This is a genomic window from Lysinibacillus sp. VIII_CA, assembly GCF_049943995.1.
GTDB lineage: Bacteria > Bacillota > Bacilli > Bacillales_A > Planococcaceae > Lysinibacillus > Lysinibacillus pinottii.
Genome location: NZ_JBNFXM010000013.1, coordinates 1 through 57,671, shown reverse-complemented (window position 1 = coordinate 57,671; position 57,671 = coordinate 1). Strand labels below are relative to the sequence as shown.

Annotated in this window: 40 protein-coding genes and 1 riboswitch (1 of these 41 running past the window's edge); of the genes, 27 read left to right on the top strand and 13 right to left on the bottom strand. The window is 37.2% G+C overall.

Annotated elements, in window-relative coordinates:
* From ACP3VS_RS16435 to ACP3VS_RS16410, 6 genes are all read left to right on the top strand, one after another.
* Window positions 1-469: the 3' end of a VanZ family protein gene (locus tag ACP3VS_RS16435; RefSeq protein ID WP_426389269.1), read on the top strand. The gene continues 677 nt to the left of window position 1, outside the view; 469 of the gene's 1,146 nt are visible here — the last part of the coding sequence; its start codon lies beyond the left edge, outside the window; it ends in the stop codon at window positions 467-469.
* Window positions 470-482: 13 nt separating this feature from the next.
* Complete coding sequence (locus ACP3VS_RS16430; RefSeq protein ID WP_012292454.1) at window positions 483-1,817, top strand: FAD-dependent oxidoreductase; 1,335 nt, start codon at window positions 483-485, stop codon at window positions 1,815-1,817.
* Between the two features lie 17 nt (window positions 1,818-1,834).
* Window positions 1,835-2,308, top strand: a complete 474-nt coding sequence (locus tag ACP3VS_RS16425) for a glutathione peroxidase (RefSeq protein WP_036160600.1) — start codon at window positions 1,835-1,837, stop codon at window positions 2,306-2,308.
* 173 nt (window positions 2,309-2,481) lie between these two features.
* Window positions 2,482-3,249 (top strand): ABC transporter ATP-binding protein, encoded by a 768-nt coding sequence (locus ACP3VS_RS16420; RefSeq protein WP_012292456.1) that lies wholly within the window; start codon window positions 2,482-2,484, stop codon window positions 3,247-3,249.
* Window positions 3,236-5,104, top strand: a complete 1,869-nt coding sequence (locus ACP3VS_RS16415; protein ID WP_036218002.1) for an FtsX-like permease family protein — start codon at window positions 3,236-3,238, stop codon at window positions 5,102-5,104. Before ACP3VS_RS16420 ends, ACP3VS_RS16415 begins: the two co-directional genes overlap by 14 nt.
* Window position 5,105: 1 nt before the next feature.
* Entirely contained in the window at window positions 5,106-5,465 is a 360-nt protein-coding gene (locus tag ACP3VS_RS16410) for a YxeA family protein (protein ID WP_012292458.1), read from the top strand.
* Between the two features lie 25 nt (window positions 5,466-5,490).
* On the opposite strand, the gene ACP3VS_RS16405 is transcribed toward ACP3VS_RS16410, so the two are convergent.
* A complete protein-coding gene (locus ACP3VS_RS16405; RefSeq protein ID WP_031418102.1) occupies window positions 5,491-6,879 on the bottom strand; it encodes a sensor histidine kinase in 1,389 nt (462 codons plus the stop codon).
* The gene (locus tag ACP3VS_RS16400; protein WP_012292460.1) at window positions 6,876-7,598 is read right to left on the bottom strand and encodes a response regulator transcription factor; all 723 of its coding nucleotides are present in this window, start codon (window positions 7,596-7,598) and stop codon (window positions 6,876-6,878) included. The genes ACP3VS_RS16405 and ACP3VS_RS16400 overlap by 4 nt, the downstream gene beginning before the upstream one ends.
* 215 nt (window positions 7,599-7,813) lie before the next feature.
* Here ACP3VS_RS16400 and ACP3VS_RS16395 point away from each other — a divergent pair, with 215 nt between their 5' ends.
* From ACP3VS_RS16395 to ACP3VS_RS16380, 4 genes are all read left to right on the top strand, one after another.
* On the top strand, window positions 7,814-8,428 hold the full coding sequence (locus ACP3VS_RS16395) for a PH domain-containing protein (RefSeq protein ID WP_031418105.1): 615 nt from the start codon (window positions 7,814-7,816) through the stop codon (window positions 8,426-8,428).
* Between the two features lie 121 nt (window positions 8,429-8,549).
* On the top strand, window positions 8,550-9,905 hold the full coding sequence (locus ACP3VS_RS16390; protein ID WP_426389265.1) for an acetamidase/formamidase family protein: 1,356 nt from the start codon (window positions 8,550-8,552) through the stop codon (window positions 9,903-9,905).
* Between the two features lie 192 nt (window positions 9,906-10,097).
* Window positions 10,098-10,652 (top strand): HPP family protein, encoded by a 555-nt coding sequence (locus tag ACP3VS_RS16385; protein WP_426389264.1) that lies wholly within the window; start codon window positions 10,098-10,100, stop codon window positions 10,650-10,652.
* Between the two features lie 215 nt (window positions 10,653-10,867).
* Window positions 10,868-12,313, top strand: coding sequence for a hypothetical protein (locus ACP3VS_RS16380; RefSeq protein WP_227256957.1), 1,446 nt, complete (start codon window positions 10,868-10,870; stop codon window positions 12,311-12,313).
* A 46-nt stretch (window positions 12,314-12,359) separates the two neighbouring features.
* On the opposite strand, the gene ACP3VS_RS16375 is transcribed toward ACP3VS_RS16380, so the two are convergent.
* On the bottom strand, window positions 12,360-13,544 hold the full coding sequence (locus tag ACP3VS_RS16375) for a CaiB/BaiF CoA transferase family protein (RefSeq protein ID WP_031418107.1): 1,185 nt from the start codon (window positions 13,542-13,544) through the stop codon (window positions 12,360-12,362).
* Window positions 13,545-14,030: 486 nt separating this feature from the next.
* Between ACP3VS_RS16375 and ACP3VS_RS16370 the strand changes: the two genes are divergently transcribed.
* Both ACP3VS_RS16370 and ACP3VS_RS16365 read left to right on the top strand, forming a co-directional pair.
* A complete protein-coding gene (locus tag ACP3VS_RS16370) occupies window positions 14,031-15,593 on the top strand; it encodes a sensor domain-containing diguanylate cyclase (protein ID WP_031418108.1) in 1,563 nt (520 codons plus the stop codon).
* 450 nt (window positions 15,594-16,043) lie between these two features.
* Window positions 16,044-20,297, top strand: coding sequence for an S-layer homology domain-containing protein (locus tag ACP3VS_RS16365; protein WP_426389261.1), 4,254 nt, complete (start codon window positions 16,044-16,046; stop codon window positions 20,295-20,297).
* Window positions 20,298-20,665: 368 nt separating this feature from the next.
* On the opposite strand, the gene ACP3VS_RS16360 is transcribed toward ACP3VS_RS16365, so the two are convergent.
* The 5 genes from ACP3VS_RS16360 to ACP3VS_RS16340 all read right to left on the bottom strand — a co-directional run bounded on the left by ACP3VS_RS16360 (window position 20,666) and on the right by ACP3VS_RS16340 (window position 26,394).
* Window positions 20,666-21,463, bottom strand: a complete 798-nt coding sequence (locus tag ACP3VS_RS16360; RefSeq protein WP_426389259.1) for an alpha/beta hydrolase — start codon at window positions 21,461-21,463, stop codon at window positions 20,666-20,668.
* The gene (locus tag ACP3VS_RS16355; RefSeq protein WP_426389257.1) at window positions 21,460-22,452 is read right to left on the bottom strand and encodes an ABC transporter substrate-binding protein; all 993 of its coding nucleotides are present in this window, start codon (window positions 22,450-22,452) and stop codon (window positions 21,460-21,462) included. Before ACP3VS_RS16355 ends, ACP3VS_RS16360 begins: the two co-directional genes overlap by 4 nt.
* Window positions 22,453-22,497: 45 nt before the next feature.
* A complete protein-coding gene (locus tag ACP3VS_RS16350) occupies window positions 22,498-23,685 on the bottom strand; it encodes a helix-turn-helix domain-containing protein (RefSeq protein ID WP_426389255.1) in 1,188 nt (395 codons plus the stop codon).
* Window positions 23,686-23,711: 26 nt separating this feature from the next.
* Window positions 23,712-25,340, bottom strand: coding sequence for a helix-turn-helix domain-containing protein (locus ACP3VS_RS16345; RefSeq protein WP_099806267.1), 1,629 nt, complete (start codon window positions 25,338-25,340; stop codon window positions 23,712-23,714).
* A 97-nt stretch (window positions 25,341-25,437) separates the two neighbouring features.
* Entirely contained in the window at window positions 25,438-26,394 is a 957-nt protein-coding gene (locus tag ACP3VS_RS16340) for an ABC transporter substrate-binding protein (RefSeq protein ID WP_426389253.1), read from the bottom strand.
* A 585-nt stretch (window positions 26,395-26,979) separates the two neighbouring features.
* Here ACP3VS_RS16340 and ACP3VS_RS16335 point away from each other — a divergent pair.
* Window positions 26,980-27,504, top strand: coding sequence for a hypothetical protein (locus tag ACP3VS_RS16335; RefSeq protein ID WP_426389251.1), 525 nt, complete (start codon window positions 26,980-26,982; stop codon window positions 27,502-27,504).
* A gap of 698 nt (window positions 27,505-28,202) precedes the next feature.
* Here the strand turns inward: ACP3VS_RS16335 and ACP3VS_RS16330 are convergent.
* Window positions 28,203-29,159: an ABC transporter substrate-binding protein gene (locus ACP3VS_RS16330; RefSeq protein WP_012292476.1), complete on the bottom strand. Its 957-nt coding sequence runs from the start codon at window positions 29,157-29,159 to the stop codon at window positions 28,203-28,205.
* A 98-nt stretch (window positions 29,160-29,257) separates the two neighbouring features.
* Between ACP3VS_RS16330 and ACP3VS_RS16325 the strand changes: the two genes are divergently transcribed.
* Window positions 29,258-30,823, top strand: a complete 1,566-nt coding sequence (locus ACP3VS_RS16325) for an ABC transporter substrate-binding protein (RefSeq protein ID WP_012292477.1) — start codon at window positions 29,258-29,260, stop codon at window positions 30,821-30,823.
* 100 nt (window positions 30,824-30,923) lie between these two features.
* Window positions 30,924-31,862, top strand: a complete 939-nt coding sequence (locus ACP3VS_RS16320) for an ABC transporter substrate-binding protein (protein ID WP_012292478.1) — start codon at window positions 30,924-30,926, stop codon at window positions 31,860-31,862.
* Window positions 31,863-32,375: 513 nt separating this feature from the next.
* Here ACP3VS_RS16320 and ACP3VS_RS16315 read toward each other — a convergent pair.
* Window positions 32,376-33,674, bottom strand: a complete 1,299-nt coding sequence (locus ACP3VS_RS16315; RefSeq protein WP_036166572.1) for a hypothetical protein — start codon at window positions 33,672-33,674, stop codon at window positions 32,376-32,378.
* A 457-nt stretch (window positions 33,675-34,131) separates the two neighbouring features.
* Between ACP3VS_RS16315 and ACP3VS_RS16310 the strand changes: the two genes are divergently transcribed.
* Window positions 34,132-35,286, top strand: a complete 1,155-nt coding sequence (locus ACP3VS_RS16310; RefSeq protein WP_012292481.1) for a response regulator — start codon at window positions 34,132-34,134, stop codon at window positions 35,284-35,286.
* A 300-nt stretch (window positions 35,287-35,586) separates the two neighbouring features.
* On the opposite strand, the gene ACP3VS_RS16305 is transcribed toward ACP3VS_RS16310, so the two are convergent.
* Window positions 35,587-37,236 (bottom strand): S-layer protein, encoded by a 1,650-nt coding sequence (locus ACP3VS_RS16305; RefSeq protein WP_426389248.1) that lies wholly within the window; start codon window positions 37,234-37,236, stop codon window positions 35,587-35,589.
* 254 nt (window positions 37,237-37,490) lie between these two features.
* On the opposite strand from ACP3VS_RS16305, the gene ACP3VS_RS16300 reads away from it, so the two are divergent.
* The 3 genes from ACP3VS_RS16300 to thiC all read left to right on the top strand — a co-directional run bounded on the left by ACP3VS_RS16300 (window position 37,491) and on the right by thiC (window position 43,055).
* Complete coding sequence (locus ACP3VS_RS16300; protein ID WP_036166578.1) at window positions 37,491-39,590, top strand: methyl-accepting chemotaxis protein; 2,100 nt, start codon at window positions 37,491-37,493, stop codon at window positions 39,588-39,590.
* 427 nt (window positions 39,591-40,017) lie between these two features.
* Entirely contained in the window at window positions 40,018-40,947 is a 930-nt protein-coding gene (locus ACP3VS_RS16295; RefSeq protein ID WP_036166581.1) for an AEC family transporter, read from the top strand.
* A gap of 73 nt (window positions 40,948-41,020) precedes the next feature.
* Window positions 41,021-41,135, top strand: a riboswitch (TPP riboswitch).
* 141 nt (window positions 41,136-41,276) lie between these two features.
* Window positions 41,277-43,055 (top strand): phosphomethylpyrimidine synthase ThiC, encoded by a 1,779-nt coding sequence (gene thiC, locus ACP3VS_RS16290; protein ID WP_012292485.1) that lies wholly within the window; start codon window positions 41,277-41,279, stop codon window positions 43,053-43,055.
* A gap of 170 nt (window positions 43,056-43,225) precedes the next feature.
* Here the strand turns inward: thiC and ACP3VS_RS16285 are convergent, their stop codons facing one another.
* Together ACP3VS_RS16285 and ACP3VS_RS16280 are read right to left on the bottom strand one after the other, a co-directional pair.
* Window positions 43,226-44,731 carry a catalase gene (locus tag ACP3VS_RS16285; RefSeq protein ID WP_426389245.1) on the bottom strand — a complete coding sequence of 502 codons (1,506 nt, stop codon included), beginning with the start codon at window positions 44,729-44,731 and terminating at the stop codon, window positions 43,226-43,228.
* A 298-nt stretch (window positions 44,732-45,029) separates the two neighbouring features.
* Window positions 45,030-46,484, bottom strand: coding sequence for a response regulator transcription factor (locus tag ACP3VS_RS16280; protein WP_012292487.1), 1,455 nt, complete (start codon window positions 46,482-46,484; stop codon window positions 45,030-45,032).
* A gap of 277 nt (window positions 46,485-46,761) precedes the next feature.
* Here ACP3VS_RS16280 and hutH point away from each other — a divergent pair, with 277 nt between their 5' ends.
* The 8 genes from hutH (at window position 46,762) to ACP3VS_RS16240 (ending at window position 57,134) form a co-directional block, all read left to right on the top strand.
* Window positions 46,762-48,276, top strand: coding sequence for a histidine ammonia-lyase (gene hutH, locus ACP3VS_RS16275; RefSeq protein WP_031418128.1), 1,515 nt, complete (start codon window positions 46,762-46,764; stop codon window positions 48,274-48,276).
* 154 nt (window positions 48,277-48,430) lie between these two features.
* Window positions 48,431-50,101 carry a urocanate hydratase gene (gene hutU / locus ACP3VS_RS16270; RefSeq protein ID WP_012292489.1) on the top strand — a complete coding sequence of 557 codons (1,671 nt, stop codon included), beginning with the start codon at window positions 48,431-48,433 and terminating at the stop codon, window positions 50,099-50,101.
* A 38-nt stretch (window positions 50,102-50,139) separates the two neighbouring features.
* Window positions 50,140-51,375 carry an imidazolonepropionase gene (gene hutI / locus ACP3VS_RS16265; RefSeq protein WP_206700862.1) on the top strand — a complete coding sequence of 412 codons (1,236 nt, stop codon included), beginning with the start codon at window positions 50,140-50,142 and terminating at the stop codon, window positions 51,373-51,375.
* 196 nt (window positions 51,376-51,571) lie between these two features.
* Window positions 51,572-52,372, top strand: a complete 801-nt coding sequence (locus tag ACP3VS_RS16260) for an NUDIX domain-containing protein (protein WP_031418130.1) — start codon at window positions 51,572-51,574, stop codon at window positions 52,370-52,372.
* 83 nt (window positions 52,373-52,455) lie between these two features.
* Window positions 52,456-53,007, top strand: a complete 552-nt coding sequence (locus ACP3VS_RS16255) for a cysteine hydrolase family protein (RefSeq protein ID WP_031418131.1) — start codon at window positions 52,456-52,458, stop codon at window positions 53,005-53,007.
* A gap of 9 nt (window positions 53,008-53,016) precedes the next feature.
* Entirely contained in the window at window positions 53,017-54,495 is a 1,479-nt protein-coding gene (locus ACP3VS_RS16250) for a nicotinate phosphoribosyltransferase (RefSeq protein ID WP_036218016.1), read from the top strand.
* A 26-nt stretch (window positions 54,496-54,521) separates the two neighbouring features.
* Window positions 54,522-55,136, top strand: coding sequence for a nicotinate-nucleotide adenylyltransferase (gene nadD / locus ACP3VS_RS16245; RefSeq protein WP_031418133.1), 615 nt, complete (start codon window positions 54,522-54,524; stop codon window positions 55,134-55,136).
* A gap of 144 nt (window positions 55,137-55,280) precedes the next feature.
* The gene (locus tag ACP3VS_RS16240) at window positions 55,281-57,134 is read left to right on the top strand and encodes an SLC13 family permease (RefSeq protein ID WP_426389297.1); all 1,854 of its coding nucleotides are present in this window, start codon (window positions 55,281-55,283) and stop codon (window positions 57,132-57,134) included.
* The last annotated feature ends 537 nt before the right edge of the window (window positions 57,135-57,671 follow it).

Sequence of the window (57,671 nt, the reverse complement as noted above, 5' to 3'; positions counted from 1 at the left end):
GGCATTAGTCATTGATTTATTTATAGTTCAGGTGATTTGGTTCATTATTGGCACTCTAACTGGGTATAGTGGCACTTTCGAATTCTTAGTCATTATTGCACTATATATGGTCATCTTTGGCTTCATACCAAGTTTAATGAATGGCGCAACATTGGGTATGAAAATTATGCGCTTTACAATGGTCAATAAGAAAGGCAAAAGTATTGTAAGACAATCCTGGAAACGCTGTATAGCAATTGTTGCTACAGTATTGCTATCTGAAGCCATTACAACGGTCGGTAACATTCAATTAGATATGGATTCACCATTCTATGTTCTGCAAATTGTCATTTCTTTACTAGCCTCATTAGGAGGTTTTGCACTTACAATGATAATAGCTATTCATGTTATACGCGTCATTGTAAGCGGAGGAAAGCGTCGTTTGTATATCGATCAATATGCTGATTTGATGGCAACAAAGAAAAAATAAGGGGGCAAGTGGAATGAAATACGTCATCATTGGGGGAGATGCTGCAGGTATGTCTGCAGCTATGGAGATCTATCGTAATGTACCAGGAGCGGAAATAACGACTTTAGAACGTGGTTTTATTTATTCATATGGACAATGTGGATTGCCGTATGTTGTAGATGGTCGTATTTCATCAACCAAACGCTTGATTGCAAGAGATGTTGAAACTTTTCGGGGTAAATATGGCATCGATGCACGAGTAGGCTATGAGGTGGAAAAGGTAGATATAGAGAATAAGGTTGTTTCAGGTATACAGGCAAGTGGCGAAGTATTCGAGATTTCCTATGATAAGCTGCTTATAGCAACAGGGGCCGACCCAGTTGTACCTGTCAGAAGTGGAGTCAATCTAGAAGGAATCCACACCGTCAAAACAATCCCTCAGTTAGAAGATTTAATGGCTGATTTAACACCTGATATTGAACAGGTAACTATTATCGGCGGGGGCTATATCGGATTAGAAATGGCTGAAACATTACAAACCTGTGGGAAAAAGGTAAGACTTGTTCAACGAGGAAGCCATGTGGCAAAGATTTTAGATGAAGAACTTGCTCAACATGTTCATGAAGAAGCAAAAAAGAACAATGTAGAGCTTTTATTAAATACAGATGTAGAAGCATTTGAAGGAAATAAACGAGTTGAACGGGTCATCACAAATAATGGCATCTTAGAAACAGATTTAGTCATTGTTGCTTCAGGTATTAGACCAAATACAAAGTTTTTAGAAGGCACTGGTATAGCTTTTGCAAAAAATGGGGCAATTATCGTCAATCGTCATTTAGAAACTTCCGTAGAGAATGTTTATGCGGCAGGAGATTGTGCCACTCATTTTAACATTGTGAAGGAGCGTATAGATTATATTCCTTTGGGAACAACTGCCAATAAACAGGGCAGGCTAGCAGGACTTAATATGTCTGGAAAGTTTGCACCGTTTAGAGGGATTGTCGGGACATCTATTTTAAAATTTTTCAACTTAACAATTGCTACAACTGGCATAAATGAACGCCATGCAAAAGAGCTTGGCTTTGATTACGAGGCCTTTAAATTATCAGCTCGCCATATTGCGGGCTATTATCCAGGTGCACAACGTATGTATATTAAGGTAGTTGTACGTAAACGAGATCAGTTGCTATTGGGTGCACAAATTGTTGGGCCAGCTGGTGTTGATAAGCGTATTGATGTGTTTGCAACGGCATTGTATAGTAAAATGACATTACCTGATTTGCTAGACTTAGATTTAGCTTATGCACCACCATTTAACGGTGTGTGGGATCCTTTACAGCAGGTAGCGAGAATGAATGGACGTTTATAAATAGGAGGTATAGAGCAATGAGTATTTATGATATTAACGTGACTTTAGAAGATGGTACTGACTATAGCCTAGAGCGATATAAAGGGAAGCCAATGTTAATTGTCAATACTGCTTCAAAATGTGGCTTTACACCACAATTCGAAGAATTAGAAGGTCTCTTTGAAAAATATCAGGATGAAGGTCTTGTTGTACTAGGTTTCCCGTCCAATCAATTCAAGCAAGAGCTGGCCACTGCTGAAGAAGCTGCTTCACAATGTCGGCTGGAATATGGGGTAACCTTCCCGATGCATAAAATCGTTAAGGTGAATGGTAAGGAAGCGCATCCGATTTTTGATTATCTCACTTCTCATTCTAAAGGGTTTTTAGGCAACAGCATTAAATGGAATTTCACCAAATTCTTAGTGAATCGAGATGGCGAGGTTGTTGGACGCTACGCATCGGCAGATAAACCAAGTAGTTTTGAAGATGATATTAAAAAAGTTTTAGCATAATAGTTAGAAGGATTCATGCACAGACTGTGTATGAATCTTTTTTTATTAATTAAAGCAGTAAAAACACGTTCATTGATTGAGAATAGATGATTTAAGGTTGCTGTAAGCTTACGACAATTTTGCTGTAAGTTTGAGGGCGTATACTAAAGTCAGAAAGAAGAGGAGGAGCGTATATGACGCCATTATTAAAGGTACAAAACGTTGAGAAAACATACGGCAAGGGCGCTAATACTTTTACAGCGTTATCTAATATATCATTTGAAGTAAAAAAAGGTGAATTTGTGGGCGTAATGGGTCCTTCAGGGGCTGGGAAATCTACGCTTCTCAATGTGTTAGCTACAATCGATACACCAACGACTGGTGAAATAATTATCGGTGATACGAACTTAGCACGTATGAAAGATGCTGAATTAGCGGATTTTCGTCGTGATAACTTAGGATTTATATTCCAAGACTATAACTTACTTGATTCTTTGACAGTACGAGAAAATATAGTTTTGCCACTGGCTATTGCAAAGATGCCAACAAAGGCTATTAGCGCTAGAGTCGACCGTATTGCTTCATTGTTCGGCATTAGTGATTTACTAGATAAATATCCTTATCAAATATCGGGTGGACAAAAACAACGTACAGCTTCGTCACGCGCGTTAGTAACAGAGCCAAAATTAATCTTTGCTGATGAGCCTACGGGTGCACTTGATTCAAAATCAGCAACTGATTTGCTGGAAAGCTTAAGTGACTTAAATCAATCTCAGGCAGCTACCATTATGATGGTTACCCATGATGCTTTTGCAGCGAGTTTCTGTCAGCGAATACTATTTATTCAGGATGGGCAGTTATCCAAGGAAATTCATCGTGGGACTCTAACAAGGAAACAATTTTTCCAAGAGATCTTACAGGTGCTGTCAAGCATCGGGGGTGGAGTAAATGACGTTATTTAGTTTAGCGCGTAAAAATATTCAGCGTAATTTGTCCAACTATTTTTTATATATTGCCTCGATGGTATTTAGTATCGTCATTTATTTTACATTTGTGACATTGAAATATAATGATGATCTTTCAGCCTTAAAACAATCCTCTCAGCAAATTAAAGGGTTGATGAGTGCATCGTCTGTAGTCTTATTGTTCTTCATTGTCATCTTTATGGCATATTCGAATTCATTTTTTATGAAGAAACGAAAAAAGGAAGTAGCACTCTATTCACTATTAGGCGTGCGAAAGCAAAAGATCGGCCTCATGCTCTTCTTTGAGAATCTAGTCATTGGGTTAGTCTCTCTAGTATTGGGGATCGTTTTAGGATTCTTTATGTCACAAGGATTGTTAATGATATTAGTCCGACTCATGGGGTATGAAATTGTTGGAAACCTGACATTTTCGATAGAGGCACTGGTGAATACAACAGTCATTTTTACAGTATTGTTTTTATTCACGTCGTTACAAGGCTATCGTGTTATTTATCAATTCAAATTGATTGACTTATTTCATGCAGAAAAACAGGGTGAACAAATTCCCCGTGCCTCTTTAGTAGCTGCGGTTTTAGGAACTGCACTCATCGCATTTGGATATTATACAGCTGCGTCTGATATGTTTACGAGTGAAATTTGGCGATTCTTCACGGTTTTAGGTACGCCACTAATGGTCATTGGCGTAACGATCGTGGGGACATATCTTTTATTCCATAGTGTAAGTGTTTTTGTGTTAACAGCTTTAAAAAGAGCCACATCTTGGTCTTGGAAAGGTTTAAATTTAATTGGGGTTTCTCAGTTATTGTATCGTATTCGCGCAAATGCTAAATCATTGTCGATTATTGCCATTTTAAGTGCCACGACAATTACAGCAGGCGGTGGCGTTTTCGGTATGTATTATAATGCAGAAGCAACTGTACGTCAGATGCTGCCAAATACATTTATGTGGAAAGGCGATCCCGTTGATTTTTCACAGAAAGACGTTATCTATAATGAATCACTGTCTGTGAAAAACTTACGTGTCGATAATGAATTTTCATTTTTCGAATATACATTACTTAAGGAATCTGATTATAATCGTTTAGCAAAATTACAAGGTAAGGATCAAAACTTGCATATTGCTGATGGATCGACGGTGTTGCTGGATGCCGCATATGATGAAAGATTTTCGCATGATTTTACTGGGGAAAACTTTAAGTTAAAGAATGGTGATTCTTTCCATGTAGAAAAAATGTACACAGAGAGCGTTCTAAACTTTATTCCTGCGGGAACGGTACTTGTCGTGAATGATCAAGAGTTTGCTGCGACTAATGCAGAAGAGATAAAGATGCAGGCTATTGGATTAGACAATGATTTGAAACAACAGGTCGTTTCACAAGACATTATCAAGCAATTGTCGACAGAACAACAAGAATCCTTCTCTAGTGTTCCTCAAAGCTATGAGGATAGTATAGCAACTGTAGGAGCATTACTGTTTGTGGGTAGCTTCCTTGGACTAGTTTTTCTAGCGGCAACCGGTAGTATAATTTATTTCAAAATTTTAACGGAAGCTGAGGAAGATCAGGCGAAATATGCGATTTTAAATAAAATTGGTGTCAACAGTAAGCAAATCTTAAAGACTGTAGCAGGACAAGTAGCTGTTATCTTTAGTGCACCACTTATCGTAGGTATTGTGCATAGTGCATTTGCGTTACTAGCATTTTCACAGTTATTTGGTATGAATATTACAAAGCCAGTAATATTATGGATGATTGCATATTCAGCTATTTATTTCATCTATTATATTTTTACTGTACGTTCGTTCTACAAAATTGTAAGACAGGGGAATTAATATGAAAAAAGTATTTTTTGGAATAGGTGCATTGCTTATCTTATTCGTAGCAGGGTTAGTTGTATTGATGACTGTAGACTTTAACCGTTTAAATAAAGACACTTACTATGTCCATATCACGGCTGATGGTGAGGTAGAGGAGTATAAGGCAAGTAACGGTGAAATTTTTAAAATGTATTGGTATGAGCTTCCTGCCTACAATAAAAATGGCAAAGAAAAGACATTAAAGTTCTCAGCTCATAAAAATTTACGCCATGATGCTTATTTAAAGCTTTATGTTAAAAAAGAGACGGAAGTCACTTCCTATGATGAGGTGAAATTCCACGAGGTACCTAATAAAGCGCAAGATCAAATGAAATAGCTAAAAGGAGCATCCACTAGTCAAACTAGTGCTGCTCCTTTTTTAAATTAATGGAAACGATTGTACCCTTTCCTTTTTCAGAGGTTATAGTAACAAAACCTCCATGGGCCTCAATAATATCTCTAGCAATGGCGGTCCCTAAGCCAGTACCAGCCGTATTGTCGGTATTGGTGCCGCGGTAATAGCGCTCAAAAATATGCTCTAAATCCTCTGAGGAGATACCCTTTCCATTATCTGCTATCGTAATGGAATCTTTATCGACAGACACATGGACAGATACATCAGGAGTATTATGAAGCAGGGCGTTGTGTAAAAAGTTTATGATCGCTCTGCGCATAAAATGTTCGTCAATGAGCTGGTGATGGTTCTCTGAGATTGCTTCAAAGTCTATATTGGCAAGTTCAAACTGTGGTGTATTTAATGTATCAATTACAATTTCCCGAATAAATGGCACCATGTTCACTTCTTTTAAAGTGAGCGGGAGCTGCTGATGTCTTAAGCGCATCGTTAAATTTAAGTCATCAAGCAGATTTTGCATATGCAATGACTGTTTCTCGATAATTTGTGCATACTCGGCCTTTTCTTGAGAGGTGAGTGTCTCGTCATCTAAAAGCTCTGCATATCCCCGAATAGAGGCAAGCGGTGTTTTCATATCATGAGAGACATTGCTAATCCATTCCTCGCGCATCAGTTCAAGACGCTTGCGTTCCTGCTCATGTGCAGCGAGTTCCCTGGATACTTCATTTAAATTTTCAAAAACAGTTTTATATACACCACCAGGCGTTTTAACTGGCTGATGCTCATGATTTTTTAAATGACGAATGCGTTCGATCAAGGCATAGAGAGGCGTCGTTAGCGTACGACCAAATAGCCAGCCGACCAATGCAGCGACTATTAAATCAGCAATAACAATGAATAACCCGAATTTACCAACAAACTGTAAAAAAGAGGTGCCAGAAATATGCATGACTAATCTCTCAACTTCACTCCCTTTTACACCAACTAGATAACTAATCTCATCCTTGACTCCTACATAAACCGTCGTATCAGCATCAAATTCTTTATATTTGTACACTTGTATCAAATCAACGGGTGCGTAATGGGAAGGTGCTTCCTCTGGGGCAAAATGAGAATCAATGACTTGACCATTCACATCAAGTAATTGAATCCAAGCATTTCGCATATGCAACTGTTCTAGTCCTTCTGCACTTATGGAGGTTTCGCCATTTTCTATTTCAATGTACTGCTGAAAATTCCGTACGAAGTCCTCTTCTTTCGATTCAGTCGCTCTATCAGAATCATTATTAAGTTTATACGACAGGAGACCAATGAGAATGGCCGTATTGACGAAAATAACGATGATCACAATGGATAGAACAGAAAAGAGAAAGCGAGCAGTCAATTTCCACTTCATTCTTGCGCCTCTTTTGGTATGACAAACTTATACCCAAGACCTTTTACAGTGGTGATAAAAATAGGTTTAGAGGCATCCTGCTCAATTTTTTCTCGCAAACGTCGAATATGCACCATGACAGTATTATCAGAACCGAAAAAATCTTCTCCCCAAACACGCTCAAAAAGGGTTTCTTTACTTAAAATGCGATGAGGATTGTGCATAAAACATGCCATTAAACCAATTTCCTTAGCTGTTAACTCCAATAAAATCCCATCCTTGTGGACTTCTGTTTCGTCAGCGTTTAGCTGGAAGGGTCCAACTTGTATTGTTTTTTCTGCCATGCCTGAAGTTGTTTCGTGTGTTTGATAACCAACTCTACGTAACTGTGCCTTCACACGATAGGCAACTTCCTTAGGACTAAATGGTTTTGTAATATAATCGTCGCCTCCGATGGCAAGCCCTAAAATTTTATCAATTTCTTCATTTTTAGCAGACATAAAAAGCACAGGTACATGCGATATTTCGCGAATGCGTCTACATAAATCATAGCCTTCTCCATCAGGAAGCATGACATCTAGAAGCACAATATCTGGACTTGTTTGCTGAAAGCTTGTCCAAGCATCGTGAATGGAGCCGGCTGTATAAATTTGTTTATAGCCTTCTTTTTGTAGGCTTACCTTTAGAAGATTAGCTAAATCTGCCTCATCATCCACTACTAATATGGTTGGCTCTTGCATTATTCACACACCCTTTCTTATGATGAATACTTTCTTATCGAAAGAATCCTTATATGTTATGAAAATCATTATAAATGAAATGTACTGGAAAGAGGAAATGAAGTATTACTAATAAAAGCCCTTGTATACTTACATTTAAAAATTGAAGATGGAGAAGTGAAACCTTTACAGCTACTAAACGTAAAAAGAGTATAGACAAATGAGGAGGAATGGCAATGTTTAAAAAAATAGCTGCCGATGCATTAGGATTATCTGATATTGGAGTAGTCGTTCAAAGAGAAGACTATGATAAAACTGATGCTGATGATTTTATACTACATGAAATAGATGAAAAAATTTACTTTTTAATTAAAACAAAGGCAGATGAATACTGCTTTACAAATCGTGCTATTCTCCATGTAGATGGCGAAAGCGCTATGAGTAAGAAACGATTACTACGTCGCTATGATTATTCTATGTTCGCCATTACAGATGTTTTTCTCGAAACAGCAGGAACAATTGACCTTGATGTCGAAATTAAGTTTACAATCGGTAATTCTCCACTTTCCATCGACATTCATAAACGCTTTATTGATGACATTAAAGATTTATATAAAGCGCTACATGCGATTAGCTACGAACAAAAGAACAATGCCTATAAGTTAGAAGTAGCAGAAAAAAGCTTACATATTGCTTCTTCATCACTTGGACGAATTGGCAATGATAATATTTCTCCGTCCGCATCATTTGAGGCAATTACCCGCTTTGCAAATACTTGGATGATTGATCATAAAGATCAGTACAAAAAAGAAGATTTCTCACATATTTTTGATTTATATATGAATAATTAACGGTTCAAAGTAGTTTTGCCTGCTACTGAAAGAAGAAAAAAATAGCTCTCTGCAAATGTGGAGAGCGTTTTTTTACATATAACTTCATACATAAAAAGACAAACTAGGAGCGTGACGAAAAATGACAAACGAATTGCATGTGCTTGACAAAGAGGGACTAGAAAGTGGCTTTATACAGCAACCGCAAGCCGCTGAGACATTGTTCGTAAATGAGTTCATAGATGGTATTTTAGATCCTTCACAAGAAATGCTTGGACCAGTTAAAGATGGTGGAACAATCATTGCCAATACTACACCTGGATGCTGGGGACCCATGCTAACACCAACTATACGTGGTGGACATGAAGTAACGAAGCCCGTTTTTGTGGAGGGGGCTGAGGTGGGTGACGCGATTGTCATAAAAATTAAGTCTATTCAGGTTACTTCAATGGCCACTTCCTCTGGTCACGATGAGCCCATCACAGATCGCTTTATTGGTGATCCGTTTGTTTCCGTAAAATGTCCAGGTTGTGGCAAGCTCCATCCAAGCACTGTTGTTAAAGGTATAGGACCTCAAGCAATTCGCTGTTCGACATGTGATACAGATACGGCACCATTCAACATGACTAATGGCTACACAATGGCGTTTGATCATAAAGGACATATAGGTGTAACGGTTGGACGAGAGGGTGCCCGTCGTATTGCTCTTGATGCCAAAAATTACATGAGAACGCCCGAAAACTCTATTCAAAATCCTGTTGTAGCATTGGCACCAAGTGACATAGTAGGTGTCATGGCTAGAATGCGTCCATTTTTAGGTCAGCTTGGTACAACCCCTTCAAAGGCAATGCCCGATTCTCATAATGCAGGTGATTTCGGTTCATTCTTAATTGGGGCACCACATGAATATGCCTTCACACAGGATGAATTGGATTTACATCGTACCGATGGACATATGGATATTAGCAGAGTTCGTGAAGGTGCAACGATTATTTGCCCTGTAAAAGTTCCTGGTGGCGGCATATACATTGGAGATATGCATGCTATGCAGGGAGATGGTGAAATTGCAGGACATACAACTGATGTAGCAGGGATTGTACAGCTTCAAGTTCATGTCTTGAAGAAAGTAGCATTGGAAGGCCCTGTGTTACTACCAAATGAGGAAGATTTACCATATACAGCAAAGCCATTTACAAAGGAAGAAAAACGTCGTGCACGCGAGCTAGCAGAGGAATTCGGTGTAAAACAGATAGAAGAGGCTTTACCCGTATCAATAGTTGGTACTGGCAAAACGTTAAATGAGGCAACTGATAATGCTATTCGCCGTGCATCCAAGCTATTTGAATTACCTGAATCAGAAGTATTGAATAGAGCAACCATCACAGGCTCTATAGAAATTGGTCGTCATCCAGGAGTGGTCACAGCAACTTTCCAAGTACCTAAAACGATACTGAAAAAGGTTCGAATTTTTAAAACGGTGAAAAAACAATACGATTAAAGAATCAATTTGTATGAAGGCAAACTTTCAAGGGTTTGCTTTTTTTGTATGAGTTGTGAGTATAAAAAGTGAATATTTGTCGGAAATTTGAAGTTAGAATTGAAATCTTATGATGGGTTGATATAATGATAAAAGTTTAATGTCCACCAAGGTGTAAGTATTAAAATAGAGAAATAGTAAAGTCGGTGCTGAATGTCAGAATTAGTGCGAATAGGAAATAAAATTGAAAAAAAGAATATCGTAAAGCCCTTTCTTTTAAAGATGAAGGGAGGCGGACATGCACCTTCTCGAACAAATTTTGCTGATGCCTTTACAGGAGCGGTAGGAGGCCTAATCTGTATTTTTGTATTGCTTTTGTTAACAAATTATACAGATGCCACTTGGTTAATGGCATCTCTTGGGGGGAGCTGCGTTCTAGTATTTGTCGTTTGGAATGCACCATTGTCTCAGCCTCGAAATATTATCGGTGGACATTTGGTTTCTGCATGTATTGGGCTAACGCTGTATTCAACATTAGGTTCGAATATATTGTCCATCAGCCTTGGCGTTGGTTTAACCATATTTTTCATGGCCCTCTTAGGCATTATCCATCCTCCTGCAGGTGCCAATCCTATCATTATTATTCTAGGAGGCTATAGCTGGAGTTACTTAATCCTGCCTGTATTAATTGGAGCAGTCATTATTGTTTTCTTTGGTTTGTTAATTAATAATTTAAGAGAAACACGAAAATATCCACAATTCTGGTGATTAAGATTCCATCTATGAAGTACTCACTTCATAGATGGATTTATTTATTTGCATGTGGCATACCACTATTTTTTTAGCATATGTTAGTTAAGATTTGTTATATTGAAGAAAGAGTGTTAAAAACATGTATTTTAAAGATAGGGGAAGATCTTTGTTGGTCGAACTTGATGGGAGGCTCCAATTGTATGCTGTTGGACTGTGATGAGCAATTATTCATGACATATAAACAAAGTAATGTAGAGGGTGCTGAAAATTTACTTGCAACATGGCTAGAGGCAGAGGTAGATCTGCAAGAAGATCCAAAAATACTTGGTACTTCGCTCTCACCTAAACTATTTTTAGTAAACGAAGAAATGGCTATGAATATTGCCTTTTCCACAGCACGTAAATACTGGGGCCGTGCATCAACAGACATGCAAATGTATTTTGACAAGTACGGGTTAGATGCAAAATTTGTGAATGATCGGCTCAATGCCTTTTTTTACACACAAAAAGGAAAAGAAACTTTTTTTGAACAGCTTTTTGCTCAACATACAATAGATTTGGAACGGTTAATTTGGTTGGTTTTTGGGAAAAGAATGCAGATGGAAATGCCAGTGAATGAGCTACAGACAATTATGTTATATAAATTTCAAGATGAGTATTTAGTGCATATGATGTATAAGGAACATACACCATTTTGGCATTGGCTGTTCACAAAAAAAGTTTATTCACTTTTTATCCACAGACCTTTAGAACAATTCACATTTCTTTATGAAATAATGGGACATTTCGAGCATTCTATGAAAATGAGCTGTGAACATGTGGATAACTTTGTGAATAACTATAAATTGATACTGGATAAGTGTATAACTCATGTGGATAAAAATAAATCTAGCTGTTTGGCTAAGAAACAGCTACGACTTTACCAAATTGTTACACATTATTGCTTATCGGAGGGTGATTATAAACGCGTCAAAGACTTTATTACTTCATTTGAAGCGGAATGGCGCTACTCCATGTATGCTTTAACCGAGAAGGAAAAAGTGTTAATTGCCTATATTTTATTTCATATAGCAAATAGAGAACAGCAAAGTGAAAAAGTTATATATTATGGTGAATATTTATTAGAGGATGAGCGCTTAAATAATTACGCTATTGAAATTCTATTGGAATATAAAGACCTTTTGCCAAATCGTAAACCTACACCACCAGCAATTATAAAAAATTATCAATTAAATTATTTAGAAAACTTATATGCGATTTTACTTGATCATTATGTAAAAGCGACACGCTATGAGGATGGCTTACTACTTTTAAAGGAGCATGTACTAGCGTCTAACAAAAAGATAAATACCTCTTTAGTACAAAAGAATTATAGCAGTGAACAACTAATTGCAATTGAGGCATACGTTCAACAGGATATTGCGCTACAGGTTAACAACTCATTACAGCATATTGGTTTGTCGGTAGAAGAGTGGCGACAGAATTATCGTCAACCGGAAGTACCTTACTATATCGTGGCACAGAGTGCATCCTGGCATATGTTAAATATTTTAAGGGTTTTATTTGTAACGGAGCAGTTTGAGCTTTTTGAGAAATTAATGGAAATCTATAAAAAATATTTATTAATTGATGATCATTTTGAAAATCTACGCGTATTTATTAGTGCCTATGTATAAAAAAAGTGTCTAATACGTCCTTTATCGACGGTATTAGACACTTTTTTTATTCCAAAACGCCTTTATCTTTCAAAGCCTTGATTTGTTCAGTACCATAGCCTAATGAACTTAGAATTTCCTCATTATGCTCACCTAGCTTAGCACCAACATGCTTATATTCTGGTTCAGAGCCATCAAATTTAAGAGGAGAAGCAATTTGTTGTTGTAATGTGCCATCCCCTTTAGGAATGGAAACAATCATTTCTCTTGCCTTTAGCTGCGGATGCTCGCAGGCTTCCGGGAATGTGAGAACAGGCTCCACACAACCTTCAAAATCTTCATTAAATACTTCTAGCCACTCCTCATACGTTTTCGATAAAAATGCATCATGAACAGCCTCTTTAAAGCGAATTTGTGTGTAGTAGGAATCATTGAAAGTATTATCAATCAATTCAGGAATATCGAGTGCTTCACAAAGCAATTTCCGAAATTGAGGCTCTAGACTACCGACTGAGAAGAAGCGACCATCCTTGGTTTTATAAAAATCATAGTAACTGCCACCGTTTAAAATTTCCTGTTCTGGCTGTGGTACACGTCCACCTCCAATAAAGGCAGAACCATACATAGCATTTAGTGAAAATACAGCATCTGTCATGCTAATATCAATGAATTGACCCACACCTGTTTTCTCACGATGAAGGGCAGCGGCCAATACCCCAATTGCAGCATGCATCGTTCCACCTGCAATATCAGCTAGCTGTATTCCCATAGAGACAGGCTTTTTATCTTTATGGCGTGAATAATCAAGGACACCTGCTAATGAAAGGTAATTATTATCATGTCCAGGTCGATTGCTATATGGTCCTGTTTGTCCATAGCCTGTAATCGCACAATAAATTACCCGTGGATTTATTTCTTTAAGCGCTTCGTAGCCGATCCCAAGTCGTTGCATCACCCCTGGTCGGAAACCTTCAATAATTACGTCATATTCTTGTACAAGAGATTTCACAATTTCAATAGCTTCCGATGATTTCAAATTGAGCGTGAGCGATTTTTTAGAGCGATTTAAATGCTGATGGATGTATGCTTCATGATCATCATCGTAAGGAGGCATGATTCTTGTTAAATCAACCCTTTTTGAAGATTCAACATGTATGACATCGGCTCCTAAATCAGCAAAAATCATTGTCGCCATTGGTCCTGGTAGTAATGCAGAAAAATCGAGAATTTTTAACCCCTTTAAAATACCCAAATCTTCCAACCCCTTTTTGTGTAGGCTACACGACCATGCAAGATGGTTGAGTAGCGCTTTTCTCATAATCCCAGTTATGCACAAACTGTAATAATACAGAATATTTAATTTTAATCAGTATTATAACAGAATGGAACTTCCCTTGCCTATGTTATTTTTATTATAGAATAAACAGTTCTACTTTTATATGTCAGAATAACAATAAAAGTAAAAAAATTCCGAATTTAGATGACTAATCAACTGTCAGATAATCGTTGTCAAATATCAGAAAATTTAGCAAAGGGGGATGGACTTGTTAGAGAGAGAAAGTTTACTGTATATCCATATTATTCACCTCTCATTATTGATACAATCCTAGAGATATGTTCTAGTGTTTAAGGGAAGGTGTTTCTTCAGGAATTTCCTTTTCTCAAGATGAGCTGTTGCTTATTATAGGCACTAATTGTTAAAAATTATAAACATACTAACACATTTAGGTGGGAAGTAATGAAATCACATCAATTAAAATTAAAGCATTTAATTATGGGAGTAGCTATGGCTGCATTCTTCTTTACAATCATAGGTAGTGTTTGGGGCGGGTACAGAATGAATGTTGACTCCATAAAGGAAAATACACTTGAAACAAATCATGTGTATGCGCAAAAATTGGCTTCAACCGCAGATGCCTATCTTCATGAAGCCTTTCAAATTTTAAGCTATAGTGCCAATCAAGTGAGTGAAAATTTAGGTGATGAGCAAATTTTAAATAGGGAAACAGACCGTCTCAGATTACAAAATGAAATGTTTAATTCAGTCGTCATAACAAATGCTGAAGGACTTGTCTTATCCGTATCACCTCCCTCCATTGAAATTAAAGGTGAGGTTTTAACATCTCTTGGCGCTCAAGAGGCATTAGCTAAAAAAATACCACTTGTTTCTAAGCCGTACGAAGCGATGACAGGGCGTCTTATTATTTTTATTTCCCATCCTATATTTTCAGCATCTAACGAGTATTTAGGGATGGTAGCAGGAACGATTTATCTAAAAGAACCAAATGCCTTTAAAACGTTATTAGGAGAACATTATAGTAAGGATGGCTCCTATGTATATGTTGTAGATTCAGATGGACGCGTTATCTATCATCAGGACCCAAGCCGTATCAATGATGTTGTCACAAAAAATAAAGTCGTTCAGGCTGTGATGTCTGGTAAGAGTGGGGTTCAAATCGTTGACAACACAAAAGGAGTGAAAATGCTTGCTGGTTTTAGTTCAGTGTCCTCCACAGGTTGGGGAGTTGTCGCGCAGAAGCCTTTAGAAGTAGCACTGGCTCCTTCCTTCGATAGAGTGCAGGAAGTTATTATTAAATCTGTACCGCTTATGATCGTTTCAGTTGTCATTGTACTTTGGGCAGCGGCTCGTATTGCTAATCCTTTACAACAATTAGCGATGTTAACAGAAGAAAGTCTCGATAAGAAAAATGTAGAAGGTTTAAAATCTGTCAGTGGTTGGTACTTTGAAGCCCATTCGTTAAAGTATGTCTTAATTCGTAGTCTATCGTTTTTACATGGACAGGTTACATTTTTCAAGGATCAATCAACTGTAGATCCATTAACGGGTGTTACCAATCGACGAACGATGGATGCTATGCTGGCGGAGTGGTTTGAGAATAGGGTACCACATGCCATCATTTTGCTAGATTTAGATCACTTTAAAAGCGTGAACGACACATACGGTCATGCTGTTGGCGATAAGGTCCTGCAGTTTTTAGCAAAACATATGCAATCTGTAGCGCGAGAAGGGGATGTATGCTGTCGTTATGGTGGTGAGGAATTTGTGATGCTTCTGCCAAACACAACAGTAATAGAGGCTGAGCAAGTAGCGGAACAATTACGGGGAAATTTAGCTGAGACGGATAGCCCTTGTGGTAGACCAGTAACATTATCCGCAGGTATAGCTTTATATCCTGAAATGGCAGCTACGCCCGAGACATTGATTGAAGCGGCGGATGGAGCCTTGTATGAAGCGAAACAAGCTGGACGTAATCAAGTTAAGGTTGCTGTAAAAAAATAAAGTAAAAATTAATTAAAATAAGCTTATATTTTTGATTTTGGGGTAATTGTTTAATGCAAACAACATTTGGGCAAGCTATTTGTAAGTCATTCGTCAAATGACTATAAATCCTGTTCAGATGATATGTAATTCGGGTCACATCTCTCGATCGACTTGACCAGACGTAAGGTTATCCCCCTTTCCCTTATGACACCACAAGTACGACTAGATGTATGCCTATATATCGTGAAAGTCAAGTGAGCACCGATGCTCCTTGGCTTTTTTGTTGTTGGAAAATGCCATAGGAAATTTTTTCAGTAAGACTTGTATGGAACTACTATGTGTATCAATAAATTTACTTGACTATTTTAGATTTATCTATGAAGATTCAACTGTTGTTGGTCGATATAAAGGGTATGATGAAAATGATATTTGTACGTATCAAAATACATAAGTGAAAGGAAGAGTGGAATGGATAAATCTAAAATCCAAAAAGTAAATAAAGCATTGATTGCAACAGTATTTGCTTCAAGTGGGATTGCGGTTGTAGTGCCTTCACCACAAAAAGCGGCAGCGGCTACTTCTCCCTTTACAGACATCGACCAATACTCGGTTCATTATAACGATATATTAAAGCTCTATTCTCAGGGCGTAATTAATGGGTTTGCCGATAATACCTTCCGACCAGATGTCAATGTAACTCGTGGACAAGCAGCAAAAATGCTGGCTACAGCCTTAAAATTGGATACTAGAAATGTCCAAGATCCTTATTATAAAGACGTGCCGAAAGGGAGCGAATTTTATAAGTCAGTGGCTGCACTACAAAATGCAGGCATTATGTCTGGTTATTCAAACGGCACATTTATGCCTAATGAGGTAATGACTCGCGGCGAATTAGCGAAAATATTAGTGTTAGCATTCCATCTGGAGGTTTCTCCTAGTTACAACAATATTTTTAAAGATGTAGATAGCAAATCAAGCAATGCAATCTATATTCAAACACTAATTGATTTGAATATTACGGAAGGCACAACGCCTGTAACATTTTCACCGTTTGATCCTGTAAATCGCGGACAGTTTGCTTCTTTTGTTGTCCGTTCACAAGAGAAAAAAAATAATGAAACATCTTATAAAATCACAAGTGTTGATGATGATGCCGTTTATATAAATGGGAAAGCTTATACAGTTTCAGAAAATTTGTCACATATTTTTAACGACTATAATGCACCAGTCTTAAAGGGTGCTTATATTGAAGGGAATCTTTCTAGTAAGAAGATTCTATCCATTTCTAAATTAACTATAAATGCTAGTGGTACAAGCAAGGATTTCCTTGATTTTGATGGGGACCATGGCTCATTAGGAGCTACCATTGAGGTGAATGGTAATTATATTGAATTTAATAATCTAAAGATGACTGGGACTATGTTTGTCAATGAAACAGTTCGTCCACCATTACATTTAGGTGCTATAAACAATCAGCCTTTATCAATTGGACGTGTGGCAAGTAACAATATCTCATTTATCAACTGGTCAGATCCTGATAATTCTAAGGGCGACGATTCATCCATTAATAATTCGACAAACGATCTTCAGAATTGGACGAATCAAAATCCTGATAAAGACAAGCCTTTTGTCAACTGGTCTAACGAAAAACAGGAAATGAAAAATGTTGAAAAACATCTTGAGTTTTATAACAGTACCGTTTCAAGACTAGTCGTCTCACAAACAGGTACAAAAATCGAATCCAATATGAAACTACCACGTGTAGATATTATCGGAAGTGTTCGCGAATTTGAAATTCAAGGTTATATTGGCACGTTAAATCTCAATACTGAAACACCGCTAACAATTTACGGTTCAGGAAATATTGATTGGATTAACTACAATAGCCGCACAGACCTAGAATTATATATTTATGGTCGAATTGGCACATTATTTGTTGATAATGTATACGGCAAGATTGATATTGGAGATTATACGTATATCGATAAAGTCATCTTACCTAAGGATGGGTCGCCAAATAATATCTTCGACGATTTCCTTGATGATAAAGATAATATAGGCAATATTACTGATCCAGATGGCAAACCAATCGATAAAGATGAAAACGAGAATCAAAATCCTGATGATAAAACAAAACCTATCGTTAGCATTACAAATGTCAAAGTGCTAAATGGCAGTGAGATTCAAGCAGACTTCACATCAGATGAAGTTGGTACGTACTATTATATTGTCCGTGAAAAAGGAGCAGAAGCTCCAAATAAACGTGAAATGGTCAATCATCTGTCAAATGAGAATATAGCTTACGGAAGTGGTGCCGCAGTAAAAGGCACAAACTCTGTTAAGGTATCTAATCTAGGTGAGAAAAAAGAATATGTCATCTACATCATGGTTGTAGATGGCTCGAAAAATGCATCCGATATCGTGTCACAATCATTCCAAATGAAAGATGCAACACCACCAGTAGTAAAATCTTTACAAGTTACACCATTACATGGAGGCACAAGGGCTGAATTCAAGTTTGCAGCAAGTGAACCTGGAGATTATTACTACTATGTACGTAAGAAAACAACAGCTGCTGATCCGACAACGGCAGACATCGTCGCTAATCCAACAGGTAAAGGAAAGGCAAAAGCTGGTGAGCTAGGTATAACAGAAATCTTAACGGGCTTAGATGCTGAAACAGATTACCAGTTGTATGTCGTAATGAAGGATGATTCAGGAAACTACTCTGTAGATCCTGCTGTTGTAAAGGATTTTAAAACTAGTGAGCTTGATAATGTTCCTCCATATGTTGTTGGTGGCCAACTTGTTTTACTAGATGAGATTAAAAATGAATTTTATATAACTGTGAGTGAGGAATTAGATCCTATTTCTGCTGAAAAAGTAGAGAACTATGACCTTTCTGGTACAGGGATAGTCAATCAGGGTGCTCAGCTACCGATACATCCTACAAAGGTTGTCTATAATAAAGCTCAGAAAAGACTTATTTTCACCATCCCATCGCTAACAGGCTTTGTAAATGGGGATAACCTAGTTGTTACTATTTCACCGAATGTTAAAGATTTAGCTGATATTGAATTTGAAAATATTAATAATATCCCTATAAATACTGTTCCGCGGAACACAGCTGAATATATTCATAATGATATTGAATTACCAGTGCTTACAATTATAGGGGAGCCTGCTATTAATAATGCAAAGGATCAAACACTTTTAGAGTTTAATGCTTCAAAAGCTGGGACATATCATTATTTAATTATGGAGTCAGATTTAACACTTACACGTGATGATCGCTTACGCTTAATTGAAGCTGTCCAATTAAATGAGACGACATTTAAAGTAGGAACACAGGATGTTACGATTGTTGGTAGTGGAGGAAATAAACCTGCACAATTAGGAAAGCAGAAGGTTACAATTCCTTTACCAAATACATTCCCACCATTAGATCCATTTAAGAGCTATTCCATTTATATGGTCTTACGTGATCGTTCAGGAAATGTTTCAGATATACAAACTAAACATGTGATTGATGATAGAACTGCACCAAAGATTGAAAATACTTCGATTAAAATAGCTGAAGGTGATAAAAAAGCTACCTTTAAATTTATGTCAGATGAAGCTGGTACGTATTACTATATTCTTCGCAAAGCTGGTGATACCACAGTTCCAGTACCAGCAAGCGCTGAAGAGGTTATCGAAAGAGGAAGAGCAAGTGCTATGCGAAAGGATACAAATGAAATTAACCTTTCCCCTCTTGAACCACATGAGAATTACGAGCTGTATGTTGCTGTTAAAGATAGATATAACAATTCAACAATGGTACAAGTTGGTACAGAGTCAACAATCTATACTCATGATGAAAAGCAAAATAAACCAATTAGTTTGACACCAAGCCTAAATAATACGGGGATTATGGCATATAAATTCTTTTCTGATGGTACACCACCGAAGGTCGAAGATCCAATCGTTAAACAGCTCGATGGAAAAACATTAGAAGTAACTTTTTCTGAGGCTGTTGAATTAAAAGCTTCAGACTTCCAATTAGTGAATCCTGAAACAGGCACTGCAATTACACCTACTTATGCTTCATGGAAGTGGCAGGACAAGGTAGACGAAATTGATGAATGGAAGCCACGCAAAATGATACTAACATTTGCAAACGAAGTTACACAAAGCTTTGATATGACAATCAATGCTACAGCTAAGGATAAAGGCGAATGGACATTCAGTAAATTAAAAGCAGAATACAAGTATCCTGCAAAAGTGAATACAATTACTTCAGCAACATTAGTACCTGATATACAGTACCCAGGTGACTTAAATATTTCTAAACAGGTTCGAGTGATTGCAAACTTAGATGCAGATATAACATGGAATCAGCATTACTATTATGCAGTTCTTTCTAAGAACCAAGGTGATCTAACAATCGCTAACATTAAAGATATTATAGAAAGAGCTGATAGCAATAATTACACAGACATCCCTGGTGGGGGAATAATATCTTATGGTAAGGGGCAAATAACAAAACCATCAGATGCAAGTTCTGAAAAAACATTTACTGCTATCCAAACAAGCACTGATCCAAATTCTACAAACATATTCCAGAAGGATCAAAAAATATATTTATTTACGAAGGATAAATACGGAAATATAGTTTATGCGAAAGAATCTACATCTCCAACAGCTCCAAACTATGTATTAATTCAACCTAGAACACAGTAGAATATAAGAACACTAGCTATAAATTATAATAGCTAGTGTTTTTTATTTGCCTAAATACTAAATTCATCGATATTCCGGCCAGCCTTGAGTCAATACGAAGCACTTGAATACAAAGAATGGAGAATATAAAAGTAGCTTGATGTTGTAGGAAAAGATAGAAAAATAACATAAAATCGAGGAATTAAAAACAAGAGCCATTGTCGAACTCTTTATCTGCTATAAAAAACAATAAAATACACTTCGTTAGGGATAAATGGAATTGTAATAATATTACAACGTAAAGGAATTTCCAAATATATAGATAAAATAAGAAAGAAGAGGTGTGTTACAAAAAGCCAAAGTGAAATAAATCCACTTTGGCTTTTCAACTAACCATCTAAAAAGCGGGGCAGACGACTAAGCATGCAAGGTAGTACGCTCACATGGTCCTCATCATCGAACTTCACATAATTAGTATAAATATTTTTAACTTTTAATGGTTTCATTCGTTCAGCCGCTAGGTCAGCACCTTCGAGCATATCGGGCAGCTCATTAGCACCGATTGTGAGTAAAAGATTTATAGCATGCTGACCGTTCCAATCTCCAAAAAATCTGTCCATTTCTTTTAATATCGCATTGTCTGCCCACCAAATAGAGGGACTGCTAGCTACAATATGACTAAATAAATGGGGTCTCTCACATAAAGCATATAGAGTGAAAAGACCGCCTAAGGAATGTCCAACAACGGCTTGTTTCTTTTTGTTAATGGACCATTCCTTTTTGACAGCAGGCATTAGTTCATATTCAATAAAGTCTAGAAAATCATTGGCTTTGCCGTTTGGAGGCCAAGGTGTACCATCTGGACGTGGTGGCAGCTTTCCTTCACTAACAGGGAGAGTAAAATCGTTACAGCGTCGTTCCATATCAAAAGGCTCCTTTGAGGGATAGCCAATCCCAATAACAAGAATGGGCTCATAGCCTTTTGGCTTGCGCGTTTGTAATTTTACTGCTTCTGCAAGTGTTGGGAAAAGGGCATCTCCATCTAATGCATAAATAACGGCATAGCCATCTACCGGTGGTGCGTCTGTTGGGTTAGCAATTAATATTCGATAGTCTTGCTTGTAGGACGTCATGGCATACTCAAAATTGGTTTCTGTTATATAGGGTTTCTTTATCTTTGCTGTCATGGCGCTAAAAACTCCAATACATCATCTATCACTTTTTCTTGTGCATGAATACCACCATTTAGCCAATAATCCTCAGATGTTTCAAATACCTGATTGTTTTTAAAGGCATTTGTACTTTGCCAGATAGGACTGTTCTTCAGTTCATTTATAAATGAATCTCCAAGATTACCATCATTGATCAGGAAAATATAATCAGCATCTAATTCGGGTAGAATTTCCAAAGATACTTCGAACGCACCATTCTTCACGTAGCTGCTTTGTTCAAATCCTAACTCATGTGTTAGTACATAACCACTGAAATACTCATCCGTCATGAAAAACATACCTTTTGCGTTAAAGCGAATTAACGCTACTTTTTTCCCTTTTGTTGTGGAAGCCAGCTTTGATTTTGCTGCATCCACCTTTTCCTGATAATTCTGTATGGCTTGTTGTGCTTTATGGGGCTCGTCTAGTAATTGCCCTAACATTTTAATAGAACCTTCTATATCAGTTGCTGCATTTTTAAACACATAGGTAGGTGCAATTTTTGCGTATTTTTCATAGGTGCCATTTTCAACATAAAAGGAATTATGCAAAATAATTAAGTCTGGTTTGTCCGCCATAATCGCTTCAGGAGATGGGGGACCGCTGGCAAAGCTAATTTCTGGTATACCTTGTAGCTGATCTTGTAAATAGAGCTGTGGTTTAACACCATTCGACCATTGCATAGTAGGCTTAATACCAAGGGCTAGTAAGGAATCCTCCATAACAGGTGCGAATATTTTAGAGGGCTTAGCTGGTAAAGTTACATCATTGCCAGCCTCATCTTTTATGGTTAATGGATAAGCACTTTGCTCTTTAATATTGTCTGAGTTTGCCTGTGTTTCTATCTTTTTTTCTTTACTGCTTGATTGGGCATTGCAGGCAGAAAGTAATCCTATAGCTAGCATTAAAGTAGCCAGAATATAGAAAGATTTAATAATCGTTTGACAGTGATTACGACCATTCATTGTTGTTCAATGTCTCCTTCCGTTGATAATCATTCTCAAAAGGAATTATAATTCACTGTCGGATACGATACCATGGACGGGGACAGGAAAAGAGCTTGGATTTTTTCCGGTTAACATGAGCAACATTTCATCTAGCATTCGATTTATCGCAATAGCAGAGTATTCAAACCAAGGATTTGATGGCAAAACATAGACCTGTCCATTTTTTACAGCTTGGAGCTCTTTCCAACGATCAAGGTATTGTAAAGTGAGCCAATAATTTCGAGTCGGAGAATCTGGACAAACGATAAATAGTAAACGATCTGGGTTTATGTCCACTAGCTGATCAAGCGTAATTGGCTCGTTACATGTTTGCTGTTGTGCATCAATAGGGAAGAGCTGCAAATCGGTAAATAGGACATCCTGAATTCCTTTATTGCAATATAAAAATAAATGGTCGCCACATAAACGTAGAACGGCAAAGCTATCTTCCTTGGTTACTCGTTTAATTTCTTGCTTTGCCTCTAATGCCTTTTGTTCGTACGATTGAATGAAATGCTCGCACACGCTTTGCCTTTTGACAGCAACAGCTATTTCTCTTAGTTGTGTTCGCCAATCCTTTGCCTCAATATATACACTTTTAATACCAACTGTTTGAAGCCAATCAAGCATGGAAAGAGAGGGCTCCTCTTGAAAAATATGAATATCAGGCTTTGCTGAGGCTAATTTTCTAAAGTTATCCTCTGATTCTGCATCAAATATATTCACATGCACTTGGATTTGGTCTTGATAATGATTGTAATAATAAGGACTCCATTTAGCATTTAATGGGGCCGCAACGGGAATAATGTCAAGAGCTAATAAGTTTCCAATAGTGGACACAGAAAAGGTAGAAATACGCTGGCGGGCTATTTTACTAAAAGCAGAAGGCGAAACCCCAACCTCCTTTTTAAATTTACGACTAAAATAAAATTCGTCACTATAGCCAACTTCTCTAGCAATCTCACGTAGTAATAGGTCGGTATCACGTAATAATTGTTTGGCATGTCCAATACGTAGCTCTGTTAAATAATCTGTGGCACTTTGTCCAAATGCCTTTTTAAAGGCCTCTCCAAAGTAGCTAGAGCTTAGACCAGAAATAATTGCGAGATGGTCAATTGTGAGAGGTTGATGATGATTTTTAGCAATATAATCTCGTATATCCTTTAATGATATTTGAGTGGTCTTTTTATCTGTCATATTTTCTGTCTTCATATAAAGTGTCACCCCTTGAATTTATGTTACTTTGCAGTAATTAATAATCTAGGTAAAGCGCCAAGTAACTTTTCTCTCGTAAAGGCATCGTTATAATTCCATTTTGTTGCGTCCACTAAATAAAAGTGGTTGTGCTGTACAGCCTTGAGATTCTTCCAAATATCACTATTCATCAATTCCATCGTGGCCATTTGCGATTCGGGCTTATCAGATAAGAGCAGGAAGATTCGATCACCAACATACTTTGGTAAGTGATCTATTAGTATTTCTTTATAGCCCTTGCCTGCTTGAAGCAATTTTTTAACTTGCTGGTGTGGCGTAAATCCATCGGGATGAAAAAGAGCAGGGGATAGACCTGTACAGCCCATGACATAAAGGCGTTGTCCATGATCAAAGGTCAAAACAGTTGCAGTTTCACCCGGGGCTACAACTGTTTGTAGCTGTTGCCACATTGTTTTTTCTTGGACTTTATAGCGCGTTAGCCAATCTTCTGCACGTTGTTGCTGGCTAAGCCATTGTCCTAATAAAAGGATGCGTTCCTCTAAAGAATCCCAAGAATTTAAGGTAATAGTGGGAGCAATTGATGATAGTGCTTGATATTGCTGCTCATCATTATTTGTAAAGATAATTAAATCTGGGTTTAGCTTCGAAGATTTTTCAAGATTGATGGGAAAGGCCACATCTTGAATATAAGGAACATGGTTTTTATAAAAGGATTTACTAATAGACCTCTTGTCACCGCCTATTGGTTGAACATCAAAGATTAGCATATCCCCAAAGGTTTCTCCGTGATAAATAATCCGGTGGGGGGCGGATGGGATGGTGACTTCATGTCCAGTCCAATCTTTTACCACTGTTCGTTGCCTATATTGTCGTGCAAACTGTTTTGGCGGAATACCGATCACCTGTCGGAAGCGGCGATTAAAATAATACTCATCATCAAATCCGACTCGTTGAGCAATTTCCTTTAATGGCACATTAGTTTGTAGTAATAATTCTTTTGCGTTTGTAAGACGTAAGTCTGTAATATAATCTAATGGCTTCTTCCCTGTTAAAGTTTGAAAGATTGAACTATATTGCCATTGGGCGATATGAGCAAGTTCAGCTAACATTTTAACTGTTAAAGGCCGTTGAAAATATTTATGTATATAGTTGATTGTTTCTTCGACTGCCTTCGTCATAGTTAATGGGGCGTTGTTATGAAGCTGATGTTCAAATAATAAATTTAATAGTTCATATAAAGCTCCTTGCTGTTTAAAATAATTTGATTTGGTCTTTAATTGATACATGTCTTCTGTAAGACGGATAAATCGTGTATTCGGATAAACGGTATGCTCCACTTCATCAGAAAAAATTGGTCCTAGATAAGGAGAAGGGAGCTCCTGCTGTAGCTGGAAAGCTGAAAAGGTTATTTTATAGAAACAGAATTCATTAGTTAGATTCGATAAATCGATCATAGAATGAGGTTGTATAAGAAAAATCTTTCCTTTGGTCACCAAATAAGGAATGTCATCTATCGTTAATGTCCCACAGCCATCCGTAAAAAGTATCATTGTATGGTGTGATGGGCAAATAAAAGGATAGCTCTGTGAAATACAGTCAATATCTTCTAAATGAAATAATAAATTATGTCTAAAAGAATGATTGTCTTCCATTTATTCACACCCTTTCTAAATGAAAATGATTATCAATTAACTTTATTGTATAAAAAGTAAAGAGACATTTCAACAAAGATGAAATGTCTCTTTAAATCTATTTTTTTAACATAGTAGGTAATTCTGTTAATAGCCATTCTCTAGTTGAGGCATCGCTATCACTTTTCTGAATATCAATCATATATACATGCCCATTTTTAACAGCAGGTAGGTTCTTCCAAATTGGGCTATCCATCATCTCTTTTGTCGACTGTTTCGCTTCATCATCTACTGGCGTTAGGATGAAAATACGATCGCCAGCATATTCAGGAAGAAGCTCTGTGGAAATTTCAGCAAAGCCTGTGCCATCATCAAGGATTTTTTGAATTTTATTACCAGGCTTAAGTACATTTGAATCGTATAAAACTTGAGAAAGCCCAGCGCGTGCCATTACAAATAATCGATCCCCTGGATAGTATGTTAGTACAGATGCAGTTTCATCGGCTTTAACAGTCCCATCAGCCACAAGTGACTCCCACATGTTATCAGCTTTTTCTGTATAATCAGCTATCCATTGAGTTGCTTCTTCTTTTTTATTAAGTATATCGCCCAGTTCCGCTAAACGTTCATTCAACGGTGCAAACGTATCAAACACAATAGTTGGAGCGATTTTAGATAGCTGTGAATATGTTTTATCATCAGAAGTACCAATAATAATAAGGTCTGGCTTTAATGACAATGTTTGCTCTACATTAATCGGAAAACCAACGTCCTCCACATCTTTTACACGATCTTCCCAAGCATAATCAGTAATCCAGGAGAAACCCGCACCAACTGTTTTGATATTTAATGCGAGCACATCCCCATATCCTTCGCCATGATAAACCACTCTCTCAGAATTTACAGGGATTTCTACCTCATGACCTAAATAATCCTTATAAATACGTGTTGTTGGTTCTGCTGTTGCTGTCTCTTTTTGACTAGTCTCTTGAATGTTAGAACCACAAGCAGTTAATAGGATTCCAACCAGTAGTAAAAGGCTACAAATGAGCATATGCCGATTTAATTTTCTCATATCTTTTCCTCCGTAATTGATAATCATTATCATACGTTAGCATAAATTAAACCTTATCTTAGAACAATGGACAAACTAAAAATAGTACATTGAGGTTTATCCAAAAATTGCATTGACGTAGGCTGATGCATCGAGACATTTTACAATATTGGACCATTGTCTGGAAGGAAGTTTTACATTTCGTAGACCAAAATTTTAATGGGGGCAAAATAGTAACATGATGAATATTTCTTCAAAAATCTATGCGCATAGTTACATAGACAATTTGTTTGAAGTACTGATGTAGATATTGAAAAGATTTATAAAAAACGCATAGAACATGGAACACTTCATTTAAACATAATTTTTCAAAGTTCAATAGCTAACCGACAATGTAAAAAAATTTGTAAATACAATAACTTGCTTTAGTGAAAAGGCAGTCATGACAAGAGGTGAACCTTAATCGTTACTGCTTTTTTCATGTGTTATAACGTAAATTTGTATACGGCATAGGCTTCTTGGATAAGAAACAAAAGTGCACTTCTTTATTTGGAAAAAATATGGTAATATAAAAATGTACCAATAATTTACAAATGGGATGATTTTATGTTTAAAAGGATAATATTACCATTTTTAATTTTATTATCTGTAGTTACTGCTGTTTTTACAATGGATTCGAAAACAGCAACAGCAGAAGAAGTAGTTGATTTAGAAGAGGTAGTTAACTCAGAAGAGGTTACACCTTATTTTGTTAATGATTTTCGATATCGAAAGGTAAATGTTAAAACATACAATGAATGGTCGGACTACAAAAGAGCTTCTGATAATATAACGACAGGCAAAGGAGGCGGTTCTATTACAGCAACCAAAAGTGTCACTTTCGGAACAGATGTATCTGGAGCAATAGATGGACTAGGGATATCAACATCAAAATCTATTACTAGCTCAATAGGGTATACATTGAATGCTGACCCTAATAAAACCGTTTATATGGGATATAGAGTATATTATAAAGTGGAAACGGGTACTAGAGAGTATTATGATTTAGTAACTGGTAAAGTGCTAAAAAGTAATAGCTATACTGTTAAGGTTCCACAACATGGAGAGTTTAAATTAATAACTGCTAAGTAACAATTAATTAAAAAACAAGACTAGCTAATATAGTTAGTCTTGTTTTAATTTTGTGGAGAGAAAGTACCCTAATTTTGAAAGTAAATATAGTAAAAAAATAACCATTAAATTTCTGGATATTACATATCCATCAATTGCAAGATTATAACCTTTTGGTATTAAAATATTGCTATTTAACAGAATGTATATGGCAGATAATATAGGAATTATAATACATAAAAGTCCTAATAATTTATATTTATTGTCCATCATTTTACTCATCCCCTAACTGTTATTCATATTATTTTAACATTTTTCTTTGTTAATTAAAATTGTAATTTTAGTTATTATTTAACATTTTTTATTAGCGTTCCGCTTCACCTACCACGACGAAATATTAGTGTGACTTAAAATTTTACGGGATTTTTAAATGCATAAAAGTCAATGGTCTTCAGAAGGCGAGTGTTTAAAGCTATCTCCAACATTTCTAATACAAGAGAATAGGTTGGAGGAGAAGCATATTGAATATGTAATTTCTATTAAATAAACTGGTGATAAACAAAATTTCTCACCAAATAATTAAACTCTTTAATATCTGTCACCCATTTTTGATTGGCGTATCTGCTCTTAAAAAACATTTTTCCCTATAGAAATACTACACCCTCAATTGTTAAAGTGTGCCTAACGATTGAAGTGCAGTTCAATGCCACTGAAGGTTTTTACTTAGCGATACTATCTAAGACATTTTCAATGATTTGGCGATTGGCAATGGCCCCGGAATATAACCAGCTTGAGCTTTGGTCAAATTCATAAACGTGGCCATTTTTTATGGCAGGTATATTTGCTAGGAGAGGATCGTTTAGTAATGTAGAACTGCCTGCACGATTATTGTTAATAACAAAGAGATAGTCTGCATCTATTTGTACGAATTTTTCTAAAGATACTTGTGACCAATCACCAGCAGCAGAGGCGGATATTTCTTTCACTAGGCTAGGAGTTTTTAGCCCAAGATCCTCATATAGAACAATACCACTCGAGGCTGTATCGCTTACCATATAAATTGTATTGTTAGTATTCCAGATGACAGTGGCGGAAGGGTTCCCCACTTTATTGTGAATATCCTCCTTTGCCTCTTTAGCAAATTGATCATAATCTGTAAGGACTTCCTTTGCTTTATCTACTTGATTAAAAATTTCTCCCACTTTCAGAAGCTTGTTACGCCAATTATTATCTTCTGCTCCCATTACATATGTAGGCGCAATTTTTCTATATTGCTCGTATTTTCTCCCTTCTGCGATTTTTGATGAACCGATGACAATTAAATCTGGATTAAAGCTTGTAACTGCTTCGAAGGGAAGGTCAAACCCAATTGTTGGAACGTCCTTTAATGATTCCTGAAGGTAGTCTTGAATAGAAGCCCCACCTTTTACTGACCATTGTGCTACTGGCTTAATGCCTAAAGCAACGAGGTGATCTTCTAGGTAGGGTGCAATGATACGCTGGGGACTTTCGGAGACTGTTACTTCATTACCTAATGAATCTGTTAATACACGATTTGAGTAATCAACGTTAGCCTTATCTGCTGATGGAACTGATTGATATCCACATGCAGTTAAGAGAATCGAAAAAATGAGAATACCTGTAAATATGGAATTCTTTTTTGAAAAATCTATCAAAGCTATAATCCTCCAATGTAATTGATTTCTAATATTCTATTCCATTATAATGAAAATGATAATCAATATCAATTTGGAGTTTAGGAGATAGAACTAGAATGTACAAAGATAATGAGGTACTGTGCCAATTTTTTTATCAACCTATTCAAATTGTGAAATTAGAAGAACTATTATGCGATAAAAGAGGGCGTTTGGCATACCCATTAATCATCGTAGTTTACGAGGGTCATGCCATCTATACGCTACAAGGTCGACAGCTTCAGCTTAGCTCAAATTCTATTATGTTTGTGGATGATGTAGACGATTTTCAACTACTTAAAGCAAATGAATGTACAGGGGTTGTCATTATATACCGTGCATATGGCCCGAATATAATTAATTTATTACAAGACACCACCTTAATGGAACATTGCTCATATCGTCTCATGAATTTAGTCAAAGAGATAGAAAGAGAAGCGAAGATTACAGTCGAAAGTAATCCGTTTCGTTTACAAAAACTATTTAGTGAAATGTTAGAAGAACTATACAACCATTTATGTATTCACAAACAACAAGAAGGTTTGTGGATTGATAGGGTACTTGATTATATGAATTTAAATTTCAATGAAGACTTAACAAGAGAGCAAATGGCTGAAAAAGCGCAGGTAAGTCCCGAACATTTTTCTCGTACGTTTCATAGGTACACTGGATATACGTATAGCGAATATTTAACATTATTAAGAATAAGGGAATCTCAGAAAAAACTATTACTAGGGATGCCAAAATTAGATGATCTAGCCCAAGTAGTAGGCTACAGAGAGGGGACCTATTTAAGCCGGAAATTTAAAGAAATTGTCGGTGTATCGCCTACAGTTTATTATCAAAAATCAAAACGTCTTATTGTACTGAATGCCAATCATACTGCCTGCTTACTGGCCTTAGGTATTACGCCAGTGTTGGGAGTGTATTCCCCATTTTTAGAGGATATCAAGTCTGTTCCTTCCTCACAGAAATTGAAGGGCTATGAGTATGATATTACTTCAAATTATCAAGAGATAGCAGTAGCACGTCCAGATGTCATTATTAACTACAGCAGCGGCAAAGAAAAACAAACTTTACTGTCTTTAGCCCCCGTATTCGAGCTGCCATGTAGACAGTTAAGTTGGCGAGAGCAATTTGAGCTTATTGCCAATTTAGTAGATAGACGAGAGGTGTATAATAATTGGCTTCAGCAGTATGATGCCCAGGTAGCTCAGTGCAATCAACTTCTTGATCAACAGCTTGGGGCAAGGGGGACTGCTATTGTTTGGGAAATAGGTAGTCAAGCAGCTTATTGTATAAATAGTAGTCATGGAAGGGGGAGTCATATCTTATACGAAGATTTAGGGTTTAGTCGACCAGATGAGATTGTCACACACAATATAGAAAAAACAGGATATTTAACAGTTAATATTGAAGAAATCGTTCATTTTCCAGCTGATTATATATTTGTAACGGCTCTTCCTACAAAAGATTTCGGAAAAGAGTGGCTTTTAACAGCATTACACTCAGAAAAATGGCAGTCACTTGTGGCTGTGCAAAAGAAGCAGGTCTATTTTATTAATCAGTATGAATTATTTTATGGATATGATCCTTTATCTACCACAGCTCAATTGCAAAAACTTATGGAAGTACTGACATCATAAAATTACAAGGCAATACATCACTTTCATGCATAGACAGATAATTTGCATTCTTCTACAATTATTGAGAATTATTATCAATTGATGTATATGGAGGGAAAAAATGCTTAAACAAAATAGAAAATTCATAACGCCACTGTTTCTTCTATTACTTCTTCTGTTAACGGCTTGTGGAGAAAAGGAAAAGACCGATAGTCCAGCTACGGAGCAAGATGAAGCGGAGACAAAAACGGTTCAGACGACAAATGGTGAGATTGTTATTCCGACTAATCCTCAGCGTATTGTAGCAGAAGAATATATTGCAAGTTTACTTGTATTGGACGTCAAACCAGTGGGAGCTCCTGGCCTAGCTCTTGAAAACTATTATTTAAAGGAAGCATTGAAAAGTGTAGAGGATATCGGTGTATATGGGAAACCATCGAGTGAGAGGATTTTAGGACTTAAGCCTGATTTGATTATCACTGGTAATGGAGAAAATTATGATGCTTTAAGTAAAATTGCTCCAACTGTAGTTATCCCATACGGGGAATTAAAAAATGCACATGAGGAGCTTACATTTTTCGGTGAGTTACTTGGAAAAGAGCGAGAAGCAAAGGATTGGCTCTCCCAATATGATCAGAAGATTGCTGATGCTAAATCACAGGTAGATGCTATTATCCCAGAAGATGCAAGCTTTTCTATTATGGAAGATGCAGGTAAATCTATTTATGTTTATGGTGATAACTTTGGTCGTGGAGGACAACCAGTTTATCAGTCATTTGGTCGAAAGCCACCTGCCAATGTAGCTGAAGAAATTATTCAAAAGCAGTGGGCTGAGATTTCCGAAGAGGTACTGGCAGATTATGCAGGAGACTACATTATTTTGACTTCAAATGATAGAACTGTTGAAGATTTTAAGAAAGATCCAATATGGGGCAGCCTGCCAGCTGTAAAAAATAATCATCTTTATGTTTGGCCTGAGGAACGTTCATGGTACTATGACCCAACAGCAGTCTTGGCTCAGGTTGAGGAATTGACAAACTGGCTAACGAATAAAAGATAGTAGAAAAAGGTGAGCGATAATTTAATTTAATAGTCTCAATAACGTACTATAGAAGCATCTTTCCTAGTGAAGGTGCTTCTTTATGTTACATTTTAAGATTTTATTGAGAATATATTATTTATAGTATTTACAAGGGGACCATTCTACAGCATCTAAATCACAAACAAAGGTTGTATCCACTATTAAAGGGGACGTTGAAATACCCATTAATCCTAAATGAGTAGTTGTGATGTATTATACTGGCGACGTCCTAGCATTTGGTGTAACACCTGTGGGTCGCTTCTAAGAAGCAATGTATGAATATTTAGGAATGCGTGCGCCAGAAATTATTCAACAGAAAATAGATGATAAGAATAATACTTAGGAGGCGATAGATGTATCCTTAGAAGTATTAACGGAGTATACAGCAAATTAAATAAATGGTGCCTCGTAAATGGACAACAGGTTAATGGGGTGCTTTAAGAAAGCACTAAAGAAACCTTTGGAATGGGTATCTTTAGTGCTTTTAAATGTTTAATTTCTAATAATTTGGAATGTCCCAGGTGTCATTGTTTGGATAATATGACGGTTTCCACTAACGATATAGTTAGCTGGTACTTGCTTGCCAAAGTCATTTAAGTGGTTGATTGACGAGTTTGCTGATAAACCTTCAATAATAATCTCCATGTTCGCATCGAATGTAACTTGCTTTTTATTTAGTGTAGCCTGAAGCGTAATGCGATCTCCCCTTTTTGTTACTTGAATGTCGATGACACCTTCATCTTCATTAACTAATGTATAAAGTGGAGGAATGATAATTGTTATTTTATCCTTTGTTGTTAAAATAAAGCGCTCCGTATCAATCTCTGAGTCAGAAACATTTATTTTGGTTTTATAAATATTCTTGCTTTTCGTCATAGCTGTTGTCTTACCTGGTATAGCTACCGTATCGGATAGTACAGGTATTTTAGGGACGTTACCTTTTGAAGGGAGTGTATATTTCCCTTGGACAAAATCAACCAAGGTCCAAACATTTGGCACGAGTTGCTGCTGTACAGGTGTTAGAGCTTCAAAAGCTGTTTTTACTTCTTGTACATCTTGAGGAGTAGATGTTTTTGGTGATAGAGCTGTAATTGCACTTTCTACAGCCTTAGCAGCAGCCTTATCCTTCAATACAAGCTGTTCAGCGTCAAGCAGAAGCTGCTCAACGCCAGTAGGTAAAGAAACATATGAAAACCTACGTAAGGCATATAGCTCTGCTCGAGCATCGGCTACATCTTTATGGAAAGTTGGACGAGATGAATTAATTAGTTGAATTTTATTTACTACTTTATCAACGGATGTATTAGGCGCAATATACGATGTTAATATCTTTTGCGCGGCTGCACTTACAAAAGTTTTTTGGGCTGCATTTAAGGTATTATACCAATCTCTTGTTTCCATGACATTTTGATAGTAATTAACAGCTGTAGATTCTACTGAATATAACTTTTCCTCAATTTGTGCCGCCAGCTTACGGTAAGAAATTCTTGTCTGTTGATGTGCTGATAATGTTGAGTAGTTTGTTACATACTGTTTTTCCAGTTCTGTTAGAGCATTGTAGGCTTTAAGTGCTGCCTCCAAATTTGCTTGGAAGGTAGAGGTTGTGTAGTTAATATTGTTAATCAATTGCACAACATTTGACACGTTAGAATTATAGTAAGAAGTACTGTATATGTATGCCATGCTCGGTTGTCCGCTCACATTAGCAGCAGATGCTGGTGCTGGTGAACTATAAAGGAGCGAAGGGACCGCCACTAACGATAGCAGGGCTAACTTTTTTTTATTTTTCATACATGAGATGCCTCCTAATTATATTTTTGTAAACGGAAATCTATCCAATAAATGGTGTTATATCAATTTTATCATAGCCTAGGATCTTTTTATGCATTTTTTGGTCGAATAGGTAGATTGGTTATGTTTTTTTAGTGAGGGTTTAGAACTTCAGTACCTATTTAAAGCGGTATTAACAAAGAATTGACTTTTTGGTGAGCAAATTCCTGCTGGATAATCTGATGGAGATAGTTCCAAAATGAACGATTAGAGCAGTCTGTTTCAATTTTTTGGAACAAAAAATAGAAGCACTATAGTTAAAGTACAGTAATTTTTTAGGAGATACGTTCTTTTTCATTCTATAACAGTAGATGTCTATAAATTGGTTTATTTATCCTTCAAAAGTAATGCAATCTCTCAATTTTTAAAAAAAATAAACGATAATAAGTAAAGGGGTAGTTTTTAAGGAGGAGTAATAATGAGAATTGTGCTAGTAGATGATGAATATTTATCATTAAAAAGATTGAAAACCTTGCTTGAAGAAAGTCATGTTCCTGGAATAGAGATAGTTGGAGAATACACCGATTCTCTAAAAGTGATTGAAGAGATACAGAACCTACAACCAAGTGTTGTATTTTTAGATATAGTCATGCCGGATATGGACGGCTTAGCATTGGGAGAAAAAATTCAGGAATTATTGCCAGATGTAGAAATTGTTTTTACAACTGGGTTCGATCAATATGCGCTAGATGCCTTTAATTTACATGCTGTCGATTATTTATTAAAGCCCATACAAATTACACGTCTAGAAAAGACATTAGACCGTCTTGAACAGATCAATAATAAACATAAAAAAAGGGTGGTGAACTCTACAATTATTAGTCTATTTGGTGGTCTCCAGGTTATTTCACCAGACGGCCATACACAAATTCTAAAATGGCGAACATCTAAAGCGAAAGAGTTATTTGCCTACTTACTCAATCACCGTGATGAAATCATTTATCGTGATACTATTTTAGAATTATTTTGGCCAGAGTCTGATAGAGATAAAGCATCGAAACAACTTTATACTGCCGTTTATACAATACGCCAAACATTAAAAAACTACGGGCTGGATGGGGTGCAGATTTCAAGTCCATTGCTCAATTCAGGTTATAAACTCCTGTTGGAGCAAACCATTGTTGATGTAGAACAATGGTTGTCTAGCTTGAAGTCTTTACCTACACTAGAACAGGAAAACGTAGAAGAGCATGAACAAGTATTCCAAATGTATACAGGCGACTACTTAGAAGATTGTGATTATCTATGGGCAGAAAGTGAAAGAGAGCGTTTAAGGCGACTATGGTTACACCATGCCCATCAGCTAAGTGAATTTTATATAAAAATTGAAAACTACTCGGCTGCTATTAAGGTACAGGAAACAGTTCAAGCTCTGTTTGCGGGTGAAGAGGAAAACTATTTCACCTTGATGAAGCTTTACGATTTACTGAATAACGTAGCGGCTGTCGAGGAACAATACTTGCTGTTAAAAAAAGCACTTCAGGAGCATTTTGCTGTGGAACCAAGTGAGGAAATTGAGAATTGGTATAAAAGATGGAAGAAGACCAAAACACTAACGCACATGAATGTTTAAAGATATAGCATTAGCATTATGAAAAAGGACTCTTGCAGTTTGCGGAGTAGATAGAAGACCAAAGCCATTGAAGTCAACACTCAATGGCTTTTATCATTCTGGAACATTTCCTGTTTAGATGGGCTTTACTTGAATAGGGATTTTCAACTAATAGATAATAAACGATAAAATTTATAGCTATTAGTCAAATGTTATGCATTGATTTAATGCATCGCCATCAACGTTTATCCCTCTATGTAGAAATTGATTAGAACGGAGGACAAGCCCCCGCCTATAGTGAAAATCCCCGTTCATGATGAATTAATCTTTCCCTTTTTTATACTGGCCTTTATAGGTTGAAATAGCATTGTTTAAATAATTAATGACATATGTGACTTCGTAGTCAGAGAAATAATTATTAGATAAAAACGTTTCAGCGTATGATACTGCCGAATCGAAAATGTACCATTCCATATATGTTGTCCAATTGGTATTTGAAGATAAATCAGCCCCATCCTCTGAAACAGTCACATATATACTTTTTGCTTGATTAACGAGCGTTTGTAAGTTGTATTTATTACCATAATAATAATAATAATTATTATACTTATAAGCATTCTTATAGGTCCAAATGGCATTGTTTAAGTTATTGATAGCACTGGCAATATCTGTTTGAGTGGCGTAATAATTATTAACAACTGCTTGAGCAGCTGAAACAGCGGAATCTATAGCGTTCCTCTCAGCTTGCGTTGTCCAGGGATTATTATGGTAAACATCAGAGCCCCAAGAAACCGTTACATATTGAATTGAATTAATTAAAGATTGAAGAGTAGCTTTATCGCCATAGTTGTACCCATAGCCATATTTTGTGCCACTCTTTTGGGCATTTTGGTAGACTGCTAACGCATTTCTGTATTGTGAAATAGCATTCTTTACTTGTTCTTGTGAGGCGCTATTATTGTTTGCTATCGCTCTGGCACTTGTCACGGCAGAGTCAAAAATATTCCGATCAACCTGTGTTGTCCATTTGTCAGTTGTTAAAATATCGTATCCATTTATAGAAACCTGCACGTAAGGGGGGGATGCTAGTAGCGTAGTTAGTTCTTTTTTATCAATAGCTGGTAGGGTAACAGAGACCTTTTTATTGTCTACTTGTACTTTACCCACCTGATGTCCTGAATTTAATGCTACTTTTGTGCCGTCTTTAACAATGATTTGTTCAATTTTCCCTTCGCCGAAAAGGTTGAAATTTTCCTCCACATTGATCGTCAGTTTTTCCACATTTGCCTTCAACTCAAAAGTGGGAACTTTACCAATTATATCGATTTTAGAAAGTGCTTGGTCAGAAGATATATTTACCTTCGTGCGTGCCAAATTGATAGTAGATGATTTCATATCCCTTAGCGTAACATACAGCCAGTCATTCTTCTTTATGATAAGTGGTTTTAATGTAATCGTATCGCTAACGGAAAGGTCATCAAGTGTTATAGCTTTTTTTACTCTGTTTGTAATAATTAACTGACCATCAACCGTAACGTCTTGTATATTTACATAATCTGCGTTCACAGTGAAGTCACCAGAAATATGACTGTGACCACCATCAAAGTATACTGATTTTTTGCTCGTACCAGCTTTGTTTAATGTTAAGGATGTCACGTCTATAATTTGCTTGTTTTTTACGACAATGGTGGCTAATGCATTCGTTAATGCTGTTTTATTTGAATGATCAAAAAGGGGCTTTAAATCTTTGTGGATTCTAAATGTACCATTTGATGTAATAACCGTATCGTTTGTGATGTTTTTAATCGTTACGGCATTGCCTACCATTTTTTTTGTTGCTGCAACCTGAACCTGTGTTTCATATAAATTCGATTGATTTAGGGAAAAAGAGGCTTGTGCAGTTGACACAGGTAATACTAGTGTCGCTGTAATCGCCGTGGCTATTAATGTTGATAGCGCTTTATTTGTCATGCAAGTCACTCCAATCATTTTATCTACTAGATAATATACCATAATTTACTATAATTTAATATTTTAAGTGTATGTTTTACTAATCAATTCAACTCAAATGAGCCATAAGTACTTTTAATTATAATAAACAAATCTCTTAATATGCCTGTATTTTTATCTATAATTATGTAAATTTCTACTTTATTCGCTAAATATTTTATTGAGATACGACCTTTCATCTATTATGATTATTTATAAAAGTGGGGGTGTTTGTGATGAAGAAATCAAGAGGAATTGCATTGAAACTATCTTCCCTAATCATAGGATTGTTTCTAGTTTTATTTTTATCCTATACAGTGACAACAGGGATTATTATAAAAAAGCAAAGTGTCGAAGATGCAGAGTATGGAACATTGCAAACGGCTGAATCATCAGCGGCTATTATGAGCGAGCGCTTTAAAAAAGCCAATACAACTTTACAAACAACGAAACGAATCGTTGAAAGTATGGAGAAAAATAAGACGCTATCTACCAAAGGCATTTTAGACATAATGGAAAATAATTTAGCTAGTAATGATGATTTATTAGGGGTAGGGGCTATCTTTGAGGAGAATTCCCTTATTGTAAACCCAAATGAGGCTACATTGGTAGATTCCCAAAAACGTTTTGGACCATACTTGAGCAAAAATGATAATGAAATAACGACCACTCTTATTGAGGGTTTAGATGATAAAAATGTTTCTCAATGGTACTGGGTGCCAAAAGAAGAGGGACGGACAGTTTTAACGGAGCCCTATGATTATAGTGTAAACGGACAAACGGTACTAATGACAACAATTTCTGTACCATTAGTTAATGCTTCCGGGAAGTTTTTCGGTGTATTAACAGCAGATGTGTCCATAGATTATTTAAATGAGTTGACAAAGTCAGTTGCACCAGAAGGCGGCTATGCAGCCATTATTACAAATAACGGTGTATTGACAGCTAACAGTTTTGGTAAAGAGCTAGATGGGCAAAATATGCAGGACGACCCCGCTTGGACAAGCATACGTAAGACAATGGAAAACGGTGAACTAACAAGTATGTACATAGATTCTAATGAACTGAAGGATAAAGCCTATAATGTATTTGCTCCCATGATTTTAGAGGACATTGACGAAACTTGGACCGTTCAAATTGTATTAGCTGAAGCAAAAATTTTAGAGACGTATAACCATGTATTCGTCTATACAATTATTGCTTCCATTATAATGGTAGCTTTGATGACTGCTGCAAGTGTACTATTCATTTACAAACAACTAAAGCCGCTCAAGTTTTTACGCTCATCCATTGAAACAGCAGCGGGAGGCGATTTAACACAAAAAGTAGAGGAGAAATATATTAAACAGGATGAAATTGGTGCGGTTGCATTGGCCTATAATAATATGTTGGATAAAACCAATAGTGCTATTAAAGCCGTGTTAAACTCTACAACTCTATTGAATCAGTCTTCTAACCAGGTACATGAGGCATTTAATGAAATCGTGTCTTCAAGTCAAGAGGTATCAGTAGCCATAAATGAAATTGCACAGGGAGCATCGAAGCAATCAGAGGATACTGAAGAAACGAATTACCGCATGATGGATTTATCGGATCAAATAGATGCCATTACTGCGCTTTCGAATGAAATGGACGAGTTATCGCTCAAAACAAATGTAACAACAGAAAAAGGCATGCAAGAGGTTCAAAGTTTACATGAACATAATATAGGGACAAATGAGATGAATGGCCGTATTCAACAGCAAATGGAATTACTAGCTTCTAATATTGCTAATATTAATCAAATTATTGCCTCTATTCAAAGCATTACGGAGCAAACTAATCTATTGGCTTTAAATGCAAGTATTGAGGCTGCGCGTGCTGGTGAGCATGGAAAAGGTTTTGCGATCGTGGCGGAAGAAGTAAGAAAGTTGGCGGAGCAATCAAAAAATGAAACAGAAGTTATTAAAAGCACGGTAGAAAGCATTTTAGAAAATTCACAGCAAACAGTTGCTGTCATTGCCTCGAATGCAGAATTAATGCAATCGCAAAATGAGTCCGTACAAAGCACGCAATTGGCTTTTAAAGATAATAGTGATTTGTCACGTGCAATTGCAACTTCTATTAGTGAGCTAATGACTCAGTTATCTACTATGTTAGAGCATAAAAATCAAGCAATTATGTCTATCCAAAGTATTTCGGCTATATCAGAGGAAACAGCTGCCTCTGCTGAGCAAGTAAGTGCCTCTGCAATGGATCAACAAGCAGAATTGCAAAAAGTGGCAGAGTCTATGCAAAACATGAATGATATCTCTAATGAACTGCAAGAGGTTGTTAATCGATTTAAGCTTGCGTAAAGAAAAAACTGCTTAGAACCTTTAAGTAGTCTCAGACTGTTGATAAAAGGAATCGAGAAGTTGATGCTCGATTCCCTTTTCATTTTTTACTTATTTCAAATGGACCTTTGTTGCTCGATCATGTACAGCTCAAGCATAAAAAGCTTACCACGTCCAAGCTGACAGTATCTTCAAGTCTCCTTTAAGACAAGTTCAATTGTTCTGCATTTTGGCATACCAATCCTAAATGACGTTAAATAAGTTTTGATGATTCTTATATTCTGGACATTGCTCGAGTTCATTGATTTGAGCTTTTGAATTTTTGCAACCATTAGAACGAAGCGCGACCCCGCCCATAGTGTAAATCAACGGTTTTAATTATGAAAGTAAGTGGCATTGACCTAGTGCAATATCGACACTACTATTAAAAGGGAGGGGGGACATCAATATGGTGTATCTAGGAATGATTTTTTTTCAAATTGTTGCACCTATTTTAGTATTACTTGTACTAGGGGCCATTCTACAAAAGAAATTTCGCTTTAACTTAAAAGCATTATCACAGCTAATTACATATTGCTTTATGCCAGCGGCTGTGTTTATAAATTTATATGAAACGAGTATAAAGCTGTCTGTGCTAGGGGAAGTCGGGTTGTTTATTGTACTTTTTATTGGTAGTCAAATGCTACTCAGTCACTTTTTAGCGAAAGGGCTTGGACTAGCTAAAACGGAGGCGGCTGTTTTTAAAAATAGTGTAGTACTCATTAACTCTGGAAACTATGGTATTCCGGTAGCTCAAATGATTTTTGCCTCTCAACCTATTGGTGTAGCCATCCAGGTTATACTCGTTATCTTTCAAAACATGACTACGTATACGTATGGTTTATATAATTTAATTTCGTCTACTAAATCAGGCATGACGATTCTAAAGGATTTTATAAAAATGCCTATTATTCACGCTTTAATAATTGGTGTGGCAATGAATTATTTTGATATTGGTATTCCTCCGTTTATTAAAATACCAATAGACCATGTAGCGGATGGTTTTATTGCCGTTGCATTAATCACGCTGGGCGCGCAATTGTCTCAGATGGAAATTAAAACTATGTTTAATAAAACAGTCTTCATCAGCTGCTTGACTCGATTAATTATCGGACCAGCTATTGCTTTAGTCATTATCTTTGCACTGGGATTAAATGGGGTCGTAGCACAATCATTATTTATAGCGAGTGCTTTTCCCACATCCCGCAACAGTTCAAGTCTAGCATTAGAATATGATATAGAATCGGCAACAGCTGCACAAACCGTTTTATTTTCTACCATTGTGAGTTGTATAACGGTCACGATTGTGATTTATATCGCTGATGTATTGTTTACTTAATAGAATGGCAAAAATATTTAAATGATAACTTCCATCTCTTAGCAATATCTGCTACACTAGCATCAAACTGAATAGTATTAACTAGGGGAGTCTGATGAGTCAGGCTGAGAGGGAAACGCATAGAGGTTTCTTGACCCTTTGGACCTGATCTGGCTCATACCAGCGTGGGAAAGTTAAGAAGCTATTGCCTATTACGTGCAATCAATAGACCCTTTACATTCATGGCCGGATCCAATCATTATGTTGGATTCGGCCTTTATTTATTTTCCTTTTGGGGTGAGCTAGATTCGGTCCTTACTTAAAATACATTTAAGGGAGAGAAGTAGCTCATGTCAGCGATTAGTGAAAAGAACATTATGATTATGTCTAACTTTGAAGGAAGTAAAAAGGTTTATGTGGAAGGATCACGTCCAGATATTTTAGTACCAATGCGTGAAATTACATTAAGTCCGACGACGGGTAGCTTTGGAGATGAAGAAAATGCCCCTATTCGGGTGTATGATACGAGTGGCCCGTATACTGATCCTGCATTTCATGTGGATATTACAAAGGGCTTACCGGCTTTACGAAGTACTTGGATACAAGAGCGAGGAGATGTAGAGGAATATGAAGGGCGTACCATTAAACCTGAGGATAATGGCTTCCGTCGCGCAGATGATCCACGTATCCAAGAAAATGTCTTTCCTGAATTGATGAGAATGCCTTTACGTGCAAAAAGGGGGAAAAATGTAACACAGTTGCATTATGCTAGAAAGGGAATTATTACACCTGAGATGGAGTTTGTAGCGATACGAGAAAATATGGACCCTGATTTCGTGCGTTCAGAGATTGCAGCAGGTCGAGCTATTATGCCCTCCAATATTAATCATCCGGAGGCAGAGCCGATGATTATCGGTCGTAACTTCCATGTGAAAATTAATGCGAACATTGGAAATTCAGCCGTATCATCTTCGATTGCAGAGGAAGTCGAAAAGATGACATGGGCTACACGCTGGGGTGCAGATAATATTATGGATCTATCAACTGGCAAGCATATTCATACAACGAGAGAATGGATTATTCGAAATGCCGCAGTACCTGTTGGAACAGTACCAATCTATCAGGCATTAGAAAAGGTAAATGGTGTAGCTGAAGATTTAACGTGGGAGGTATACCGTGATACGCTTATTGAACAAGCAGAGCAAGGGGTAGATTATTTCACTATTCATGCGGGTGTTCTTTTACGTTATGTTCCTCTTACAGCAAACCGGGTAACGGGCATTGTGTCTCGGGGAGGCTCCATTATGGCGCAATGGTGTTTATACCATCATCAAGAAAACTTCCTCTATACTCATTTTGAGGAAATATGTGAAATTATGAAAACTTATGATGTAGCCTTCTCATTAGGAGATGGCTTACGTCCAGGGTCAATCGCGGATGCAAACGATGAAGCGCAATTTGCGGAGCTTGAAACATTAGGTGAGTTAACCCAAATAGCATGGAAGCATGATGTTCAAGTAATGGTGGAGGGGCCAGGTCACGTTCCAATGCATTTGATTAAAGAAAATATGGACAAGCAATTAGAGGTTTGTAAGGAAGCTCCCTTCTACACATTAGGCCCATTGACAACAGATATTGCTCCAGGTTATGACCATATTACATCTGCTATTGGAGCGGCAATGATTGGTTGGTTTGGTACAGCTATGCTCTGTTATGTGACACCGAAGGAACATCTAGGATTACCTAATCGGGAGGATGTTCGAGTAGGGGTTATTACTTATAAGATTGCTGCACATGCTGCAGATTTGGCAAAAGGGCACCCAGGTGCACAACAACGCGATGATGCACTGTCAAAAGCGCGCTTTGAGTTCCGCTGGCGCGACCAATTTAACCTTTCTCTTGATCCAGAACGTGCAGTAGAATATCACGATGAAACATTGCCAGCAGAGGGGGCCAAAACTGCACATTTTTGCTCAATGTGCGGTCCTAAATTTTGTAGCATGAGAATTTCACAGGATATTCGTAATTATGCTAAAGAAAAGGATTTAAATACAACTGAGGCCATCCATGAAGGTATGAGGGAGAAGTCAGTGGAGTTTAAAAAGGCAGGTAGTCAAATCTATCTATAATAATAAAAGGCTTGTGTTAATTTACTAGACACAAGCCTTTTTTATGTTGCTTCCATGTTGCAAATTGAGGTAAGCAGTTGGAGGCTAGACGAAGACAAAAAAGCTCCATGTGATGATTAAATTCACATGGAGTAAAAATTGGATTTGGATATCAATAATTAAATGGAATATTAAACGTTTGTTGGTTGTTTTACGTATGGGTTTGTAAGATCCATACCTTCTAATGAAAGACCCATTGCTTTTGCAACACCGTCACCATATGCTGGATCAGCTAAATAGCAGTGTAGGATGTGACGTCGTTTGATGAACTCCTCGACAGAAGCCATATCATTAGCCGTATTTTCAAATAGACGTTGTTGTTCTTCCGCAGTCATTAGGCGGAAAAGTTTACCTGGCTGCTCGAAGTAATTATTATCGTCTTCACGGAAATCATGAATTCCTGCATGACCATCAATGCGTAACTCTGGCTCTTTATGGTCTAAATTATGCTCCCATTCACCATAGCTATTTGGTTCATAGCCTAGTGTTGAACCAAGGTTGCCATCAAAACGCATAGCACCATCACGGTGGAAAGTGCGGAATGGACATTTTGGTGCGTTAACAGGAAGCATATAGTGGTTTACTCCTAAACGGTAGCGTGCTGCATCCGCATAGGCAAAGATACGACCTTGTAACATTTTATCTGGTGAGAAGCTAATACCAGGAACGATGTTAGATGGTGCAAATGCAGCTTGTTCCACTTCTGCAAAGTAGTTGTCCGGGTTTTTATTTAACTCAAACTCACCTACAGGAATTAATGGGAAGTCTTTTTTATACCATACTTTTGTTAAGTCGAATGGGTTGTATGGTAGCTCACGTGCTTGCTCCTCTGTCATAACCTGAATATACATTTTCCATTTAGGGAAATCGCCTTTTTCAATGGCTTCATATAAATCACGTTGTGAAGATTCACGATCTTGACCGATTACCTCAGTTGCTTCAGCACCTGTTAAATTTTTAATGCCTTGTTCTGTACGGAAGTGGAATTTAACCCAAACTCGCTCATTATCAGCATTGACAAAGCTATAAGTGTGGGAACCAAATCCGTGCATATTACGGTAACCAGTTGGAATACCACGGTCAGACATTACAATCGTTACTTGGTGAAGTGCCTCTGGTAATAGAGTCCAGAAATCCCAGTTAGAATTAGCGTTTTTCATATTTGTACGTGGATCACGTTTTACCACGTGGTTTAAATCTGTAAAGTGTAGTGGATCACGGAAGAAAAATACTGGTGTATTGTTTCCTACTAGATCCCAGTTGCCTTCTTCTGTATAGAACTTAAGGGCAAAGCCACGGATATCGCGCTCAGCATCTGCTGCACCACGCTCACCAGCAACTGTGGAGAATCGTGCGAACATTTCAGTCTTTTTGCCCACCTCTGAGAAGATTTTAGCTTTTGTATATTGAGTTATATCGTGCGTTACAGTAAAAGTACCAAATGCACCTGAACCTTTGGCGTGCATACGACGTTCAGGGATTACTTCACGATTGAAGTTTGCTAATTTTTCAACTAGCCATACATCTTGAAGTAAAAGAGGGCCACGTGGACCTGCTGACATAGAGTCATGGTTACTTACTACTGGAGCACCACCTGCTGTTGTAAAACGACGGCTACGATCATTTGCGTTTGTCATATTAGTTACCTCCTGAAAATAATGTAAGTCGAACTCTTCGTCTATAACTATAACAAATATAAAATAGAATTGCTAGTACATTATAATAATTATTGTTAAAGAATTTTTATAGTGAGATACAAAGTATAAATATATGCATCGGAGAGGCTGTATATGCTTAATTTTTGTGTAAAATTTGTTGTTTAATAAACTAGATTTAAACAGTATTTGTACGGTAAATGAAAAGAAGTATAAAGTTAAACACCCATAATAAAATCCTTGATTGAAAATGAAAACAACTAATTGAAAATATTCTTGATTAGTTTTTTCGATATCGATGAGGGGTCATACCGATTTGTTGTTTAAATATTTTAATGAAATAATTCGGGTCATCAAAACCGTTTAAATGAGCAATCTCACTAATTGCAAAATCAGTTTCTAGTAGCATCTTAAGGGCGTTTTGAATTCTAACTTGCTGTATATAGCGCTTAAATGGCAAGCCTTGTTTTTTTGAAAAAATCGTACTTAAATAATTGGGGCTGATGCCAAGCTTACGCGCGACAAAGGGGAGAGACAAGGAACTCTCTTTAAATTGCTGATCAATAATTTCTAAAGCTAACTCAACATAATCGGCTCTTTTCTCCATGCGAGCTTCACGTGCAAGTTCAATTAATCTCTGAGTGAATGAAATAATGCCATTGAGAATCGTATAAAAAATAGGATGCTCAATAATTAAATGAAATAGCTGACGGTAGTTTTGTTCAATGACTGCTTTTTCGTGTAGTTTATATTTCAACATAAAGCGCCGAATTTGTGCTAAGACACTTGTTAGATGGATACGTAAATCATCCTGCTCATAATAGATGCCTTCATTAGAAAGTCGATATAAAAATGTTTTTACGGCTTCGAGATTACCTTCCTCCAGGCTACTTATTAATAATTGCTGTTCCTCTGGTGTTAGTAATGGATCGAAGGGGTGTATTTCAAATTGTTTACTTGCGTAAAAAAGGTGACCGAATCCTTCGTAAAAACTTTGGTGGAGTACACGCTTTGTTAATGTATACATATTTTTAATGCTTGTAGCAGGTCCATCATATATCCCGATATTTAATGAACTATTGCTAAACAAACGCCATTCCTTCATAAGAGTACGTACATCCTTCTCTACCACTTTTATGTCTTGCGTTTGAAAAAGGCAGACAATTCTATTCGATAAAGGATAGGTTTTCATATGAAAGTATATAGGTGTTTGTTGAAGCCAATTGTAAAGCTTGTTATAGGTCTCGGCGTGCTCAGGCTCAATTATTGTAAAATGAATGCCAGTTTCAATAGAGTTTGATTTAGTATCTAAAAATAAATGATTATAAAATGATTCATTTGCTGTCTCCTGCGCATCATCTATGATTTGTGGTGAGCGCACGGAAATAACCGTCAGTTTTTGCTTTAATACTTCTAAATCAATGGGCTTTATGAATAGATGAGCTACCTGTAAATCAATGGCTTTCAATGCGTTTTTAAATAAGGGCTCTGTTGTTACGGCTAAAATAGCACCTGAAAATTTTTGTAGATCTCCATAAAGAGAAGTTAGGCCATTATTAGGGATCAGGTCGATATTTAATAGTATGGCATCCGGTTTAAATTGTCGGATGTATTGAGATGCATCTGAAATAGTAGTGCACATGTCAATAAGAACGTCGCCTGGAAAATAGGTATGTAAAAACCACTTAATGCCTGCTAGTTCAGTGGGGTCTCGGTCGATTAATAACAGCTTCATAACATTTAACCTCGCTTAAAATATTCTAGTTTCATAAAAAAATACGATTATATTATTAAAAATAACATAGGAATCTGAAAAAAATCATGTTTTCTCTTTTAAAATTCTCTATATTCTGAAAAAAGTAGTTAGTACAATGGAAATAGAGTAATTGATCTTCATTCAGCGGAAAATTTATTTACTATGAAAACGCTTAAATGCAGTTGAATGAGGATGCTTTAGTGATTACGTTAAAATGAATTTTACATAAGCCATAAAGGGAATAGGGGGATGTCATGTGAAGTCGATCATCGAGCTTGATGGCAATACATTAACAAGACAACAAATTGAGAAAATCGTTAAAGGGCATGCAACGGTTGAACTTGCTGAAGATAGTATAGAACGTATTCGTTTAAGTAGGGAACGTATTGAAAAGCGTTTAGCGGAGGGGCAAACTATTTATGGTGTGAATACAGGTTTTGGCAAACTAAGTAATATAAAAATTGAGGAAGAAGATATAGAGCTTTTACAACTGAATTTATTACGATCAGATGCAACAGGTGTGGGTCAGCCGTTTCCAACTGATGTTGTACGTGCCATGATGGTTTTACGTGCAAATGCCTTAGCTCGTGGATTTTCAGGTATTCGTGAGGAAACTGTACAGCTATTATTAGATTTTATTAATAAAGGCGTACACCCAATTGTTCCGTCACAGGGTTCAGTTGGAGCAAGCGGAGATTTAGCGCCATTATCACATTTAGCTTTAGTCCTAGTGGGAGAAGGTAAGGCTGAGTTTAATGGAGAAGTGATGAGTGGTAGTGAGGCGTTACAGCAAGCGGGATTATCACCTGTTCGACTCCAAGCTAAAGAGGGGCTGGCACTTGTAAACGGTACACAGGCTATGACAGGTATCGGTGTCTTAACGGTTAATGAGGCTGAACGAATTGGGCTTGCGGCAGATATGGCTGCTAGTTTAACACTAGAAGCATTGAAGGGTATCACATCTGCGTTTGACCCAGCCCTTTTAGCGGTAAGACCACATCCAGAGTTAGAGCTTGTTGGTGGTCGTATTCGTAAGTGGCTTGAGGGAAGTAAGCGAGTGACAAAGCAAGGAGAAATTCGTATGCAGGATGCATATTCATTGCGCTGTATTCCACAAGTGCATGGTGCTTCCTGGCAGTCTTTCTTTTACGCGGAGAACCGAGTACAAACGGAAATGAACGCCACGACCGATAATCCGATTGTTTTAGAAAACGGTGAAGTACTATCAGGTGGCCATTTTCATGGTCAGCCCATTGCTTTAGCAATGGACTTTTTAAAAATTGGGGTAAGTGAATGGGCTAATATTTCAGAGCGCCGTACAGAGCGAATGGTGAATCCACAATTAAATGAAGGCTTACCACCATTTTTAGCGACAAACCCTGGGATTGAGTGCGGTCTGATGATTGCTCAATATACAGCAGCATCTATTGTCTCAGAAAACAAAGTGTTGGCGCATCCTTCCAGTGTAGATTCAATTCCTACATCAGGGAATCAGGAAGACCATGTAAGTATGGGGACAACTTCGGCTCGTCAAGTACGTCAAATGGTCCGAAATGCTGCCCTAGTTATAGCAATAGAAATGATTTGTGCATCACAGGCTATATATTTAGATAAAGCAGAAGAACAATTATCACCAACCACACGAAAGTACTTAGAGAAAGTTCGTGAGTTTTGTCCACCACTATTAGCAGATCAGCCAATTGGTGATGAAATAGAGGCGTTGGCGGAATATTTATTAACGAGTGATGCTCTAGTAAAGGAATATGTGTAAAGTTGATTAAACGATTTTAAGTGGGAAGAGCTGAGGCAAGACTTAGTTTTTTAAGTCGCCTCTGCTTTATAAGTGATTATTCATTTATATATCTGAATATTCAGTTTAATAGAATGCTACTAACGTTTTTATCATTTTAAAGGAGGGTTTTTTTATGGTATTTAAAACAAGTATTCGTGCACCACGTGGAAACCAACTAACTTGTAAAGGGTGGACACAGGAAGCAGCAATGCGTATGCTAATGAACAATCTTGATCCTGAGGTAGCGGAGAATCCAGATGAGCTGATTGTTTACGGAGGTATTGGAAAGGCAGCTCGTAATTGGGAAAGTTATGAGCAAATAATTGCTTCATTAAAGAAATTAGAGAATGATGAGACTTTATTGATCCAATCAGGGAAGCCGGTAGCTGTATTTCGTACACATGAACATTCTCCCCGTGTTTTAATTGCCAATTCCAATCTTGTACCAGCGTGGGCTAATTGGGACCATTTCTATGAATTAGAAGATCGAGATTTAATGATGTATGGTCAAATGACTGCCGGTAGTTGGATTTATATCGGTGCACAAGGTATTTTACAAGGCACTTATTTATCCTTCGTAGAAGCAGGGAAAAAAGTATTTGGCTCTGCAGATTTACGCGGTAAATTTATCCTTACAGGTGGTATGGGGGGAATGAGCGGTGCACAACCTCTAGCGGGGAAAATGGCTGGCGCAGTCATCCTAGTTGTAGAAGTAGAGCGTGCCCGCATTGAACGTAAAATAAAAGAAGGCTATTGTGATTATCTTGTAGAAACTGTGGATGAAGCGGTTGCATTAGTAAACAAATTACGTGACCAAAAAGAGCCAGCATCGATTGGCCTTGTTGGAAATTGTGCAGACGTTAATCGTGAACTGTTGAATAGAGGGATCATTCCAGACTTTGTCACAGACCAAACTTCTGCACATGACCCGATTAATGGCTATATACCAAATAACATGACATTTGAGGAAGCTTTAGCACTTCGTAAATCAGATGTAAAAACATATGAACGAAGAGCTAAGGAAACTATGGCAGAGCATGTTCGTACAATGCTAGAATTCCAAGAGGCGGGTGCAGAAGTATTTGATTATGGCAATAATATTCGCGCCTATGCTAAAGAAATGGGTGTAACCAATGCCTTTGATTTCCCAGGCTTCGTACCAGCCTATATTCGCCCGCTGTTCTGTGAAGGAAAAGGGCCATTCCGCTGGGCTGCGCTTTCGGGGGACCCTGAGGATATTTATAAAACGGATGCACTTGCAAAAGAGATGTTCGCAGAAGATGAAGGTCTTGTTAATTGGATCAATATGGCTCAAAAAATGGTTAAATGGCAAGGTTTACCAGCTCGTATTTGTTGGTTAGGCTATGGTGACCGTCATCGCTTTGCATTAAAAGTAAATGAAATGGTAGCGAATGGTGAGTTATCAGCTCCAATTGTTTTTGGTCGTGATCATCTGGATTCAGGTTCAGTGGCATCCCCAAATCGTGAAACAGAAGGCATGTTGGATGGTTCAGATGCAGTATCGGATTGGCCGATTTTAAATGCGCTAGTTAATACAGCAAGCGGCGCCAGCTGGGTAAGTGTTCACCATGGAGGTGGCGTAGGTATGGGCTATTCACAGCATGCCGGGCAAGTGCTAGTAGCGGACGGATCGGAGCTAGCAGCGGATAAAATTGCTCGCGTGTTAATTTCGGACCCTGGTATGGGTGTAGCTCGTCATGCAGATGCCGGCTATGACATTGCTATTCAGACAGCTAAAAACAAAGGTGTGCATATACCAATGTTAAAGGATGATGTAAAGTGACCATCTTAATCAAAAATGCCAATGAAGTGATTACATTAATGAGTAATGTACGAGGACCTCGCACAAAGGAGAAAATGCGAGAAATAGCTATAGTGGAAAATGGTAGTATTCTTATTGAAGAAGATCGAATTGTTGCTGTAGGTGCTTTTGAGCAGCTAGAGGTAGATTTTCCTGAACTAGTAAAGAAAGCAAAAATAATTGATGCTTCAGGTAAGGTCGTTATGCCAGGATTAGTGGACTGTCATACGCATCTCGTACATGGAGGAACCCGTGAAGAAGAGTTTAATATGCGACTCAATGGTTCTACCTATATGGAAATTATGAATGCGGGTGGCGGCATCCACGCCACAACAAAGCTTACACGAGATACTAGCTTTGATGATCTGTATGAAAAAACAAGGCAGCACTTAGATACATTTTTAAAGCATGGAGTCACAACCGTTGAAGCCAAATCAGGCTATGGATTGGATTGGGAGACTGAGAAGAAGCAACTTGAAGTAGCGAAAAAGTTACAAGCAACGCATGATGTGGATGTTATTAGTACTTTTATGGGTGCACATGCAGTGCCTCGCGACTATAAAGGGCGTGAGGATGAGTTTGTGGAATTGGTTATTCTTGATATGCTACCCAAAGTTGCAGAGCAAGAACTGGCTGAATTTAATGATGTATTTTGTGAAAAAGGTGTCTTTACACCAGATCAATCTAAGCGTATTTTAGAGGCTGGCAAAGCCCTTGGACTAACACCGAAAATACATGCCGATGAAATTGAGCCTTATAAAGGTGCTGAACTTGCTGCGGAAGTCGGAGCCATTTCGGCAGAGCATTTGTTAGTTGCTTCTGATGAAGGTATTCAAAAAATGGCTGAAGCAGGTACAATTGCTGTCTTGCTGCCAGGAACTGCTTTCTTTTTACGTGCACCGTTTGCAAGAGGGCGTCTAATGATTGATGAAGGGGTACCTGTAGCCATTTCAACGGACTTTAACCCAGGATCGTCTCCGACTATGAGTCTACCATTTATTATGAATTTAGCTTGCATGCATATGGGAATGACACTAGAGGAGGTACTAACGGCAACAACAATTAATGCGGCATATGCATTGAATCGAGGCGAACAAATAGGTTCCCTTGAAGTTGATAAAAAAGCTGATGTTATTATTTTAGATGTTGCTAATTATAAGCAGTTACAATACTTCTATGGCATGAACCATACAAATACAGTGATTAAAAATGGGCAAGTTGTTGTACAAAATGGCATTTTGCTGAAAGAACAATAAAGTAAATGGGCATAAATAAGGCATCAAAGCTTTATTTATGCTTTTTTATCTAAATTGATAAAATTTGACCATATAGGCTCTTTGGCGGACTGAATAAAAGCTTGCATTTTTTAAAGTGAAGGAGTATAATTCAGTTAAATAGTAATTCGTTAATTACAAATTACTCGAACCTTGTAGTGAATAAAGGGGTTATCAGATGTCAAAATTTCGTACGGAAGAAGAAATGCTAGCGCATTACGATTCTTCAAAATATAAAACGCCTGATGGATACACAGCAGATATCGCAATTTTTACGATTACTTCGGAGAAAACGGAAGAAAAGGCGCCGCCAAACATGACACTTAAAATTATGCTAATTAAGCGTGCTACTAAAGATGCTGATGGCAATGCCAATATTGAAGGTGGAAAATGGGCGCTTCCAGGTGGGTTTGTTGATGCTCATCAAAAAGAATCAGCGTATATTGCAGCAAAAAGAGAATTAAAAGAAGAGACGAATGTAGAAGGGTTACATGTTCAGCACTTTGGTGTTTACGATGATATTGATCGAGATCCTCGTGGTTGGATGATTTCAAATGCTTTTTATGCGATTGTTCCTGAGGTGTATATGGAGCAGCGACAAGCAAATGATGATGCTGATGATGTAGAGTTATTTGATATTGAAGATGTATTTACACTTCAGCTAGCCTTTGATCATCGTAACATCATTGCAGATGCCCTCGAATTTATTAAAAGAGATATGGTGCAAACAACAGTTGCTAAAAATTTTTTGCCGCAAGAGTTTACCTTATCAGAGTTACAACGGGTACTACTGACAGTTGAAGAAGATCCACGAATCGCTAATGATTCTGTATTTTTTACAAAAGCACCTAAATTACCTTTTATCGAAAAAGTTGTGGATGCGGAAGGAAAGCCGAAGAAAACAAAGCGTAATTCGTTTAGGCCTTCGCAGCTGTATACCTTTAATGATTTTGAAGTGGTAGAATCGATTTACCATTAGGAAAGATACGTCTTTCCTGATTATTTTAAAAATAGTAATTTGTAATTTAGGTATTACTAATTAAAAAACGGAGTGATAAAACGATGAAAAAGAGAGCATTAATTAATATTGATTACACAGTTGATTTTGTTGCGACTGATGGAGCTCTAACCTGTGGAGAGCCAGGACAACTGCTTGAACAAGCGATTGTAAATTTAACAAATGAATTTATATCAAATAAAGAGTTTACGGTTTTCGCTATAGATGTTCATGAAAAAGAAGATCTTTATCATCCTGAAACAAAGTTATTTCCTCCACATAATCTTCGTTATACAAAAGGGCGAGATTTATATGGTGCTTTAAAACCATTGTATGAAGCTAATAAAGAGCTAGAATATGTTTATTTTCTAGATAAAACTCGCTACTCGGCATTCGCAGGGACAGATTTGGAGTTGAAATTACGTGAAAGGGGAATTACAGAGCTTCATTTAATTGGAGTTTGCACAGATATCTGTGTTCTTCATACAGCTATGGATGCTTATAATAAAGGATTTGATCTTGTCATTCATAAAAACGCTGTCGCATCCTTTAATCAAGCAGGACATGAGTGGGCTTTAAGTCATTTCGAGCAGACACTTGGTGCCTCTGTTATTTGATATTAAGAAATGGAGGGAAATGAAGTGAAATACGCAGATGATAGTTTCATGTTACACACCGATTTATATCAAATTAATATGGTTCAGACTTACTGGAAGGACGCTGTTCATCAACGAAAGGCTGTTTTTGAGCTATATTTTAGAAAACTTCCATTTGGTAATGGTTATGCGATATTCGCTGGCTTAAAAAAAGTAATGGAGTTTATTAACAAGTTTGGGTTTTCTCAAAGTGATATAGATTATTTGCGAGAAGAAGGGAAATATCCAGAGGAATTTCTCCACTATCTCCAGAAGCTAAAGTTTACAGGAACTATAAGGGGTATGAGAGAAGGGGAGCTGGTTTTTGCCAATGAACCTATTCTGCGAATCGAGGCACCGTTGGCTGAAGCACAATTAATTGAAACGCCTTTGCTGAATATTATTAATTACCAAACGCTAATCGCGACAAAAGCTTCGCGTATTAAAGAAGTGACGGGTGAAGATGTTGTGATGGAGTTTGGTACCCGTCGTGCTCACGAATTTGATGCGGCTATTTGGGGAACTCGTGCTGCTTATATCGGTGGCTTTTCTGCAACAAGTAATGTACGCGCAGGCAAGTTATTTGGTATTCCAGTTTCGGGAACGCACGCGCATGCAATGATTCAAACCTACAGAGATGAGTATACGGCGTTTAAAAAATATGCAGCTGCACATAAAGACTGTGTATTCTTAGTGGATACTTATGATACGTTACGGTCAGGTGTTCCAAATGCCATTAAAGTAGCGAAGGAATTGGGCGATCAAATTAATTTTATTGGTATCCGTTTAGACAGTGGTGATTTAGCCTATTTATCAAAAGTGGCAAGGAAAATGCTAGATGATGCAGGCTTTAAGAAAACAAAAATTATGGCATCCAATGATTTAGACGAATATACTATTATGCATTTAAAATCTCAAGGGGCGAAAATTGATGCTTGGGGAATCGGCACAAAGCTAATTACGGCCTATGATCAAGCGGCACTAGGTGGGGTTTACAAGTTAGTCTCTATTGAAAATGAAAATGGGGAAATGGTCGATACGATAAAAATCTCTGCGAATCCAGAAAAGGTGACGACTCCAGGGCGTAAACGAGTCTATCGTATTGTTAATAATGAGAATGGTCATGCTGAAGGTGACTATATTGCCCTTGATGAGGAGAATGTCCTGCAAACAGACCGGTTAAAGATGTTCCACCCTGTTCATACGTATATAAGCAAATTTGTGACGAATTTTACAGCGATTGAGTTGCACAAAAGCATTGTAGAAAATGGGAAAGTAGTATATGAGGAACCCACTATTCAAGAGACACAAGCATATGCAAAGGAAAATTTAAAATTGTTATGGTGTGAGTACAAACGAACGATGAACCCAGAAGAGTATCCAGTTGATTTAAGTAAGGCTTGCTGGGATCACAAGAGGGCCATCATTCACGATATAAAAGAAAAAATTTCGAAAAAAGATGGATACTAGATAGAAAATGACGGGAGGAAGATATGATGGCGAGAATAGGTGTTTATGGTTCATCCTTTGATCCTATTACCAATGTTCATCTTTGGACTGCTAGCACGGTTGCACACCGTTGTAAATTAGATAAGGTCATATTTTTACCCTGTTCAAATAAGCGTAAAGATAAAACCATAAAAACAGAAGATATACATCGGTGGAATATGCTACATTTAGCAATTGCTAAGGATGATCGTTTTGTGGCGGATTCCTATGAGATGGATCAAGAGGGCTGGAATATTTACACGTATGACACAATGAAATACTTTAGAGAAAAAAATCCAGAAGATGAAATCCACTTTATTATGGGTGCAGATTTATTAGTAGACATTGGTGCAGGATTATGGAAAAAGGGTGACGCATTAGTTGCTGAAAATAAATTCATTGTTATGGCAAGGCATGGGATTGATATGTTGTCTACCATTAGCCGATCCCCGATTTTAAGAAATAATGATGATGGGAGATTTCATCTTATTGATAAGGGCTTAGCCATGGAAATTAGCTCTACCTATATTCGTGAAGAATTTGCAATGGGTGGAGAGCCGAGATATCTTTTGCCTAATGCTTGTTATGACTATATTAAAGAACATCATTTATATCAAAAATAAAAGTGTGGTTACATGCCACACTTATTTTAATTTTGAAAAGATGGTGACTTTTACTATTTTTAGCCTTCGTAAGCTATAATAGAAATAGCAAAGGTGACGACTTTTTTGTCAATAAATTTAATAATTAATGTTAGAAAGGAATTCATGAATGTGCAGCTTACGTTAACATTTCTTATTTTAGGTGCAACAATTTTTGCATTTGTGACCAATAAAATACGAGCAGATCTTGTAGCCATTGTGTCACTTTTAGCATTTATTATTGCAGATATTCTAACGCCCACAGAGGCATTAGCTGGATTTTCGAACTCTGTAGTTTTAATGATTGCAGGGCTTTTTGTCGTGGGTGCAGGAATTTTACGTACGGGTCTTGCGGGAATGGCGGGGCAGTTATTACTTAAATGGTCGGGCAATAGTGAGTTGAAATTATTTATATTACTGCTCATCATTGTAGGGTCTGTTGGTGCCTTTATGAGTAATACTGGTACAGTAGCATTAATGATGCCAATAGTAGTGAGTATGGCAATTAGTATGAAAATTAGCCCTTCTAAATTTTTATTGCCACTCTCATACGTAGCTAGTCTATCCGGTCTTATGACATTGATTGCCTCCCCAACTAATTTAATTGTCAGTCAGCTATTGGTGGATAGAGGCTATAGCAAGCTTGGATTTTTTGAGATAACACCAATTGGTATAGTGGGTATGATTGCAGGAATTACCTATCTAGTGCTTGTGCGCAATATTTTATTACCAAAAGATCAACATCGTACACAAACAAATGAGGGCTATAAGCTTTCACCGAAGAAAATCATTAAGCAATATGATTTAAATAATCGACTATTTAAAATCTCTGTTCCTGAAGATTCTCCTATTATAGAAACGTCGTTAGCAGAGTTAAAGCTACCAGCTAAGTACACGCTCTGTATGATGAAAATTCACCGAAAGTCACAAGAAGGCATCAACTTACTACCTATGACGTATCAAGAAATGGCTGGTCCAACAAGTGTAATTCACGCAAAGGACGAGCTGTATGTTCAAGGAGAAGAAGAGGATATTCGTCACTTTGTTGAGGATTATCACCTCGAAATGCAAGGATTAGTGGAAGGGGAAGCTGATGAATTGATTTCCAAGCATCTCGGTATTGCAGAGGTACTGCTCACGCCAAATTCCAGCTTTATCAATGAAACGGTTAGCTCGTTAGGGTTTAGAGAAAAATACAACCTAAATATAATTGGTATTAATCGTAAAGGTGGTTATAAACTCCAAGACATGGTTTCGCATAAGTTGAAATTTGGAGATGCTATTTTAGTGCAGGGAGCTTGGGATGAAATTCTTTTATTAGCAAGAGAGACCCAAGATGTTGTGGTTGTCGGTCAGCCAAAAGAACACGCAAGTGTAGCAGCAGCTACAGGAAAAGCTGGTATTGCGGGTATTATTATGCTGTTTATGATTATATTAATGGCATTCGAAATTTTCCCTGCTGTTATTTCTGTTATGATTGGTGCCGTTTTAATGATATTAACGGGTTGCTTACGTAACATGGAAGATGCGTATAGCAATATGAATTTTGAAAGTATAGTGCTAGTGGCAGCCATGCTACCTATGGCGACAGCTTTAGAAAAGACAGGAGGCATGGCTATATTATCGGAAGGGATTATTAAAGTTCTTGGTGACTATGGTCCCTATGGTGTGCTTATAGGTGTTTATATTTTAACAGCTGTATTTGGACAATTTATTAGTAATACGGCGACGGCTGTATTGTTTGCACCGATTGCTATGAGTGCTGCAATAGCAATGGAGGTTAATCCTACAACATTTATGATTGCAGTAGCAGTAGCTGCAAGTATGGCGTTTGCAACACCAATTGCATCCCCAACTAATGCCCTAGTAATGACTGCCGGTGGCTATAAATTTATGGACTTTGTAAGAATAGGGATACCATTACAAATTGTTATGTTTATTGTCATGATGATAGCTATTCCATTCTTTTTCCCATTGTAAAACTTATTTTACAACGATGGACCAATTCAAAATTTTGAGTTTGTCCATCGTCATTTTTTACAATGAAATCAAGTACAGCCGTTGTTTCTATTAAGCGTTAAGCTTTGAATGTGGTCGCTGCTTCCTTTGGTTTGTTGCTACTGTCTTGCTTTCGCACTGAAAGCATCCGCTCATTTCAATTATACAATGAAGGATTGGTTATATATTTTTTCCTTCTTACAAAAAATCTATTAAATTTTTCTAGAAAGATATGATAAAATTATATTTTAATTAGTGGTATAACATAGACGTTAAGGGTGAAAATATTATTTGTAGTCAAAGTTTTATTTTGATTATTAATATAGGAAGTAATGCAATGTCGAGAAAAAACTTAAAGTTTTTTTTGAAAAAGTGTTGACCTTTTAAAAATATGGGTGTAGTATTATACAAGTCGCCACGGTGACACGCTAAAACAAAGCAAAACATGAACCTTGAAAACTGAACAAGCAAAACGTAATCAATAAAGTTTTAAGTAGCTAGATTTACTAGTGAACGAAA

Excerpts from the sequence above, each read along its gene's own strand:
- ACP3VS_RS16430 (WP_012292454.1), top strand. The coding sequence starts at position 483 with ATGAAATACGTCATCATTGGGGGAGATGCTGCAGGTATGTCTGCAGCT.
- ACP3VS_RS16425 (WP_036160600.1), top strand. The coding sequence starts at position 1,835 with ATGAGTATTTATGATATTAACGTGACTTTAGAAGATGGTACTGACTAT.
- ACP3VS_RS16420 (WP_012292456.1), top strand. The coding sequence starts at position 2,482 with ATGACGCCATTATTAAAGGTACAAAACGTTGAGAAAACATACGGCAAG.
- ACP3VS_RS16415 (WP_036218002.1), top strand. The coding sequence starts at position 3,236 with ATGACGTTATTTAGTTTAGCGCGTAAAAATATTCAGCGTAATTTGTCC.
- ACP3VS_RS16410 (WP_012292458.1), top strand. The coding sequence starts at position 5,106 with ATGAAAAAAGTATTTTTTGGAATAGGTGCATTGCTTATCTTATTCGTA.
- ACP3VS_RS16405 (WP_031418102.1), bottom strand. The coding sequence starts at position 6,879 with ATGAAGTGGAAATTGACTGCTCGCTTTCTCTTTTCTGTTCTATCCATT.
- ACP3VS_RS16400 (WP_012292460.1), bottom strand. The coding sequence starts at position 7,598 with ATGCAAGAGCCAACCATATTAGTAGTGGATGATGAGGCAGATTTAGCT.
- ACP3VS_RS16395 (WP_031418105.1), top strand. The coding sequence starts at position 7,814 with ATGTTTAAAAAAATAGCTGCCGATGCATTAGGATTATCTGATATTGGA.
- ACP3VS_RS16390 (WP_426389265.1), top strand. The coding sequence starts at position 8,550 with ATGACAAACGAATTGCATGTGCTTGACAAAGAGGGACTAGAAAGTGGC.
- ACP3VS_RS16385 (WP_426389264.1), top strand. The coding sequence starts at position 10,098 with ATGTCAGAATTAGTGCGAATAGGAAATAAAATTGAAAAAAAGAATATC.
- ACP3VS_RS16380 (WP_227256957.1), top strand. The coding sequence starts at position 10,868 with ATGACATATAAACAAAGTAATGTAGAGGGTGCTGAAAATTTACTTGCA.
- ACP3VS_RS16370 (WP_031418108.1), top strand. The coding sequence starts at position 14,031 with ATGAAATCACATCAATTAAAATTAAAGCATTTAATTATGGGAGTAGCT.
- ACP3VS_RS16365 (WP_426389261.1), top strand. The coding sequence starts at position 16,044 with ATGGATAAATCTAAAATCCAAAAAGTAAATAAAGCATTGATTGCAACA.
- ACP3VS_RS16360 (WP_426389259.1), bottom strand. The coding sequence starts at position 21,463 with ATGACAGCAAAGATAAAGAAACCCTATATAACAGAAACCAATTTTGAG.
- ACP3VS_RS16355 (WP_426389257.1), bottom strand. The coding sequence starts at position 22,452 with ATGAATGGTCGTAATCACTGTCAAACGATTATTAAATCTTTCTATATT.
- ACP3VS_RS16350 (WP_426389255.1), bottom strand. The coding sequence starts at position 23,685 with ATGAAGACAGAAAATATGACAGATAAAAAGACCACTCAAATATCATTA.
- ACP3VS_RS16345 (WP_099806267.1), bottom strand. The coding sequence starts at position 25,340 with ATGGAAGACAATCATTCTTTTAGACATAATTTATTATTTCATTTAGAA.
- ACP3VS_RS16340 (WP_426389253.1), bottom strand. The coding sequence starts at position 26,394 with ATGAGAAAATTAAATCGGCATATGCTCATTTGTAGCCTTTTACTACTG.
- ACP3VS_RS16335 (WP_426389251.1), top strand. The coding sequence starts at position 26,980 with ATGTTTAAAAGGATAATATTACCATTTTTAATTTTATTATCTGTAGTT.
- ACP3VS_RS16325 (WP_012292477.1), top strand. The coding sequence starts at position 29,258 with ATGTACAAAGATAATGAGGTACTGTGCCAATTTTTTTATCAACCTATT.
- ACP3VS_RS16320 (WP_012292478.1), top strand. The coding sequence starts at position 30,924 with ATGCTTAAACAAAATAGAAAATTCATAACGCCACTGTTTCTTCTATTA.
- ACP3VS_RS16315 (WP_036166572.1), bottom strand. The coding sequence starts at position 33,674 with ATGAAAAATAAAAAAAAGTTAGCCCTGCTATCGTTAGTGGCGGTCCCT.
- ACP3VS_RS16310 (WP_012292481.1), top strand. The coding sequence starts at position 34,132 with ATGAGAATTGTGCTAGTAGATGATGAATATTTATCATTAAAAAGATTG.
- ACP3VS_RS16305 (WP_426389248.1), bottom strand. The coding sequence starts at position 37,236 with ATGACAAATAAAGCGCTATCAACATTAATAGCCACGGCGATTACAGCG.
- ACP3VS_RS16300 (WP_036166578.1), top strand. The coding sequence starts at position 37,491 with ATGAAGAAATCAAGAGGAATTGCATTGAAACTATCTTCCCTAATCATA.
- ACP3VS_RS16295 (WP_036166581.1), top strand. The coding sequence starts at position 40,018 with ATGGTGTATCTAGGAATGATTTTTTTTCAAATTGTTGCACCTATTTTA.
- thiC (WP_012292485.1), top strand. The coding sequence starts at position 41,277 with ATGTCAGCGATTAGTGAAAAGAACATTATGATTATGTCTAACTTTGAA.
- ACP3VS_RS16285 (WP_426389245.1), bottom strand. The coding sequence starts at position 44,731 with ATGACAAACGCAAATGATCGTAGCCGTCGTTTTACAACAGCAGGTGGT.
- ACP3VS_RS16280 (WP_012292487.1), bottom strand. The coding sequence starts at position 46,484 with ATGAAGCTGTTATTAATCGACCGAGACCCCACTGAACTAGCAGGCATT.
- hutU (WP_012292489.1), top strand. The coding sequence starts at position 48,431 with ATGGTATTTAAAACAAGTATTCGTGCACCACGTGGAAACCAACTAACT.
- hutI (WP_206700862.1), top strand. The coding sequence starts at position 50,140 with ATGAGTAATGTACGAGGACCTCGCACAAAGGAGAAAATGCGAGAAATA.
- ACP3VS_RS16260 (WP_031418130.1), top strand. The coding sequence starts at position 51,572 with ATGTCAAAATTTCGTACGGAAGAAGAAATGCTAGCGCATTACGATTCT.
- ACP3VS_RS16255 (WP_031418131.1), top strand. The coding sequence starts at position 52,456 with ATGAAAAAGAGAGCATTAATTAATATTGATTACACAGTTGATTTTGTT.
- ACP3VS_RS16250 (WP_036218016.1), top strand. The coding sequence starts at position 53,017 with ATGGAGGGAAATGAAGTGAAATACGCAGATGATAGTTTCATGTTACAC.
- nadD (WP_031418133.1), top strand. The coding sequence starts at position 54,522 with ATGGCGAGAATAGGTGTTTATGGTTCATCCTTTGATCCTATTACCAAT.
- ACP3VS_RS16240 (WP_426389297.1), top strand. The coding sequence starts at position 55,281 with ATGAATGTGCAGCTTACGTTAACATTTCTTATTTTAGGTGCAACAATT.